Origin of the sequence: Psychrobacter faecalis (genome assembly GCF_016107575.1) — a bacterium.
GTDB classification, from domain to species: Bacteria; Pseudomonadota; Gammaproteobacteria; order Pseudomonadales; family Moraxellaceae; genus Psychrobacter; species Psychrobacter faecalis.
Map to the genome: position 1 here is coordinate 115,343 of NZ_JABAST010000001.1, position 57,671 is coordinate 173,013.

Genomic DNA, 57,671 nt, shown 5'->3' on the forward strand with positions numbered 1-57,671 from the left:
CACCGCACCCAACGTCGCTTCTGAACCGGTGCCAGCTGTGGTTGGAATACAATAAAGCGGAACCGAAGGTTTTCTGGCTTTCAAGATACCGATAAGCTGTTTTGGCTTGCAGTTATTGCCTTGTGACATGGCAATCATTTTAGCCGCATCAATAACCGAGCCGCCACCGATGGCAATAATTGAGTCGCACTTAGCGTCGACAGACTTGCGCAATCCCTCTTCGACGACTTTAAAAGTAGGATCTGGGGTAATGCCGTCGTAGATTTTATAGCTGATATTTTTGCTATCTAGATAATCTGTGACTTTAGCAGGGATACCAAGTTTGTTTAATACCGCGTCCGTAACGATAAAAACATTGGTATTGCCTTCATTGATGAGCATGTCACACAAATCTTCACACGAGGTCTCACCGACAAACAACATCGGTCTTCTGACTGGCACTACGTAAGAAAAGGCTTTTAGTACTTTGGCACGCGTCTTAGCAACCGCCAAATAACCAGCGTGTTGTAAGCCTGTACTACTGACCAATTTAGAAATAGTATTTTGTTTTTTCATAGGTATAAAAATCCTTTTTAATAATGCTAATACTAGCAACAACGACAACTTAAAGCAGTGATTCATCACCGCAGTCAAAATAAAAAATGCTGTCAAAACAAAAGCACGGTGAATAAAAATACTGCATCAGCGTCTACATAAAGCAGACTACTGTTTAAACTTATTGTACCACCGCCATTTTTAGGATGTCATGATTATTATGAACTGCGATGTTCTGGTTATTTAGCGTCGCATCTTTACTTATACAAAGAAAATCAGCCATCAACTTGCTTCTTTACGAAAACTTAAAATAGTCTCAGTAGCGACTTGTTGTAGGTTCGTTCAGGCTTTTTACCCACGCGCTTTTCTCCCCAACTAGGATCCCCATCCTATTCAATCAATTCGACAAATTCTCTAGGTAGATTTACAGAAACGCCACCAAGATCGCCAATGGCATATTTTTCTTCTGTATTAGCTACGGTTGAACTATCCGAACAACCACTAAGCGATAGAGCGCTAGATAAAAGCATCAAGCATAATTTTCTCATGATTTTTACTTATAATAATTGATAGCGTTTATTGTTATAAGGAACTCGCCTGCAACAGCTGCTGCGCGTACGGGTGCTGTGGATTATTAAACACATCTTCGCTAGGGCCCGACTCAATACACACGCCGTCTTTTATCACCATCATATGCTGGCATAAGGCGCGGACTACTTTTAAATCGTGGCTGATAAACACATAGCTGACTTGCAATTTTGCTTGAATTTCCCGTAGCAAGTTGACCACCGTAACCTGCGTGGTGCTATCAAGCGCCGACGTTGGCTCATCTAATATCAATAAACTTGGCTGCATAATAAGGGCACGCGCAAGGGCGACGCGCTGACGCTGACCGCCCGATAACTCATGCGGATAACGCTGCGCAAACTCCGCTGGTAGATGCACAGTCGCCAAACTATCCATCACTGCTTGCTGGCGTTCTGCTTTATTGACACCTTGTACTAACAGCCCTTCTTCGACGATTTGCATGACCGTCATACGTGGATCGATACTGGCAAAGGGGTCTTGAAACACCATTTGAATTTGCGCGCGCAAGGTGCGCAAATGACGTTTGGACAATGCCGTCATGTCCTGTCCATTGACCATTATCTGACCACTGACACGCGCTTGATTGCTGAGTAATTGGCTTAGCGCAAGGGCAATGGTGGTTTTACCAGAGCCTGACTCACCAACGATACCCAACGCCTGCCCTTTCTGCAGGGTCATATCGACATCTTTTACCGCATCAAACCAACGTTTGGTGCCGCCAAACAAGCTTTTTTCAATAGGAAATTTTACTTGTAGGTTACTGACTTGCAATACGGTTGGTAACTGACTTTCATCATCCAATAAACTGAGTGCTTGCCCGAAATCTTGCTTGATAAGCGAGCGGGTATAGTCCGCTTTAGGCTGGCTAAATACTGCTGCCGTTTGCCCTTGCTCAATCGTGTGTCCTTGGCGCATGACGATGACGTCATCGCTATAGCGCCTGACCAGATTGAGATCATGGCTGATTAATATCATTGCCATATTATGCTGACACTTAAGGTTATCTAACAGGGTTAGAATCTCATGTTGCAAGGTCACATCAAGCGCGGTCGTCGGTTCATCAGCGATTAAAACATCAGGCTGCTGCGCCAATGCCATGGCAATCATGACCCGTTGGCGTTGACCGCCTGATAACTCATGTGGATAGCGATTTAGCTTATCAGCAGGGTCGTTGATATTGACATCGTTTAATAAAGCGATACTTTTTTCGCGCCACTGTTTTTTGGGGGCGCCCCTGATACGCAAGGATTCTGCAATTTGTTTGCCGACCGTATGTAGTGGGTTTAGCGCCGTCATCGGCTCTTGAAACACCATACCGATACGCTGCCCACGAATAGAGCGCAGCGCCACATTTCGCCCTTTGTCATTGGTAATTGGCAGCGCACTCATGTCTTTGGCGTTTGCTAGCTGCACTTCACCGCTAACCGTCAAACTGTCCGGTAGCAAGCCTAATAGCGCAAGACTGGCAATCGACTTACCAGAGCCCGACTCGCCTACTATCGCTAATGTCTGCCCTTGCCGTAGCTCGTACGATAGCTTATCGACCAGAACCATGCCTGCGTCCGTGACGATGCTAAGTTTATCTACGCTCAGCATGAGCTTATTTTGGCTATTGCTATGACTATCATTTGAATGGGCATTTTGCTCATTAGCACTTTGCTCAGTAGTGGTCGTCATATTAGCGGTTATTATTTTATCAGTTGTCATATCACGAGCGCCTCGGATCAAAGGCATCACGTAGCGCTTCGCCAACGAAGATGAGCAAGGATAAAATAAAAGTTAAGCTAAAGAACCCTGATAGCGCGAGCCAAGGGGCATCGAGGTTGTTTTTCCCTTGTACCATCAGCTCACCAAGCGACGGTGAACCAGGTGGCAGACCATATCCTAAAAAGTCTAACGCTGTTAACGCGATAATATTAGCCGTTAAAATAAACGGCAATTGCGACAAACTTGATGCCAATGCATTGGGTAAGATATGCCTGAGCATGATTTGACTGTCTGACACCCCAAGGTTACGAGCGGCACGAACATAATCAAAATTACGCGCACGCAAAAACTCTGCCCGTACCAAACCGACTAGCCCCATCCAACCGAATAACAACATCATGGCAAATAACATAAATATGCTAGGGCTAAACAAGCTGACCAAAATAATAATCATAAACAGCTGCGGCATCCCGCCCCATACTTCCATAAAGCGCTGCCCGGCTAAATCTACCCAGCCACCGTAATAGCCTTGTATCGCACCAACGATAATGCCAATTAATGCACCCGCAAGCGTCAAGGCGATACCGAACAACAAAGATACCCGCAATCCATAAAGTATCCGCGCCAGCACATCGCGTCCTAAGTCATCGGTACCCAGCCAATTTTGACTATTGGGCGCGGCTGGATATGGAATCCCAAGCTCAACGTTTGGTGTCTGATCGGCAAAGGGAATGAGCGGCATAATATAAAAACCCTGCTCATCAATCAACGCTTGCACTGCAGGGTCTTTGTAATTGGCTTCAGTCTCGAACACCCCACCAAAAGTCGTTTCGGGATAGGCTTTTAGGACGGGGAAATAATAATCACCTTGATACTGCACCAGTAGCGGCTTGTCATTGGCAATGACATTGGCTGCCATACAAATGACAAATATCAGGGCAAAAATAAATAGCGATATTACTCCAAGGCGATTGTGGCGAAAACGGTTTAGGCGTGCCTGCCAAATAGGATTTAGGCGGCGTTTTTTTTCTGGGACAATGGAAGATGTGTTTGAGGGTACAGAAGATAATGGATGACTTGACATTAGCGCCCCTCAAAATCAATACGCGGATCAATTAAGTGATAACTTAAATCACTGATTAACTGTAATAACAGCCCGAGCAAAGTAAAGATAAACAGCGTACCAAATATCACCGGATAATCACGCTGCTGAATGGCTTCGAAACCCAACAACCCCAAACCATCAAGTTTAAAGATAATCTCAATCAAAAAATTACCGGCAAAGAAAATCCCAACGATAGCCGCTGGAATACCGGCGATAATAATCAACATCGCATTACGAAACACATGGCCGTATAACACTTGCCGTTCGCCCAAGCCTTTGGCTCGCGCGGTAAGCACATATTGCTTACCGAGCTCTTCTAAAAAGCTAAACTTGGTCAAGTAAGTCAAGCCAGCAAAGCCGCCAACGGTACTTGCTAGGAGCGGCAATGCCAGATGCCAAAAGTAATCTTTCACTTTACCAAGCGTGCTTAATTGGTCAAAATTTTCGGAAGTTAATCCTTGTAGCGGAAAAATATTCCAATAGCTGCCACCGGCAAAAAACACTAACAGTATGACGGCAAATACGAAAACAGGTATCGCATGGCCGATAGCAAGCAGCATGGCTGTTGCTTTATCAATCCCTGAGCCATGATGCATCGCTTTATAGACACCAAGCGGAATCGCTATCATATAAATCAGCAGCGTACTCCATAGCCCAAGCGAGATTGATACTGGTAATTTTTCAACAATCAAGTCAGTCACCGATTGACCTTTAAAAAACGATGTCCCAAAATCAAGCTTGGCATAATTCCTTAGCATCAGCCAAAAGCGCTCAGGTGCTGACTTATCAAAGCCGTATTGCGCATTAATTGCCGCTACCATTTCCTCAGATAGGCCGCGCGTGCCTTGGTAAGTACTCTTATTGCCACCGGCACTGCCCGCACCGATATTACCGCTGAGCGCACCGTCTTTTGCACTTTGTTCGATAAGCGCCAGTTGCTGCTCGACAGGGCCGCCCGGCGCCGCTTGGACAATGACAAAGTTCGCCAGCAATATCAAAAATAGCGTCGGTAATATCAGTAACAACCTTTTTAAGATATAACGACCCATAATGACGGCTTCCTAAAACATAGAGATATGACAACTTAGGGTGTGTCCTCATTTTAAAAATGGTCATAAAAATGAGATAAATTGCAGTCAAATGAGGAAAATAGCGCAAATAATACCGGGGTATTAATCAGCTATTTGACGATATTTGGCAAAATTTAGCCATTTTTAGCCCATTTAGATACAATCGCTTGAAGTGAGGACACGCCCTAGCATTTAGAAGTTATTTTTAAGCTCACGTAATGCGGCAAATACTGTCAAAGACTTGTCATCATCGATAGTGACTTTAGACCTCACCCCTGCTATCACACTGGGCTCTTGCGTGCGTAAAAACACGTTGATTGCGCGCTCGTGTTCTAAAATGACTGGCAATGTCGGGATACCTTGGGCGGTTTTTTCTTCTGCTTGCGCAAGCGCTTGCTGCATCGCTTCATTGGCAGGTTCAATAGATAAGCCAAAGCGTAAGTTGCTGGCAGTATATTCATGGGCTGGATACAGCAGCGTCTCAGCTGGCAAGCCATTTAAGCGCTTAAAGCTCTCATGCAATTGCTCAATCGTGCCGGTAAAGACACGTCCGCAACCGGCACTAAATAAGGTATCACCGCAAAAACAATGCTTTTGTCCATCGATATCTAAGATATACGCCATGTGGCTTGCAGTATGACCAGACACATCCCACACTTGCGCGGCACAGCCCCACGCACTGACCGTACTACCATCTTTGATAGCCTGATCTTCATCGACGTTATGCTCTGTATGCGCAACCAAATGCGTCATCGGATAAGATTCTTGTAGCTCGGCAACACCGCCGATATGATCATGGTGATGATGCGTGGTCCAGATAGACGTCAGCTCCAAGCCATTTTCTTCTAAATAAGCGATAACTGGCTCGGCTTGACCCGGATCAATGACAATCGCCTGCTTATTATTTTCATTAATGAGTGTCCAAATATAGTTGTCATTGAACGCTTTAATGGGGTGAATACGAATACTCATATAAAATCCTTAGCAGTGATTGTCTTTATTACTGATGTTTTTTATTAAATTTTAAAAACCAAATGAAACGAGATTTTATTTACTGGTTTAAATGATAATTTTTAAATAACTGTTTTGAGCCATTATCTTAAACTATTGCTTTAAGTATCGATTAACACGGGCTTCCGCTTCTTTATCTGACCACCAATAATCGATACCGATCGCATTGGTCGGCAGTTTTGCCGTATGCCGATATTGATTCCAGTAGGCAACATTGGTGCTAGATTTGCCATATAAAGGGACTAAATAATGTCCTGCCCGTAGCAGGCGATCAAGTACGTGCGTATATAAGACAATCTCATCGCGACTTTTAGCATCGCCCAGTTTTTTAATAACACTGTCAATCGCAGGGTTTTTAATACCGATGGTATTGGCGTTACCCGCTTCATCGGCGGCAGCACTGCCCCAAAAGCCCACTTGCTCCGCGCCAGGCGATAAGCTCTGGGCAAAGATGTCGACCATCATATCGTAGTCAAATCGGCGCACACGTTCATAATATTGTGGCCCATCGACTTGGCGTAAGGTCGCATCAAAGCCCAAACGCTTTAGGTTACGAATATAAGGCAACAATACCCGCCCCATGGTTTCACCCGTCATCAAGATCTCAATCTGAGCAAGCTTACCGTTTGGCTGATACAACTTCATATCTTGATAATAAAAACCAGCCTCTAGCAATAGCTGCCGCGCCTCTAACAATCCTTGACGATTAAAACCGCTACCATCGCTGGTTGGCAATCGCCATTCCGTCAATACCGCTTGCCGCTGAATTGGTTCAAGCTTGGTTAGCAATGGTTTTAATACCTGCATCTCAGCCGCAGATGGCGTGCCAGTTGCTGCTAGCTCTGAGCCATGAAAAAAGCTTTGTAAGCGCTCATATTGGCCATGGAATAAAGTTTTGTTCATCCACTCAAAATCGTAAGCTGCCGTCAATGCTTGGCGAACGCGAATATCTTGAAAGATGGGACGTCGCATATTCATGACTAGACCTTGCATTGGTACTGGGTTTTCGCTGCTTATAGTTTCTTTATAAATCAAACCTGCCTTGACTGCAGGAAAGTTATAACCCGTTGCCCAGTTCGACGCTTTATTCTCAGGGCGAAAACGATATTGCCCAGATTTAAAACCCTCAAAAGCAATCTCATCACTTTGATAATAGACAAACTTAATCATATCAAAATTATAACGACCGCGATTGACCATCAAATCACGGCCCCAATAATTGGGATCACGCACATATCTGACCGCACGCCCCGCATCGACGCGGCCAAGCTTATAAGGACCACTACCCATGAGCGGCGTCAATGTTATTTTTTCAAAATCTGTATCAATCGAGGATTTAGCAAAAATAGGGAATTGCCCAACCGTTAATAATATCTCTTTATTATCATCAGACTTAAAAACAAACTTTACCCGCTGCTTATCGATAATCTCAATGTCTTTAATATCGCCCAAATAGCTGCGGATATACATCGGACCTTTAGTCAATATCGCATCATAAGTGGCTTTAACATCATGACTGGTCACGGGCGAGCCGTCCCAAAAGCGCGCAGCAGGATTAACATGGTAAATAATCCAACTGGTATCGTCAGGATCATAGGTGACTTTATCAGCCAGCTGCGGATACATGGTAAAGGCTTCATTGAGGGAGCCCGTCATCAAGGTATCGTACAGATAGTCGGTGCCAACCATCGCCACGCCTGTGGTCATCCATTTATTGGCCGCATTAAAGGTGCCGCGTGCATCTAGCGACAGCGTACCACCTTTGGGCGCCTTTGGATTGGCATAAGGCATATACGGTACATCAATATACTCAGTGGTACTATTATGCCCAAGCGCAGTCGTGGTGATTGGCGCTGCGATACTAACAGGTATCCAGCTGACCGTAATGACAAGCAAGACGGCTTTTAGCATAGAGTCTTTTAGCATCATGACTATGTAATACCCCTCATAACGACCCTCTACTCTAAACCAACTGGGATAAAAAATGCGCGACTGACGACAAAATACATAATTGACGAAATTTTATCATAACAAATTTAGGTTTTTTAACCTAATGCTTTGCAGCGTTAAGGTTGCTACATGACGGATTATGCCGCTTAAAAAACACTAATACGCATAAAAAAGACGCAGCTCATAAAAGTTGCGTCTTTTATTTTAAAACCTGTGCTAACTTAAGCGTGCTTTTTTTCAAAGTCTATCATAAAGTCAACCAACTGCTGTACCCACTCTAATGACACTGCATTGTAAATACTGGCGCGCATACCACCAACATCGCGGTGACCTTTTAGGTTCATAAGGCCCGCCGCTTCCGACTCTTCTAAAAACACTTTATCAAGGCTGCTGTCCGCTAAGGTAAACGGCACATTCATGATAGAGCGATATTTGGGGTCAACTGGATTGCTATAAAAGCTGCTGTCATCGATGGTTTTATACAGCAAATCCGCTTTTTGCTGGTTGATTTTGCCGATAGCAGCGACGCCGCCCTGCTCTTCTAACCAATCAAACACCAGCCCTGCTAAATACCAAGAATACGTCGCTGGCGTGTTTGACATCGACTCTTTTTCCGCCTGATGTTCATAGTTCATCAGTAGTGGGCACCATTCACTCGCTTTGCCCAATAAATCTTCACGGATAATCACGATAATCAGACCTGCTGGCCCGATATTTTTTTGCGCACCGGCGTAAATCATGCCAAATTTAGAGACGTCAATGGGCTGTGACAAAATGCAAGAAGACATATCGGCGATAATTGGCGCATCGACTTGTGGTGGCTCAAAAATCTGCAAACCATGAATGGTCTCATTAGCGCAGTAGTGAAAGTACGCCGCATCTTTACTCAGGTTCCAGTCGCTTTGGGCTGGCACGTCGGTAAAATTACTGTCTTTACCCGTTGCCACCACATTAACCTCGCCTAAACCTAATTTAGCATAGCGCTGTGCTTCTTTGACCGCTTTACCAGACCAAGTACCCGTCGTTAGATAGTCGGCGCGGCCACCATTTAACAGATTTAATGGAATCGCTGAAAACTGTAAGCTGGCACCGCCTTGTAAAAACAGCACTTTATAGTTATCTGGAATGTCCATGAGCGAGCGCAACTTGGCTTCCGCTTTTTCGGTAATTGCGATGTATTCTTTACTACGGTGACTCACTTCCATGACCGACATACCGCGTCCCTGCCAATCAAGCAACTCTTCTTGAGCGCGTGATAAGACGGCGGTCGGTATGGTGGCAGGTCCCGCTGAAAAATTAGGTACACGGTTAGGAGCGGCTTTAGTGGTCATAATTATTATCCTAAATATGATGAAATCATCGTGGTTATTAAAGGTTAACTGTTAAAGGTGAATGTTATCGTTATCTTTTACTCTCTGTCGTAGTAGTCGTAATAAGTCGTAGTAGTCGTAATAATAGTAAGTGGCAAGCCTTTAATTCTACTTTGATAACTGCTCCCAAAGCTGACGTTTAAGTTTGCTATCTTTAAGCATCTCATCGAGTGTGGGCACAGTAGTCAAGTTCGGATGCTCAAGGCCGTCAGGTAATACGGTCAATGCCGCCACTTTTATCTCTTCGCGACGACCAATCTTAAACACATATCCTGCAAGGCTGGCATTGGCAAGCTCAGCGGTATCCATACCTTCACAAATAGGAAATGAGGTCGTCTCACAGCTGATAGATAGCGCTTGGGTGATATTCTGCCACAGTTTTTGGCTGTCATTATTGAGCGCTTGGATATCAACCAAAATTACCCAATCGCCATAGCGACCACCTTGTAAATCAAAGGGTGCTACCTTTTTAAAGCTTTCCTCTTGAAAGCCCTCTTTGTTCAAACCACTGTCTTTAAAACTGCCATCTTCAAAGCTTGCAGTATCATTTATGTCATCAAGAGCAGTTTGCTGAACGGCCTTATTTGCAAGTGAGGTAACGGCGGGCTTGGAGATATCAGAGGTAGTCGAGTCAAAATGATAGATGACGGGGCTTTGTTGGTCAGAATGACTTAAACCTGTCTCATTAGCGTCATCATAATAATGATTAAGAGGCTCATCATCTACCACATCGGCTATGGCATTAATATTTGGAGATGTAATATGAGAAGATTCATTATTCGAAAATTCTATGCTTGGCTGTTCAGTGCTTGTTGTAGAAGCAGTAGCATTAGAATGAGATGCAACAATGCTAGCGTTAGCTATAACCGCATCAGGCAAGGCAGGCGCAGAAATATCAGCGATACTCAATGTTTCAGAGCTCGGCTGCACCCACTGATTGATACCCATCATCGCTAAAATCTGGCGCTGCTGCATACGATGCTGCAATACAATTAGCGGGTCTTGGACATCACTCATGCTTATTTACTATCCTACTTGTCTAAAATGGATTTACAGCTTTTATTGTCAATTAATCTGCTCAAAAAAGCTGCCGAACGCCTAGCCAATGATTGGCAAGCTCGGTCAAGCAATCATACTCATCTTGACTAACTATCGTATCGTGTAACATCACTGTATGCAACGTGCTCAGCCATTGCCGGTAATCATTATAACCATAAGGCTTATTAGTAGTCGCATTATAATCTATTTGAGCGTCGCCCTGTTGTCTCTGTCGATAATTATCATCACCTTTGGCTTGAGAATCAGACGATTGACTGGCAGGCGCTATAAAAATAGGTACGGCTGCTATTAATGCTAATAATTGAATACTATTTAGATTTTGCGCAGTCAATAATAGCCATTGCAAATTTGCCTCACTAGCGGCAGCTAAATCAATATCAAGCAAACGTGCATGACGGCGTAAATCTACAAGATAATGAGCAACGCTAACACTATTATAGCTGAGCACTGAGCTATGTAATTCGCTATCTAGTGCGGATATTATCTGCCCTTTGGCATCCTTTGATAAACGATACGCCAATAAAGTAAGCATGGTTTTTGCGACAGCATCAAAACCATCAAATACCTGTCCTGACGGGTCAAGCTGAGCATAAATATCATCCGTGCCAGCGTACAATACTTGCTGCCATTGATAGTATGGATATTGAGGGTGAAGATGCGACTGAACCTGTGTATCGTTTAATATGGCAGATAATATAGGCAACAATTGCTGCAGCTGTAGCGCCTGCCTTAACGCTAAAATCGAAGGCGACCGAGACAACCGAGAGCGCGTATTCTCTAAAGGATTTAATAATGATTGAGGCTTATCAATAGAATCATCATTATCTATAGTATCAGCAAATTTTTGGCTTAGATCAGCCGTAAGTAAGTTTTCAAACAGCTCAATGATACCTCGCTGATAGCGCACTAGCATCGTCCGACACTTTTTTTGCTGCACGTAATGTTGATGATCTTGATTACGATAACTGGCTTCATATTTTAAGCGCAACTCATCGATAGCAATTTCTGATAAATTATGCTGGCGTAGTTGCTTTAGCGCCAATGCAATCAAAGCACTGTCTAAGCGCCGATCAAGATTTGCCACTGCCGTTAATAATTTGTGATCTATCGTATGCGGTAAAACTCGCGTGTCATTTATATCGACTTTAGTTTCAGCAGAAAACCTCTTATCCTCATCAAGCCCAAGCCAGATATCAGTTAAATCATAAGTTGCTGTTGTTGACAGCACAGAGCCCTGATGACAAAGTAGCACGGCTTCAATCAAAGCCTGCGCCCCTAGCGGGTGATAACTGTGATTGAGCACATACTGCGGTAGCGATACCTTTTGTATATCTTCGATACCAATCAAGGTATCTGATGGCAAATCACTATCAGGTTTAGCTCGCCACGGCTTAAGCAGCTGATGAGTACCAATATCTTCTGCTTGCACCTGCAAACGCCCATCAATAACAATATCTTGCTCTACAACAAACTCAAGCCCGTTATCGCCTTGCGATTCGTTCTGCATTTCACTAGTAGAAAAGGTAGCGATTTCTTTTTTAATAGCATCTTTTTTAATCGCATCTTCGTCAATAACATCATTGAATTTATTATTAATATCTTTATCAGCGAATTTATTTTTACTTAGGCTATTTGCTACTATCACACCCCAATCACCCAAGCAGCGCTGCTCATAAATTTCTTTTATCTTTTGCTGATTGAGGCGTTTTTCTTTAGCCACTTGCACAGCGAAATCATGATAAGCGTTGGCATTGATGGCACTCATGCGCTCGCTTAAACTTGGATGCGTGGCAAACCATGATACGTCACCCAAATCGGCACCACTACTGGCAAAGAAAAAATGACTTAATCCATTGATATCGGCGATGGAAGTTAAGCGCGAACCAAGCGTATCTTGGTGAATGGCCTTTAAAGTTTCCATAATAGCCGGCGAACGTGTCAGCTGCACACTGGTCGCATCGGCAAGTAACTCGCGCTCACGATTAAAGCTGTGTTCAATCAGTTGCGCACTGGCCATACTAGAAAAACTCAATCCATGTATTAATAATGTCCAGATATTACGCGACGCTTGACTATTGAACTTATCATTATGTTGTAGCCATCTTGACTGACTCTTAGCTGAAGATTGCTGGCTTTGCGACTGGTTTTGCCAGTAGGCGACCCATTCGCTATGCGTGGTAAAGTTTGCTGTCTGCGCTTCAGTGCGACGCGCATGGCTATCGATTACTTTTTGCGGTAAAGGGTTGCTTTGATTGACCGCACTATTAATAAAAGAGCCATCAAAATAGTTTTGCTGCTTGTTTTGCTGAGTGTTTTTATGACTGACTTTATAACCAGAACCAAAATTATTAATAGAATCACTCCAGTCATAGAGTAATTGCAATCCTGCTAACACCACCATTAGCTGTAAATTAAACGTCGCATCACCATGTAAGATATGGCCATACTCGTGCCCTATTAGCCCGTATAGCGCCTCATCAGATAGCTTATCGAGGGCGCCTTGGGTGACGACGAGTACCATATCTTGGCTATGGCGACCCGCCACAAAACCATTAATGCCTTGCTCATCAGGCAACACATATAAAATTGGCATTCGCAAACCTGAAGCAATGGCTAGCTGCTGGGCAATCTCATAATAACGCCGATAAACAGGCGGGAAATCCCGCTCATCACGCACGGCAATCTGGCGGGCACTAAAGCGAACTTTTGATACAGGCTGATGCTGATGGGCAACTCCTTGGCTATGCTCCCAAGTGTCTTGGCTGTGGTCGATAAACAAGCGCACTGCACCCACACGTTGGGCAATCGCCCGACCACCTGCTTTTAAGCGTCTATACTCTAAAAAACTACCAACGACAAAGCTACCGATTGTCCAGACAGCAACCAGTATTAATACCCAATGATAAATGCCACCGGTAAATAGCGTGAGCAGCAGCGCCATAACCCCAAGTGCTACAGCAATATGGGCAAAGACAATCAGAAAAAATAACCCATAAAGCAACAAGCTGCGCTGAGTACGGCTACGCTGTGCACCAAAAAAATCCATCTATGTATTTTACCTAACCATAACTAACTGCATTTAATATGATACAAATATCAGCCCATATCGACGACAGGTGCTTGAGCAATGAGTTTTCTATCTTCAAAGACCAATGGGCTAAGTGGACGAAAGCCAAAGGTTGTGCTGACAAGATTATTGGGAAATACTTCGCGATCATTGTTATAAAACATCACGCTGTCATTATAATGCTGACGGGCAAAGCCTATGCGGTTTTCGGTGTTGGTGAGCTCATCCATCAGCTCTTTAATCATACTGTCCGCTTTTAACTCAGGATAGGCTTCTACGACCGCTGAGAATTTCCCCAAGGCTTTTGACAACATACCCTCTGCTTTGGCAAACAACGCCATATGTTCAAGCGAATCTGGCTGATGCTTAGTAGAATCTTGCAGACTCTGAGCATGATTACGCGCATTAATCACACGGGTCAGCGTTTCTTCTTCATGGCTCAGATAACGCTTGGCGGTTTCGACCAAATTTGGAATCAGATCGTGACGGCGCTTGAGCTGCACATCGATTTGCGCAAAGCCATTTTTTGCTTGGTTGCGGGCACGTACCAGCTTATTAAATACCGACACCCCAAACACCACGATCAATACCACCACTGCAATGAATAGCCAAACGAACATTTTCATTATCAGACTCCAAAAGGTTTTTTGTTCACAATATTGTTATTAAAGGTTACTACATTGTATTTTAACCCATATATTTTGTTTGAAGTTTAAAATCAGACGAAATGCAGGCGAAAAAAAAGCCCTTTACAATGAAGGGCTTATTATGAGGTTTGACTCGTTTAAAGCGATATAGCAGGACTATCAGCAAATTTTAGGCAAAAAAAAGCGACTCCATCAGCACATCCTCGGCACACATTATAACTATTACCGTTGCTACCTTCCGGTCCTGGCGGGATTCATAGAACAATGTTGCGAGGCTACCAATGGAGCCACCAGTTGCAGATTATACAAGATTTTTTTATTATTACAACCCCCATTGTCAAACTGTTTGCTTTAGGCGATAAACAACCTTATCAGTACTACGTGCAAGCGACGATGCGGCCAAATCTAAACAGCAACTTAAATCACAAAATTCTCATAGCAAATTGTTGATTTTTTGCTATTTTAGTCAGGGTATGTTGCATAAAAAACAATACAAAAAATACTCATATGAGAATGAGTTTTCTGATCATATCCCTCATACGACTATGATGACCATTACGAGCAATAATTAGGAGATAACCATGAAAAACACTTGGATGAACAAAGCCGCACTTGCTACGGGTACCGCCGCCCTACTAACAGCGATGATGGGTAGCGCCCATGCAGAACCCACAGGTTATGATCAGCTGACCTTTCAGACAGAAGTCAAAGAGGAAGTCCAGAACGACGAAGTTCGCGCCACTATGTATAAAAAAGCGCAAGCATCAGATGCTAAAAAGCTAGCGACCACGCTTAATACTTCGATCAATAACGCGATGAAAATCGCCAAACGCTACCCGAGCGTGACAGTCAGTACTGGCCAGCAGCGCACCTATCCGCGCTACGACAAAAATGACAAAATCATTGGTTGGACAGGACAAGCAAGTATCGACTTAAAGAGTACGGACTTTGTCGCCACCAGCCAGCTGATTGCAGACTTACAGCAAACCTTAGTCATGGAGAATCTAAACTTTGGGGTTTCAGATGCTAAAAAAGATGCGCTCGAACAAAAGCTTATGACCGATGCTTCACGCGCCTTTCAGCAGCAGGCTAAAAACCTGACCCGTGCATGGGATGCGCGCGGCTATCGTGTGGTAAACGTTAACTTAAATACCAACAATAATAATTACCCTCGCCCTATGTATAGCATGAGAGCCGAATCAGCTGCTATGGATAGCGCTGTCCCAAGCCAAAATTTTGAATCGGGCAATAGTACCATTTCAGTCACTGCCAATGGCACGATTGAGTTGTCTAAATAAGATAACGACGGTTATAAAAAATGGTTTTTAACAATAAGGGCAGCCACTGATTCAGCGACTGCCCTTATTTTACAGCTATATTTTTATTATTAACACTTAATCAAGAGATTCAAGGTTATTTCTTTATCGGTTCTTCAAGGGTCATGGGTTTATCAGCTATTGGCTTAGTAAATGACAACATATTGGGCTGCTTGCCATCTTGACGCAGTTTTAATAACACTTTTTGGTGCCAAGGTAGGCGCTGATACGCCAACAGCTGCTCTGCTAATTTCTTCTTTTTTTGCAAGGTTTGGGTATTTTGAATGACATAAACGGTACGCTCGACCTGTTTTGCTACCTGCCCTTTTTTATTTTTTATCACCGCTTTGATATTATGCGCACCCGGTAGAATATCAACGGTGGCAATCGAAGCGCTCAAACCCTGCGCCACTTCGTTACCATCTAAGTAAATGCTCACGCTATCGCCTGCTTGTAGTGCTGGTTTTACTTGCACCTTGACATCGATGCTTTGTACCGGACGATGATACGCCCGCTCTTCGCTAGGCTCTGTTATCGTCAGCTGATAATTAATGGGCGCTTTATTAGCGGTTGTGTCACTATTAGCAGTGGTGCCAGTTGTGTTAGCAGCAGGTGCTTGAGTAGTATTGACAGGCTGATTGTTGGCATTGTTGGTTTGACTAGAACTATTTGCACCCACACTGTCGCTGCCAGTCATGACGCTGGTTTGGCTAATTTGTTTGCCAGCCTGCTGTTCGTAGTTTTGCGGACGGTCGGTAAAGGTCACTTGACCGGTCTTTTCATCGACAACTTTATAAATAGCAGCGGCATTTGTCATCGGCGCGTAAAGACTGGCGGTGCTGATAATCAAACCTGTTAATAGGCTTAGCGACAACCCTTTATTTAAAAAAACAGTACTTTTTAATGATGAGCTCATAGTCAATCAGCCTAAAGCAATTTGTTATTAATATATAGATGCAACCATTATGCGATATTTTTGCCATTAAATCAGCAATGACTACACACTAAATTTAACAATTAAACGTCCACTTTAATTACCCGCAAAAAACCAGCTAAATATAATTTAGCTGGTTTTTCTTATTTAAAACAATTGAGCCTATTAATTATTAATTAGCAGCTATAGTACAAATCAAACTCAACAGGATGTACGGTGATATTGACGCGCTGCACTTCTTCTTGTTTCAGCGCGATGTAAGCTTCTAGCATCTCTTTAGTAAACACATCGCCTTTTAATAAGAACTCATGGTCATCTTTTAACGCTTGTAGTGCCACCTCTAAGTTTTCAGCAACCGTTGGAATGAGTGCTTCTTCTTCTGGCGGTAAGTCATATAAGTTTTTATCAGCGGCTTCGCCTGGATGCATTTTGTTTTGAATACCGTCAAGACCTGCCATCAATAACGCCGCAAACGCTAGGTATGGATTGGCTGCTGGGTCAGGGAAACGCGCTTCAACACGTACCGCTTTTGGGCTACTAACGTGCGGGATACGGATAGACGCCGAGCGGTTAGACGCTGAGTACGCAAGCTTGATAGGCGCTTCATAATGCGGCACAAGACGCTTATAGCTGTTGGTCGATGGGTTGGTAATGGCATTTAAAGCACGGGCATGTTTGATAATACCACCGATAAAGTATAGTGCGGTTTCTGACAAGCCCGCATATTCATCACCTGAGAAAGTATTGACGCCGTCTTTTGAGATAGAAATATGCACGTGCATACCAGAACCGTTATCACCAACGATAGGTTTTGGCATAAAGGTGGCGGTTTTGCCAAATTGATGGGCGACGTTATGGACGGCATACTTTAGCTTTTGTACTTCGTCTGCTTTACGAACCAAGGTATTAAAAGCCACGCCAATCTCTAACTGGCAAGGAGTCACTTCATGATGATGGACTTCGATACAACCTTCGCCAATCATATCTTCGATACGCTCGCACATCACTGCACGCATGTCTTGTGAGCTATCAACCGGTGGTACTGGTACATAGCCGCCTTTGACGCGTGGACGGTGCCCCATGTTGCCCCATTCATAGGCTTTATTGGTTGACCAAGCGGCTTCTTCAGCGACGATTTCATGGCTAACACCAGACATATTAACCGACCATTTTACTTCGTCAAAAACAAAGAACTCAGGCTCAGGACCAAAAAAAGCGGTATCACCAATACCCGTTGATTTTAAGTATTCTTCGGCACGGCGAGCAATAGAGCGCGGATCACGGTCGTAGCCTTGTAGCGTTGATGGCTCGATGATGTCACAAGTCACCACCACAGTAACTGCGTCAAAGAATGGGTCGATAAAGGCAGTTTCTGGGTCAGGACGCAAAATCATATCTGAGGCTTCAATACCCTTCCAGCCAGCAATCGATGAGCCGTCGAACATTTTGCCATCTTCCATCACTTCTTCATCAACGCTGTGCGCTGGGAAAGTCATGTGTTGCTCTTTACCGCGGGTATCAGTAAAACGAAAATCAACCCATTTAGCGTTGGATGATTCGATAAGATCAAGTAATTTGTTCGACATGGAAAGTTTCCTTTATGGTTATCGTGGTAATAAAATTGAAACGTGGAATGAAAATTTTAGACGGAAAGTTTTTTTAAAAGTTATTTTTTGCTTAAAGCGCAGCTGATTTTCTGGCGTTAAGCTTTAAGTATTTTTATGAGCCAAATAAATGCAGGTGCTATTTTAGCAACATCTGGCCGATAATGCTGAACTCTTCAAATGCATCTTGGTAAATAATATTACATCGCTTTAATAGCGAGCTATTCACACCTATAAGAATTGCAGCTACCATGCCAACTCATCTTCGAGCCATCAAGTTTTTAAAACTTCCAAAAGCTGAAAGTAATAATTATTTATAATAAATACAAACATTTACATAATATAAATCTTTTATATTAAAGCGTTATTTGCATAGCAATTATTATGTCTAGCTAGCAAACTCAAAGATTAATATATTAAATAACGTCCCATAACAGTGCAAACTTTAGAAGTTTTAACTTAGTAATGCACCTCTATAGGGCATTTATTGCTATCAGCGTGCAACGGCGCTACGTTTGATAGATAACGAAATAGTGTTAAGATAACAGCGTTTAAAATCACATCGCTGTTGAACCTATTAAGTCAAAGATACTAAGCTAAAAACACCAAGCTCAAGACACTAAGTTAAAGTTAAAAAGACTAAGTTGAACAAATAATGATTTTGATGATCGATAATTACGACAGCTTTACCTACAATATTGTACAGTACTTCGGTGAATTGCAGCAGGACATCAGAGTTTGGCACAACGATGAAATCAGTATTGATGAGATTAAAGCACTTGCGCCAGATGCCATTGTTATTGGTCCCGGCCCCTGTGACCCTGACAGTGCTGGTATCTCGCTAGAGGTGATTGCGACCTTTAAAGGCATTATCCCGATATTAGGCATTTGCTTGGGTCATCAGGCAATCGGCCAAGCCTTTGGCGGTAAAATCGTCAAAGCAAGTGCAGTCATGCATGGGCGGTTATCGGCTATTTATCATAATGGTCAAGGCGCTTTTACCAACTTGCCAAATCCAGCCCAGTTTACCCGTTATCACTCATTGGTGATTGAGCAGGCAAGCTTACCCGACTGCTTTGAAGTTAGCGCTTGGACTCAAAATGCTGATGGCAATATCGAAGAAATTATGGGCATTCGTCACCGCGAGTTTGCAATTGAGGGCGTACAGTTTCATCCTGAGTCGATTTTAAGCGAAGCGGGTTATCAGCTACTGAATAACTTTTTACAAACGCATCAATTAGCAGTTTTGTCCTCAGATAATTTACCAAAAGTAGGATAAGCGCTTTAAAAGACGAACCCACTTTTTAATCCAATGAATGTATTTAAACGACAACTATAAAAGATAATAATAAGTGAGAATATTATGACCGCTGCCGCTATGCAGGACAAAAAATCAATCATGAATCAAGATAAGCAAAGCCTGCAAAATGCTGAGAGCATCAATCAGCTGCCAGATGAGAGTATTCATAAGCTTCTGACCACCGCATTAGGCAGGATTTTTCAGCATATTGATTTGACCTTTGATGAGATGTATCAAGTCATGCTCATCATCATGCAAGGCAGATGCAGCGATGCCATGATGGGCGCGATTTTGACGGGCCTGCGGATGAAAGGCGAATCCATCGATGAGATTACGGCTTCAGCCAGTGCGATGCGTGACTTAGCTGCCAATATCAGCCCAAAAGACTGTCATTATATGGTCGATATCGTCGGTACTGGCGGCGATGGCGCTAACTTATTTAACGTATCGACAGCCGCTGCCTTGGTCGCAGCCGCAGCAGGGGCACAAGTTGCGAAGCATGGTAACCGCGGCGTTTCGACCAAATCTGGTAGCTCAGACTTACTTGAGCAAGCCGGTATTAGCCTAACCTTGACACCAGAGCAAGCGCAGCAGTGTATTGAGAATCAAGGGATTGGCTTCTTATTTGCACCCAACCACCATAGCGCAATGCGTTACGCCAATCCGGTACGCCGTGAGTTAAAAGCGCGGACGATTTTTAATATCTTAGGTCCACTGACCAACCCTGCTGGCACGCCAAATCTGGTCATCGGCGTCTTTACCGCCCAGTTATGTGAGCCTTTGGCAAAAGTGATGAAAAATCTGGGCGCGCGTCATGTAATGGTGGTCGGTGCCAAAGATGGTTTGGATGAAATCAGTCTTGCAACTTCAACCACGGTAGCCGAGTTAAAAGACGGTGAAATCTCTGTTTATGAGATGATGCCAGAAGATGCGGGTGTCGAGTCACAAACCTTAATTGGCCTTGATGTCGATTCCCCATCACAGAGTCTTGAGCTGATTCGTGCCGCTTTATCAGGTGAAGATACTAATGACCGCGCTGTTCTAAAAGCCCGTGATATGATTGCCTTAAATGCCGGAGCTGCGATATATACCGCAGGACTTGCCAGCAACTATCCGAATGGCGTGAGCCGCGCCCAAAAAGTCATTCAAAATGGTGACGCTTTGATTAAGCTTGATGACTTAGCCAAATATACGCAGCAATTAGCTGACCAAGCTTAATAAGCTAAATGCCTAAAATTAATAAGAAATACGTGGCTCATAACCTTATTAATCGCAACTATGTATGCAGCCTTAATTTATTACCCTAATTTTTTTACCAAATAACGGAATATAGCCATGACCGCCAAGCCAAAATCAGACACCGCGATTCCTTCAGTGTTGCAGCGTATCGTCGCCACCAAACATGAGGAAGTTGCTGCTGCTCGGGCGGCAGTATCGCTTGAGGCATTAAAGTCTCAAGTTGCTGCTGATACAAAGCCCCGTCGCGGTTTTGCCAATGCTTTACGCAGCGCCGATATTGGTGTCATTGCGGAGATTAAGAAAGCCTCGCCGTCTAAAGGAATTATTAATCATAACTTTGCGCCTGCAGAATTTGCTAAGCAATACGAACAAGCGGGAGCCAGTTGTCTGTCGGTGCTCACCGACCGTGATTATTTCCAAGGAGATGACAGCTACTTAATCCAAGCGCGCGAATCTTGCAGCTTGCCGATATTGCGCAAAGATTTTATGGTAGATATTTATCAGATTTACCAATCTTACTTAATGGGCGCTGATTGTATTTTATTGATTATGGCCTGTCTTGATGACGCGCAAGTACAAGAGCTGCATGCGCTAAGCATTGAGCTGGGTATGGATGTGTTGATTGAAGTTCATACAGCAGATGAGCTTGAGCGTGCGCTACAGTTGCCACGTTCAGCGCATAATATTTACGGTATTAATAATCGCGATTTAAATACCTTTTATGTCGACTTACAAACGACGCTTGATTTAAAAAACACCCTGCTGCGCGAATTAGCTATCGATGATGCCCTCGCTGCCAATCCTAATGACCGTCTAGAACGGCCGCTTATTGTCACCGAAAGTGGCATTCATAGCAGCCATGATATTCGTCTGATGCTCAATCATGATATTCAGCACTTTTTAATCGGCGAGCAGTTTATGAAGACCGAGCATCCAGGGCAAGCGTTACAATCCTTACTTGCGAGCGTCGCAGCACAGGCGTAAAGTAAACCACATCTATTTTATGTACGATATAAATCATTAAATCACTCATTCACTCACCAACGATACGTTAATTATTATGTCAAACTCTCTATTTTCAAAAGAAATGCAAGACCAATTAAAAGAACTTAAAGGGCAACTGAGTAAAGGTCGCGATACCAATTCACCAGAAGGTGAAAATGAAAAGCCAACCGAACCTGTCTCACTCTTGACCCAAAAACAAGTCAAAAAAACGGTCAAGCAATTAGATAGCGAACATATCGACGACGATAAAGTGCTATTTATGCAAGCGATGCATGGCGTCAACCAGCTAAAAGACAAAAACGTGCGCACACCTGCCAACGCCTCTAAAGCAGGTAAGCCTGACGCTGCAACGCTTTCAAAACGTGCGGCTGCTCAAGGGAGCGAAGCTGGTGATTTGGGCGCAGGCTTGTCAGATATGCAAGCGCTATTAAATCCTGTCGCCGGCGAAGCTTATTTGTCTTATAAGCAGCCGACCTTACAAAACAAAATCTTTGATCAGCTTAAAAAAGGTAAGCTACGCTGGTATGATGCGGTAGACATCCATGGTTGCACCATTGAAGAAGCGCGCGATGCAATGACCCAACTGCTCAGCCAAGCCAAGCAAAACAATGAAACTGTGGTAAAAATCGTCCATGGTAAAGGTTCTGAGGCTATTTTAAAAACCTGCGTCAATGGTTGGTTACGTCAACTGCCAGAAGTACTGGCATTTTGCTCGGCTCCGCCGAAAGATGGTGGCAATGGTGCGGTACTGGTACTACTTAAAAAGACCAAGACCGATAAAGAATAAAATTATAGATCGAAAAAAAGGACTGCCACCATGCAGTCCTTTTTTATATCAAAGGTTCACCCTCTCGTTTTGTAGTCGCGCTTTGATAAATCTTCCTATCATTTTGCTGCATATTTTTTAGTAAGTGATTTCTCTATGAATATACAAATCATCGAAAACAAACAAGAATTAAAAGCACATATCAACGCTTTGATTGCTCTCGAACCAAGATTTGCGCCTGTTTATGAGCAAGTGGGTGTGCCTGATTTACGCCATAACGCGGGCGGCTTTACGCAAATAATGAGAGCGATGGTTGGACAGCAGTTATCAGTCGCAGCGGCAGCCAGTATATGGCAACGCTTGGTAGAGGCAGGTTTGACGACGCCATCAGCGATTCGGGCAGCGACAGACGAGGATTTACGGGCGCAGGGGCTCTCTAAGCAAAAAATTCGTTATACGCGCTCTTTGGTCGAGCACGATATAGATTTTGCTGCCTTAACAACCCTACCCGACGACGACGTTATCGATACCCTGACTGCTGTGGTTGGCATTGGACGCTGGACCGCTGAGATGTATCTGCTATTTTCGTTACAGCGCGCTGATGTGCTGGCAGTTGATGATCTAGCCATTAAAGTCGCAGCGATGGAATTGTTAGATTTAGAAGAGCGCCCAACGCCAAAACAATTAAAAAACCTGACCCAAGATTGGTCACCGCACCGTAGCGCTGCCAGCTTATTGTTATGGCAATATTATGGTTTTTTACGTCAAAAAACTGCTATCCCTTTATAAGCCATAGCTTTATAAATAAAACGTTCAATAAACCTTAAGCAAAATAACCACACAAAATATTAAGGCTGATTCCATATAGAAAAACCAAATTTCTTTTTGGCGTGTTTAAACTTACCTTTTTTTAACAGACGATGTTTATGCCTTTGTAGTTTTTGCTTTTTAGTGGTGTCTTTACGAGCCTCTTTTTCACTCGTCGCACTGTCAGCGTTTTTATTTAAATCAAGCGCCTTTTGCTCATCAGCAGGATGGGTATTGGCATCAGTGTCTGCTTCACTCGCATCACTTGCGTCCACTACTTCGTTTATCGAATCATCAGTCACGGTTTCTAGCTGAGGTTGTGGCTCAAGCTCGGCTTGATTGACAATCAGCTGCTGCGTTGGCAGCGCATGCTCGACATCGTATTTTTTAACCAGGGTCAACACGTCGACCAACAAGTCATCTTGCTTACGATAAAACTCTATCGAGTCGACAGCATTAATATAAGCGCGCAGTTGAATGACGTAGCAGTCTTGGCGCAGCTCTGAAATATTGGCCTGATTCCACTCCTGATTGGTCAGCTCGTGCTCGTCCAAAAATTGATCTAATTTTTTGACCATCTTAAAGACCACATCGATATCCGCATTGCGTTTGATATATAAGTTATGCAAAAAGTGAAACATATCCCGCGAGGTATAGTTTTCAATTTGCATCGATGAAAAATCACTGTTAGGCACCGTCACAATCGTCCGGTTCAGTGTGCGCACCCGTGATGAACGAATACCAATATCAATCACCGTACCTGCTTGGTTGCCGAAGCTACAATAGTCGCCGATGCGTACTGGCGAATCTGCCACCACCACCACACTGCCGACCAAGTTCTCAATCGTCTTTTGCGCACCTAGTGCCAAGGCTAAACCACCGACCCCTAATGCGGCAATCCCTGTGGTCAAATCAAATCCTAAATTTCCAAAAATGACAATAACCGCAAAGATTAATAATAGCGCTTTGACCACCTTGCGCATCAAACCCAAGATAGAAACTCGCTCGGTATAGTTTTTCTTATAACTTAAATTGACCGCACGGGTAAATATAGAATCAATAACCCGCAGTAATAGCCATGTCGTCGCTACCCAAGAGGCAATGTCGGTAAAGCGCTTAATTGGTTCACGCAGTGTCACTGATATACCGGCATATACCATCACCTCGGCCAATATCAGCGCCGTGATAACGACGGTCAGTGGCAATATCACATTATTAGGTAAAGGTAACGTCTCACCTCGTAGGCGAGGATAAATCAGTTTTAATAAATAATAGAGCAGCCAAACCACGATGTAAGTAAAAATAAAACTACTGACTATAATGGCTAATGCCGCCAATATATCAGAAATCTGATAACCAAATAGCTTTTTACCATCTAATGAGTCAATGGTGTAGCGCGAAACCAGCGTCGGCTGATAATTCTCTATCACTTCTGGTATCGAGCTTAGGGTATCGTTTGAAAACTGCCAATATTGCTCGCCTTGCTTAGAGGCTACTCTTTCGAGCACCAGCGGCACGCTCTTATCACCCACATTAATCACGCCGACGTTTTCTTGGCTTGGCGGTAGCTGATCGCTTAAATTTCCCTCAGGCGTATTGTTAATTTGCAAATCAGGCTGAAAACGCCCGCCCGCATCGAGTGCTTGCTTAAATTGGCGCACCACAGTGGTTGGATTATCAGACTTGGATAAATTTAGATAATTACTGGCCAGCAGATAGTCGTTATCGCCCAATGCTTTAATAAAGCCTTGTACAGTATGGCGCGGCGTGTCACGTCCGAAAGAATCAGGGGTCGAAGTGTTGGCCACCTCTTCAGTTTGACCACCCACGCCCAATATACTGGCTTCGGCAGCAAGCGCACCATGTGAAAAAATGGCGCTTAATGCACTCACTATCATCGCAAACAAAAACACCGTTATCATGAGCGGCGTTTTTGTTTTTGAAGATGTAAATGATGAAGATGTCGCAGTACGAGCACTCAGATGACGCTGAATAGACAAAACAAACCTCTTAACTTTATGAATGGCAGCACAAAAAAATAAATGAAATTTGCCACTATAATAGCAATTATTAATCACAGCAATGCGTTTGATTGCATGTTTTTATTACCGTTTAGAATAGGACCTGCTTTTAATGCAGTTGATGCTCATTGAAAGAGCTAAAAAAATACTAGAGATAGCGAAGCAACCTAGACAAACTCCTCGTTCATCATGAGCACCACTCAGCGTATGCTGAATAAATATTAGGACAAAGTAGTTTATAAATGTGCTGGTTTTATAGATAATAACCTTATGTAATATTCGTATTACTTTTTGTAATTTTTTACTTTTAGGCTCTCGCTTCTGTAACTTTTTACTTTGTTCAACTTGTCATTCAATTTTGGAATTCAATATGGCTTTATCACGTTCATCTTCGACCACCTATCTGCGGTTATGTATCTTAAGTGCTTTAGGCGTATATGCTATGAGTGCCACAGCAGCGACTGTTGATAGTAGCGTTATCAATCACAGCGAGCTGCCACAAGTTGAGCTTGATAAAATTGTCGTGACGGCGACGCGGACGCCAACTAAGACCAGTAATGTCATTGCCCAAACTCGCGTGATTGATAAAGAAGAGCTACAACGTTATCAAGGTCAGACAGTATTAGAAGTTTTAAAGCGCCAGCCTGGTTTTAGTATTAAGCAAGATGGTGGCATGGGTAGCAGTAGTAACTTTTATGTGCGTGGTTATGATAGCAAACGTGTACTGATATTACTTGATGGCGTACGCTATGGCTCAATGTCCACAGGTCAGCCTGCTTTAGCATTATTACCAACAAGCCAGATTGATCGCATTGAAATACTATACGGAGCATCAGGCTCTAGTATTTATGGCTCTGATGCCATGGGCGGAGTTGTTCAAATTTTCACTAAAGGTAGCGATGTTCAACAAAGCAACTTTTCTGTCATTGCTGGCGTTGGTTCACACGATCATTACGTTTACGGTGCTAGTGCACAGTTTGCAAGTGCTCAAGGCAGCAAACTTAGCCTATCGGCTAGTCGTAACCAAACTAAGGGAATTAGTGCCCTTGAATACCAATCTGGTAATAATAAAGATGATGATGGCTTTAAAAGCAATAACTTTGCACTAAATGCAAGCATTCCTCTAACACAAAATATTAGCATTGGTGCAACAGGTCTTTTTGCCAAATCAACGACTGAATTTGATGATTTTAATAATAGCGCCGATGCAGAAATCGAGCAGGAAAACGGTGCTGTATCCGCATTTTCACAATACGAAAACGATAAGCTGACAGTACGCTTATCAGCAGGTCAGAGTTTGGATAAGTTGGATAATAAAGTTGGTGATGAATTTGAAACCAAACAGAAACAGGTTAACTTGTTAACCACCTATCAGTTACCTATAGGACAAGTACAGGCTGGTGGGGAATGGCTAAAGCAAGAAGTAGACATCAATGATAATACGCCTGCTAACGGAGTCGATAGCTATAAAATTAATGAACGTAAAATAAATAGTGGTTTTTTGGGCTATCAAGTTAATGAAAGTAGACACGACTTTCAAGCGAATGTACGTTTTGATGATAATTCTCAATTTGATGATGAAACCACGTTTGGTTTAGGCTATGCTTTTAAACTAATGCCTAACCTGCGTATTGGTACAAGCTTCGCTACGGGATATAAATCACCTTCTTTAAATGACTTATACGTTGAAAGCTCATATTATGTACCGAATGAAGATTTAAAAGTTGAGAAAAGCAAAAACATAGAGTTATTTGTTGAATCAAACACCAATTTTCAAAATACACGGTTAACTGGCTTTAATGGTGATGTTGATAATCTCATTAACAATGAATTTGACGAAGCTACTGGAAAATTCCAAGCACGTAACGTGGATGAAGCTAAACTGTCAGGCTATAGCTTCACCTCGGACTGGCAATTGAGTAATGTTCTATTTGGTGGACATTATACATATACAAATGCCGAAAATCGTTCGGAAGTCAATAAAGGTAAACAGTTAGTATTTCGTCCTGAGCATACTGGGCTTATTTACGTAGGCTATCAAGCAACTGATTTCGATATTCGTACCGAAGCCGAGTATATTGGCAAGATACATAACTCAGCAGACAATAGTACTTTTATGGATGACTATACACTACTTAATATTAGTGGTAATTATTACCTTAGCCCAAATCTAACATGGACAAGCCGCATCAACAACTTAACTAACGTAGATTACTCAACTAATGAAATTTTTGGGGAATATGGTTCACGTTACAACCAAGATGGTATCAACTTCTTCACCTCACTCACCTATAACTGGTTTTAAGCTTATTTGGTAAGAACCAGAACTTATATATAAATAATCAAGGCTATCGATCGATGGCCTTTTTTATGACGCAAGCACTTACGATTTTCCGCAGCCAATAGGTGACAAATTAATCACCATCAATTACAATAACGACCTCCGAGAGGTGTTGCACCATAATAAATCTTATTGCATATAAGCTTTATCGCTTTGCAAATCATTTGTTATGTTAGGCTCGGTTAACTGTTTATGACCATTTTGGGTTACGAACAGCGCAAATAACGGCACCTGCGTTTTTATTCTTTTTATCTATTAACTGATAGGAGCATATTATGGACGCAGTGTCTAACACCCCATCTGCCCATATGATCGACCCCTCTTTCACTGACTATAAAGTCGCCGACATTAGCCTTGCTGATTACGGTCGCCGTGAAATAACCCTAGCTGAAGCCGAAATGCCTGCCCTGATGGGTTTACGTCGTCGCTACGAAGCCGACCAGCCGCTTAAAGGCGCAAAAATCGCTGGCTGTATCCACATGACTATTCAGACGGCTGTTCTCATCGAGACGCTTGTCGCGCTAGGTGCAGAAGTACGCTGGACCTCATGTAACATCTTCTCAACCCAAGACCATGCTGCGGCAGCAATTGCTGCTGCTGGTATCTCTGTTTATGCTTGGAAAGGCGAAACCGAAGAAGAGTACGAGTGGTGCTTGCGTCAACAAATTCACGTTGGCGGTGAAGCGTCCGGTCAGCTTTGGGATGCAAACTTAATCTTGGACGACGGCGGTGATTTGACTGCTTTGATTCATAATGATTATGCCCAAATGCTTGATAATATCCATGGTATCTCCGAAGAAACTACTACAGGTGTCCATCGTTTGGTTGAAATGCTGGGTAAAGGTACGCTAAAAGTACCGGCTATCAACGTCAACGATGCGGTTACCAAGTCTAAAAATGACAACAAATACGGCTGCCGTCATAGCTTAAATGACGCCATCAAACGTGCTACCGATATGTTCCTTGCCGGTCGCCGCGCTTTAGTCATCGGTTATGGCGATGTGGGTAAAGGCTCTACCCAAAGCTTACGTCAAGAAGGCATGATTGTCCGTGTATCAGAAGTTGATCCTATCTGTGCTATGCAAGCCTGTATGGACGGCTATGAAGTATTGTCACCTTATATCAATGGCGATAACACTGGCGGCGCAGAAAACATCAACACTCGTCTATTAGAAGATACTGACTTAATTGTTACCACTACCGGTAACTATCACGTTTGTGACAAACATATGTTAGCCGCGCTAAAACCGGGTGCGGTCGTCTGTAATATCGGTCACTTCGATACCGAAATTGATACGCAATTTATGCGTGACAATTGGCGCTGGGTTGAGATTAAGCCACAAGTGCATCAAGTGTTCCGCTCGGATGACGAAAACGATTATTTGATTTTGCTTGCTGAAGGTCGCTTGGTGAACTTAGGTAATGCTACTGGTCACCCATCGCGCGTGATGGATGGCTCATTTGCTAACCAAGTATTGGCACAAATGTACTTGTTTGAAGAAAAATTCGCTGAGCTGCCAGTCGATGAGCGCTTTGATAATTTATACGTTAAAGTGTTACCGAAAAAACTCGATGAAGAAGTTGCGGCGGCAATGGTTGCAGGCTTTAACGGTACATTGACGAAACTGACTGAAAAACAAGCCGAGTATCTAGGCGTACCTGTCGAAGGTCCGTTTAAGCCTGACGCTTATAAATACTAATAGGAGTCAGACTGTGACTAAGCCTGCTTTCTCCTTCGAGTTTTTCCCAGCCAAAACCGAGCAAGGCCAAGAAAAGCTCCTCAGTACTTATGATGAGCTCAATAAGCTATCACCTGCGTATTTTTCGGTGACCTATGGGGCTGGCGGTTCAACCCGTGGCCGCACGCTTGATATCGTGCAAGCGTTGTGCGCGCGCGGTGACACAGATATTGCGCCGCATATGTCTTGTATTGGCGATGACAAAAGTCAAATCGCTGAACTACTCGATCTTTATAAAAGTTTGGGCATCACACGCTTGGTTGCCTTGCGTGGTGATTTACCGTCAGGTCAGGTCGGTATGGGAGAACTGCCGTTTGCCTTAGACTTAGTAAAGTTTATCCGCGAATATTCAGGCGATCACTTCCGTATCGAGGTCGCAGCCTACCCTGAGATGCATCCGCAAGCACGTAGCTTTGAATTTGATGTCGACAATTTGGTGAATAAATATCAGGCGGGCGCCAATGCGTCGATTACCCAGTTTTTCTATAATGCCGATAGCTATTTATATCTGCGTGACACCTTAGAAAAACGTGGTATTGACACGGTAGCGCAGCCTTTGGTCGCTGGCATCATGCCGATTACCAACTCAAGCAATCTCGTACGCTTTGCTGATAGCTGTGGCGCTGATATCCCACGTTACGTGCGTAAGCGCTTGGCAGATTTTGGCGATGACCGTACTGCTATCCGAGAGTTCGGCTTTGATGTCGTTTATCGTTTGTGCGAGCGTCTAATCTCTGAGGGCGTACCTGCCATGCATTTTTATAGCATGAATAAGGTTGAGCCAAATAAACGCTTAGTCGAAGCTTTAGGCTTGATTGCTTAAATATTTATCGAATGTATTGCTGAATGACTGGCGTTCTTAGGGGCGCCGGTCTTTTTTGGTATGGGAATTGCATTTATGCCAATTCTACTTATGACAATCCCTTTACCCACCCAAATGATATTCTGCTAAGATATTGAAAAATATCATGACTCCCATTATAGGAATAAGTAATTTTGCGACGTTTCTTTTATGCCACCAGTAGCGATAGCAGTGATAAAAATGCCCCAACCTGGCCACAACTGAGCACCTTAGCTATCGGTGCTAACGTCGAGTTGACCGAAAGTATTGTCCATCATTGGTGCCGTGTACTGCGCGCCAATAACGGCGACACAGGTATTTTATTTGACGGTTTTGGCGGTGAATATCAGGTACAGCTGAATAGCATCAGTAAAAAACACGCCACTGCGACGTTATTATCACACCTAGAAACTGACCGTAACGCCGCTATTTTAACTAAAATCGGACTGGTGATGAGTCGCGGCGAGCGCATGGATTACGCCATTCAAAAATCCACTGAGCTTGGTGTCACCGCTATTCAACTGCTCGCCAGCCACCACGGTGAGGTCAACCTAAAACCTGCGCAAGTGGAGAAAAAACTGGCACATTGGCAGCAAGTGGCGATTGCTGCCTGTGAGCAATGCGGCCTTAATCGCCCGCCCCTTATTCTCGCGCCATTATCGATTGATGATTGGCTGTCAAATATAGCGGCCAACAAAAACGACAAAGAGATGGCAGTTAGCCCAATCATCGCTGAGCTAAGTAAAGATGCCTACTATCAAGCATTACAGCAACCAGCAGATTTACGTCTGCAGCTAAGCGTGCCAGCAGCAGGACAGCCGCTGATGCCTGAGGCGCTGCCCGTCGTTTTGAAACAACAGACGCCTTATGTTGAATTACTAATCGGACCTGAGGGCGGGCTCAGCGCTGATGAATGCGCCAAAGCTGCTGACGTTGGTTTTGCAGCGTGGCAAATTGGACCAAGGGTGCTGCGTACCGAAACTGCGCCTGTCGTTGCCTTAGCGACATTGGGCTCATTGGCAACCCTGCACACCTTACATATTTAGGCATCAAATTGCCATCGCTACATCGCTACATCGCTACATCGCCATTTATTATTCAATTTGATGTTATGAGTCCTATTATGACCGATTTTACCCCTATGCCAATATCGGATAAACAGCAATTATTGGTCAAGCTGTGCGAGCAATTTGAAGACGCTATCTTCATACTGGACGACAAACTGCGCTATCTATCCGTTAATGCGAACTATGAGCTGATGCTTGGCTATACAGAAAAATTTTTGCTTGGCCGTCCGCTTGGTATCTATGCAGCCGAGTTTTTGTCTGAAGAAGAGCAAGGTGTGCTTAGAAATCTGATTAACAGTTTAGACAGTACAGGATTTTGTGAAATTGATTTTTCGATGGCAAATCGCTATGGCGAAATACTTGACTGTCATATCACCTATCGCAAAATTTACTTAGAAGACACCCCTTATTACGTTGGTACCATACGTAATATGGCGACGCTGGCTAAAAACAGAAAAAAGGTCGCCCATCTGTTAAATTATGACCAGCTAACTGGACTGCCAAACCGTAAAGTATTTTTAAGTCAAACCAGTGAGTTGTTAATAGAAAGCTACCAAGAAGTGGTGATCGTGCGTTTTAACATTGACCGTTATCGCAACCTTGCTATCTTATTGGGACCAGATGGCATCAACAAACTGGTAGAAAATTTTGTTTTACGTATCACCGAGTTAGAGCTGGACAATTTACGCTGCTTTTCGCATTTTGGTGGTGACGACTTTGCTTTATTATTCGAATGTAATGATGCCAACATGGTGCGCCATCAATTAGACAGTTTAATGCAAATGTGCGAGCGCCCTTTTTTCTTAAATGACAGTATGGCAAAAGAAGCACAAGTCTATTGTCACATTTCGGTTGGGGTCAGCTATTTTCCTGAAAACGGCAATGAGTTCATCGGCTTATTGACCAAGGCTGAAAAAGCGTTGAATTACGTCAAGCAGCAAGGCGGCGATGATGTCTGTTGGTATCATAAATCGATTAACGAGAGGAATGCACACGATATACAGTTAGAGTCTGAGCTTAGGACGGCCAGCAACGAATGTCAATTTGTGCCTTATTACCAACCAAAATTCGCCTTAGATACGGGTGTGATTAGCGGTTTTGAGGCGTTGGTGCGCTGGCAACATCCTACTCGCGGCTTACTAAGACCCATAGACTTTATGGATGCCGTCATTTCTCATAAATTATCGTTTGAGTTGTTTTCACAAATGGCGAACCAAATTGCCAAGCAATTGACCGTTTGGCAAGATTTGGGCTTTGAGCAGCACATCTGTATCAACGCCGATGCGGCCGAGTTTAGCCATCCTGATTTTTTTGACTTGGTCAGTAACTTGTTAGACAGCCATAAACTTGCCGCTCACCAACTGCACATAGAGGTGACCGAATCTTCATTGATACAGCGCCATGCCAATGTCAAAAAACAACTGGATTTACTTAAAGAACTTGGCATCTGTCTGGCGCTCGATGACTTTGGTACAGGTTTTGCCTCGTTAAGCTATTTACAAGAATATCCGTTTGATTTTATCAAAATTGACAAAAGCTTTATCTCTAAGATTACCAATGACCGTACGCAGCGCGCCATTGTTAAAGCGATTTTGGATTTAGCAGAAGCGCTTGATATGCACGTTATCGCCGAAGGTATTGAAAACGAGCAGCAACGCGATTTACTGCTTAGTATGGGTTGTCAGTACGGTCAAGGTTATTGGTTTGGTAAACCGATGACGGCGGACGAGGCAACTAAGATGCTTACGCAGCAACATTTGTCTAAAAATGACCGTCCTTAGGATTATCTATCAAAGCGAGATTTATTAAAGCGATATTGTTTGAATTTTTCTACCCTTATTGTTAAATAATGCTTAAGTTTTTGGCGTATAAGCTCGATGATATATAGGATGCAATACAGGTTGATGACTTATCAGTATTGTCACCAAACTTGTATATTTGTCAGTGAACGCCTATCTTTTACCAAGAATTTACGAATACAATCATAATTCTTTTTCACTCTTCTCAATTTATTTCATATGATCGGTGTTGTTGTCCGTTATTGATACAGACAAACCCTTTAACAGTAAACAGTTGGCAACTCAGACTATTCATAATAGTCGATGACAGTTGCTGTTTTACTGCCGGTCGCATCCTAAAAAAGGACAGGAAGTTATGCAATATAAAGCGCCCCTACGTGATATCCAATTCGTGATGCATGAGTTACTTGACAGCGAAAGTCACTACAAAACCTTACCTGCGTTCCAAGAAGCGGATCGTGAGTTGATGGACAGTCTGTTTGAGATGGCGGCAAGCTTTGCGGAAAATGAGCTGTCTCCATTAAACCAAAGCGGCGACGCGGAAGGCTGTCATTTTGACAACGGTACTGTCACTACGCCAAAAGGTTTTAAAGAAGCTTATAAAGCCTACTGCGAGCTTGGCTTCCCAGCCTTGTCTGCTGAAGAGGCATTCGGCGGTCAAAACATGCCGTTCTCATTATCAACAGTTATCAATGAGATGGTTGGCACGGCGAACTGGTCATTTTCTATGTATCCTGGCCTATCACATGGCGCGATTCAAACCATCGAGCACCATGGTACTGAAGAGCAAAAACAAACTTACCTTGAAAAAATGGTCACCGGCGAATGGTCAGGTACTATGTGTTTGACTGAAGCGCATGCGGGTTCTGACTTAGGTATTATTCGCACCAAAGCTGAGCCAAACGATGACGGCACTTATAGCATCACTGGTCAAAAAATCTTTATCTCAGCGGGCGAGCATGACCTAACCGACAATATCATTCATATCGTCCTAGCCCGTCTACCAGGCGCGCCTGCTGGCACCAAAGGCATCTCGCTGTTTATCGTGCCTAAAGTCATGGTCAACGCAGACAGCAGCCTTGGTGAAAACAACAACGTCGTTTGTGGTTCTATCGAGCACAAAATGGGTATCAAAGCGTCAGCGACTTGCGTGATGAACTTTGATGGCGCCACTGGTTATTTGATTGGCCCAGAAAACCGCGGTCTACAGTGTATGTTTACCTTTATGAACGTGGCCCGTATCGGTACCGCCGTTCAAGGTTTAACGGCAGCAGAGTATGCGTTCCAAGGCTCATTAACCTATGCCAAAGACCGCTTAGCGATGCGCTCACTATCAGGTGCTAAAGCACCAGAAAAAGTCGCTGATCCTATCATCGTTCACCCAGCCGTTCGTAACATGCTATTGACCGAAAAAGCCTTTGCTGAAGGCGGTCGTGCCCTCGTTTATTACCTCTCACACTTTGCGGATACTGTAGCAAAAGGCGAAGGCGATGATCTTAAATTTGCTGACCAAATGCTGTCACTATTGACACCGATTGCTAAAGCATTCTTGACTGAAACTGGTCTAGAGGCGGCTAACCATGGCGTACAGGTTTATGGCGGTCACGGCTTTATCAGTGAGTGGGGCATGGAGCAAAACGTCCGTGATACCCGTATTGCTTGCCTCTACGAAGGTACCACTGAAATCCAAGCGCTTGACCTACTCGGCCGTAAAGTATTGGGCTCACAAGGTAAAATGCTTGCCAACTTTGTCAAAGTCATCCAAACTTTCTGCGAAGAGAACAAAGACAACGATCAAATGGGTCAATTTATCCGCCCACTTGCCAAACACGTCAAAGAATGGGGCGATTTGACCGCGCGTATCGGTATGCAAGCGACTGAAAACCCAGATGCGGTTGGCGGTGCAGCAGTTGACTACTTATACTTCAGCGGTTATGTCACATTAGCTTATTTATGGGCGCGTATGGCCTTGGTTGCGCAAACTGCATTGGCGGACGGTACTGGCGAAAAAGCCTTTTACGATGCCAAAATCAAAACCGCGCAATTCTACTTTGCAAAATTATTGCCACGTACCACCACGCACGTACAGCGCATCAGCACTGGTGTTGAGCCGTACATGACCATGGACGTTGATCAATTTGCGTTTTAACGTATAGAACGTTGCAAGTGTAGTATCTATTTTAATAAGCAGTTCCTATCGGCAACATACTTAGGTGTGTTGCCGATTTTCTTAGCGGCTTTATTGCTAATAGTTTTTGGTGGACGCACAATTCACGAAGAAAACCACCCGTCGTTACGCTAATTTGCTAAAATTTAACTATCTATGTTTAAGCTGCACTCACAAGAAAATTGAACGCTTTGCCCTACTCACTTTTATTTATTTAAACCAAAGGAATGTTTATGGCTGTTTATAATGCCCCTCTTAACGACATGCGCTTTATCCTAAACGACGTATTTAAGGCGCCTGAATTTTGGCAAAACAACGAAAACCTTGCTCATGTCGATATGGAAACTGTCGATATGATTTTGGAAGAAATGGCAAAATTGTCAAAAAACGTCTTATTACCTATCAATCGTAGCGGTGATGAAGAAGGCGCAACCTTTGAAGGTAATGGCGTTGTCACCACCCCTACTGGCTTTAAAGACGCCTATAAGCAGTATGCCGAATCAGGTTGGGTTGGCTTAAGTGGTAACTCTGAGTACGGCGGTCAAGGTTTCCCAAAAATGGTCACTATGTTGACCGAAGAGATGGTATTTACCGCCAACCAGTCATTTGCTCTATATCCAAACCTAACCGTAGGCGCAACGCTTTGCTTAAATGCGGCGGCGTCTGAAGAGCAAAAGCAAACTTACTTAGAGAAAATGTACAATGGTGAATGGTCGGGTACTATGTGCTTGACTGAGCCGCATGCTGGTACTGACTTAGGTATTATCAAAACCAAAGCCGTGCCAAACGACGATGGTAGCTATAACATCTCTGGTACCAAAATCTTTATCACCGGCGGTGAGCACGACCTCACAGAAAATATCATTCATTTGGTATTGGCAAAAACCCCAAATGCGCCAGAAGGCTCAAAAGGCATTTCGCTGTTTGTGGTACCAAAATTCTTGGTTAATGAAGATGGTAGCTTAGGCGAGCGCAACACTTTAGCAGTTGGCTCTATTGAGCACAAAATGGGCATCAAAGCCTCTGCCACTTGTGTGATGAACTTTGACAACGCCAAAGGCTGGATGGTTGGTGCAGAAAATACCGGTCTGTCTTCAATGTTCATTATGATGAACTATGAGCGCGTAACCATGGGTCTACAGGGCCTAGGTGGTTCTGAGCTTGCTTATCAAAACGCTGCTTTATATGCTAATGACCGAGGTCAAGGCCGTAGCGACACGCAAATTCAAAGCCCAGAAAAACCAGCCGATGCCATCATTCATCATGCCGATGTACGTCGCATGCTGTTAAATGCTAAAGCCAATACTGAAGCGTCACGTTGTTTTGCGATGTATGTTGCCAAAAACCTTGATCAAGAGAAATTTAGTACCGATCCTGAGGCCGCTCAAGCAGCAGCAGCGCGCGTTGCCCTCCTGACGCCAGTTGCTAAAGCGTTCTTGACCGATAAAGCATTAGAAGCGACCATTGATTGCCAGCAAGTATTTGGCGGTCACGGCTATATCCGCGAATGGGGTATGGAGCAAATCGTTCGTGATACTCGTATTGCCCAGATTTATGAAGGCACCAACGGTATTCAAGCGCTTGACCTATTAGGTCGTAAAGTGGCGAAAAATAATGGCAAATACGTCACTCATTTCTTAGGTGAGATTCGTGACTTTGTCAATAATATGCAAGCAGATCATGGTATTAAGCAAGCAACGCTAAACGCTGCTGATACGATTGAAGAGTTAACCACCACGGTACTTAGCAATATTGGCGCACGTAAGAGTGAAATTAATGGCTGTGCCGTTGATTACATGCATGCGTTTGGCTACCTTGCCTACTCGTATATGTTTGCACTCATGGTCGAAGCTGCGAATGGTAAAGAAGGTGAGTTCTACACCAATAAAGCCAAGCTTGCCGATTATTTCGTCGGTCGTATCTTGCCACGTATCGACGCTCACGCGCAGATGGTAAAAGCTGGCAGTGATCCAATGATGAACTTTGATCTTAGTTACTTTGATGTACCTGCTAGCTAATTGTTTACTTTTATAATAAAGTAAACCATACCGTACAACGATAAAAGGGACAGTCACGCTACTGTCCCTTTTTTTGCCAAAAATATTGTGGCAGCCATTAAAGAAATTAGACGAATTAAAGAAAGAAGAGAAATCAGCATAGTAAAGGTCAGAATAACTGCTAACAAAATAATTAAGCGCCGAGAGATGGTTACGATTAAAATAACGCAGAGCTAAGCGTATTAACTTTAATAAGGGTTTTTTAGTTTTAAACAGTGAAATGATGCATTGGCACGCTAAAAATTAACACTCAAAAACTCCCCTCACTTATTGCAATATTGATAAACACAGCATTTGCTAAAAAAAATATCTCCTTGCCCATACTCAATAATAACAATGATTGAAATAACTACCATAAGGGATGCAATGTGTCAGAAATAAAACACATTTTACAACAGATTACTGCCTTAAGTGATGTACCAGATCCTGCGGTACTCAAGCGCTTAATCGATGAGCTACGTGTCAGCGACAAAGAGCCGGCATTGGCCAATCAAAAGATGCAAGATTTGATTGATATTTTACGTCAGCATCCAGAATATGCCGATGGACTGTCAAGCTTCGTTTTAAAACTCATCATTGAATATCGCCAAATTGCGTTATATACCGATACGGGCATCATGTCGGATCAAGGCTTTTTTAATAGTCTGCGTCGCCTTGTCGGTCATCGTTTTTTGCCCTTGTTGCCACAAGAAGATTCCGTTATAGAATTGGTCGGTTATTTATTTGACAGACGCTCGGATGAGCGCTGGCTTGCCAATATTGACAAAGACAAATGGGATGAGATGGTCGGCCTACTCAAGGTCAATGAGCAGCATTTAAACTTGGTCGCAACGGCAAAAAACAGTATTTTGAACGCGATTATCATTTTATCGTATCGGATTAGCGGCATCGGCTTGCATCCAGATTTGATGGAATTTTATCCGCAAATGCTCAATTACTCGGCGTCATTTGTGGCACAAAACCAAGAAGCAGTCCTCTACGTCAATCAATACCGAGAAGCGCATGAGCTCGACACTCTGACCGATATTATCCCTGACAAAGCGGTCGATCCTGCGCCATTACTAGTGATGATTGAGCAATGTGAAGATATCGTTGCCACTATCCGTAAACGTATCTATAAAACGGGTATTTCAATCCGCCTAACCAACATGATGCTGCGTTTGGATCAAAGCCTACAACGGATGCGTATTTTAACTGAGCTGGTAGCAGACAACTACGATAAGCGTGATCAGGCTATTATTGAGCTTATTCAAGCGCTGATTACGAGTGCCAGTCGCCGCTATAGTATTGGTTATTTGATTGATAATAATACCAAGCTGCTATCGCGCAAAGTTACCGAAAACGCCAGCCGCGTCGGTGAGCATTATATTAGTACCGACAAGGCTGGCTACCAGAAAATGTTTAAAAAAGCTTCCATCGGTGGCTTTATCATTGCTTTTATGGCAACTACTAAGATACTGGCCTACCATCTGGCGCTGGCGCCGATGGGACGCGCCTTTATCAATAGTATGATTTATGGTTTAGGCTTTGTATTTATTCACATCGTCCACGGTACGGTCGCTACCAAACAGCCGGCTATGACAGCGGCGGCAATCGCCTCTACCATCTCTGACGGTTCTGGTAAGAAATCGCACCAATTAAACAAGTTATCAGAGCTGGTGGTCGATATTTTACGTACCCAGTTTGTTGCGATTATGGGTAACGTCATGTTGGCGATACCTGTTGCCCTGATTATCTCGTTTGCGTGGTTACAGTATACTGGTACTCCGATGATCAATACTGACAAGGCCGCACACTTATTGCATGACCTTGACCCCTTTCACTCACTAGCACTTCCTCATGCGGCTATCGCTGGCGTGTATTTATTTTTAGCCGGTCTTATCGCAGGTTACTATGATAATTTGGCGGTTTATAATCAGATCGGCGCCCGTATTCAGCGTCATAAGCTTTTGCAATACTTATTACCCAAAGCTTGGCTTCAGCGTTTAGGCGGCTTTATCGAAGCCAATCTCGGCGCCATTATGGGCAACTTTTTATTCGGAGTGTTCTTAGGCAGTACGGCTACCATAGGTTTTATATTTGGCTTACCGATTGACATACGTCATATCGCTTTTGCCTCGGCGAATCTGGCGCATGGGTTATTTCACATACCTGCCAATCAATGGGATTGGACGGTTTTTTTCATCTCTATTTTGGGCGTTGCCCTTATCGGTATGGTCAACCTCATGGTCAGTTTTTCGCTGGCATTGTTTGTCGCCCTGCGCTCTAAAGAAGTCAAGTTTATGGAATGGAGCCGTTTAACTAAGCAGCTTTTTAGTCATATGCTAACCCACCCGTCCGACTTTTTTTGGCCACGTGACAAACCTATGAAGTACGCACGTATCGACAGCCAAGGTCATATGATTTTTGATGATACCAATGCTCATAAAGGCGGACAGACCATACCGCATAACTATGTGGTACGCCGTTTATCGGATGTCAAAATTCTGCCCAAATCTAAGCAAAAAAGCATGCAAAATGAGCAGGCGATTACTGATATAGATTATGATAATAATATATCGGATAGTCATGCCGACGCGGCGCTAAAAAGTCGAGAAACGCACAGTACTACTAAGCCAGTAAGCGCCAAAAAAACGATCGACCTCGATGATGGACTAATAGATGAGGAGCTAAATAGCGTCCCTTATAGTAATGACATCCAATACGATAAGTCGTATAAAGACGACGACAGCAATCCTGATAGTAAAGCTGCTGGCGATGCCAAAACGCCCTTGCCTAAACCAAAAAAACCACCAAACCTACCCAGTTAAGGGGACGGTGTTGGTGGCTTAAATACCGCTTAACTAACGGTTTTTTTGATTTACGAATTAAATGATAAATTAGTTTTTTACAGATTTTATATCAGACAATATAGTCAAAATAACCTAAAAACGCTACGGTATTGCTGATGTATCGATATTACTTTTCACTCACTATAGCATATAAAGTGGCATGACTATTTTTCTGTTGGTGGTAGGCAGTGAGCACTTGAGGTGATGGCTTTGCCGTCGCCCAAGCGATAAGCAAATAAATAATTACCCCAAACACAGCCACCATCAAGTGCACGCGCATGCGGCAAATCAACCTCAGCTTTAAGCGCCGCCCAATGACCAAATAAAATCTTGCGTGCTCGTGGTACCTGCCATTCAAACCAAGGCAAAAAATCCTTTGGCATTGGCTCATCTAATCCTGCTGAAAAATCAAATTCAAGCGTGCCATCTTGTTTGCATAAGCGCATACGGGTGAAATAATTAGCAATTGCTCGCATTTTGGTATAGCCATGAATGTCTGCATGCCACTCATCGGCAGTTTTGCTATATAGATTCGGCAATAAGCGATCAAGCTGTTCTAAGCTGCCTTTTAGTTGGGCCTCTAACTGCTGTGCATATTTCGCCGCCGCCTTAATCGTCCAATGCGGTGGGATACCCGCATGTACCAATACCGTCTGCTCATCAGGATAAGCCAGTAGTGGCTGATGGCGTAGCCATTCTAACAATTCATCGCAATCATCAGCAGCAAAGATAGGTGCGGTCTTATCTTTTTTCTTGAGCGCTGTTGCCCCGCGCCAAACCGCAATTAAATTGATATCGTGATTGCCCAATACCGTTGCTGCAGCCCCTTGTTCACATAGTGCTTTGACATGACGTAGGGTACTTAACGAATCTTCGCCGCGTGCCACCAAGTCGCCGGCAAACCATAACTTATCTTGCGCTGGGTCAAAATCTAAAGTTTCAAGTAATTGCAGGTAGGCCGCATAGCAACCTTGCAAATCACCGATGACATATTGATGGCGAAAACTCATAAACCCTCTATCATTTTTGTTTGATAAATTAAGCGTCTAATAAATTAAGACGCTAAGTGACGCGCTTGATTGCTTAAATTGACAAAATCTTTCACACTTAACACTTCCGGACGCGCTTGTGGATCGATGTCGCAAGCGGCGAAATCGGCTTCGCTCAGCGTCGGCAATAACGTAGAATTTTTAAAAATAGCGCGTAGTGTCTTACGGCGATGGTTAAAGGTCTCACGTACCACAAGTGCGAAATATTCCTCATCTTCTGCTACGATTGGTTTATTGATATGCGGCGTCAAGCGAAAAACCGCACTGGTGACTTTTGGCGGCGGATTAAAGGCGCCGCGCGGTACGGTCAATAAATAATCGGTATCGCAATGATATTGCATGATGACCGATAGACGACCATAGGTTTTGCTGCCAACTTCAGCGGTGATACGCTCAACCACTTCTTTTTGCAGCATAAAATGCATGTCTTGAATGACATCAGCATAACTGAGCAAATGAAAGAGTATCGGCGTAGAAATATTATACGGTAGATTGCCCACCACGCGCAGCTTGCCGCGCTCAGGACTATATAGCTGACGATAATCAACATGCATGGCATTGTCTTTGATAATCGTAAAGTTTGGATGGCTATTAGCCCCAATACGAATGCGCAAACTATCTGCCAAATCACGATCCAGCTCGACCACGGTCATCGCATCGACTTCTGCTAATAGCGGCTCTGTTAGCGCGCCCATACCGGGTCCAATCTCGACCAAATTATCGTCACGCTCTAAACGAATGCTCTCAACAATCTCACGTATAACACTACGGTCATGTAAGAAGTTTTGACCAAAGCGTTTACGCGGTTGGTGTTTGGCAGCGCGTAGGCTGTTAGAAATAGATTGAGCATCAAACGTAGTTTTGGACATAAAAAGGTCTTAATCGATAAAAGATAAATGGACTATAGCGCTATGGCAGCAATGTGCTGGATTTATATGCGCTTTTATTTGCTGGCTTTGTAATACAAAATTATAGCACAGCTCATAATTACACTGTATTTTTGAGACATTATTATTAATAAACTACCCATACCTTATCACAACCGACACAGTGCCTTATTTTTGTTCTAAAATCCTTTATTATAATGACGATTATGAGAATGAGCATGGTACCCTAGTGAGGACTTGAACACTAAGCTGTGGGCTAATGGTATCAACGTTTTAACTCGCTGAGATAGTCTCAGTGTACTTCATGGTGTACAAAACGTTAGATTATCAAGCTTAAAAAGCCTTGGATAGAACTATTGCTGAAGTTTTAAGTGCCACTATGGAGGTTATTTTACCAACTGATAAAAATCCTTCTTTAAAGTTTCCTCAAAATCCCAACATGGGGATGATTTACTAAATTCTATAGTTACAAAAGTAGAGTCTCTATTCTCCCCAAGTGCTAACCCATACTTATCTTTACAGAATAAATATCGCCCTTTCTCCTGATAATCTTTTTTATACTGTATCCAACCATCGGCTTTGATTTTACTTATATTATCGTCAGTTATACCATCACTATCTTCAAACATTATTCCGTAACGTAACGAACTACTACCCCTGCTCGTTCGACCTTCAGATATTGAGTTACTCTTAAAAATCTCCTTTAAAGAGGGTGCAAGCTTTTCTCGAGCAATAATTTCACTTTTTTTGACGTTTTCAAGATAATTTTCAGGTGTTTCTAATTTTTCTTTGAACATCATAGCCATAATGAAAACAAATACTCCAGAGAAAAATATGTTAAATGTGCGTTGACTAAAAAAACCTTTATTATTTTCTTTCATGCCTTTCTCTCGTTAGCGGTAAGGCTTTTTAATATATAGCCGACGGTTCGATGCTCTATACAGGCACCGAACAGGTTTTATCATAAATAGGCTTTAGCTGATTTTAAATGGTTTATCTAGATAATTGAGATACGCTACCGTATTTACTTTTTGTCAGCCAAATATCTTTTGACAATTTCGGGTAAAAGAAAGTAATAATACTGTTTAAAAAACATTGGCATGTTCACGTAACTTCCATATCTCCTAAATATTGTTTGCCAACCTTCAACGCCAATATTTTCACGAATATACCCATGACTATCTATAATATCGTGTTTATATCCAATAATTTGAAGCGGTAAATCAAAATCAATTAATAGAAATAAATCTTGAGTATTATCAAAAATAATAAAAGGCGTGTTTATATGAATCTGCCCTAATTGATAGATCACACTTTCGTTTACAGTAGAGCATTGTATAAAGCAACATTTATCTCTATCCGTTGATGCTATCAAAATATCACCCTTCAAGTTCTCTTCAATAATTTTCATGCAAATGTCGCCAGCATCTAAGCCATTATCTAGTTCATCTCCTAATTCATAAGGCAATGTGAAATAATTAAAATTTTGATTAGGTGTAGGTTTAATATCGTTATTACCTTTAACAAAAAAATGCTCCAAATTAAATTGATTCGCTTGCTCTACTTTAAGTAAATCACAATTCTCTTTTACTAGCATTTGCCTATCTGTAGCCCACTCATCAGATTCAAGATAGTATTCGTCACTATTAGGTTCATAAAAGTTCATTAGATTTATTTCCTACAATGTATAACTATTGATTAACAATTTTACCTATTCTCTTAATACTGTAAACATCAACTTAGCACACTTTGTTCAACCAGCTCGAAGGAAAATAATAATCAAACGATATTTGTTTCAGCGTATTCATACCGAAACTCATTTGAACTTTCGTTTAACTATCTAACAGCAGGGTATACCCTAGCGGAACCAGCAATTTCACCCTTAAAACCTATTAACAGACCACTTAAAACAGACTGCTATAATGGAACCGCTTATATTAGACCGTGTTTGATGATTCATAAATAGCCGTTATTCACAACAAAGTTACCCAGTACTGCGTGACAAATGCCACTAGGGCACTAACTTATGCAAGAAGTCCATTAACAAGCGATTTATCTGCCATCTCATTGGCCATCAGGAGTGCTTGGTATAAGCTGGTCGCACTTGCGCCGCCGCGCCCTGCTAAATCAAGCGCCGTACCGTGATCAACTGAGGTACGAATATACGGCAACCCCAAGGTAAGATTGACTGTATCGCCAAAGCCGTGCGATTTGAGCACTGGTAAACCTTGGTCATGATACATAGCAATGACCGCGTCACAGTTGGCTAAATGTCTTGGGGTAAATAAGGTATCCGCTGGCATTGCTTCTGATATATCGACGCCTACGTCGATAAACTCACGCAATACGGGATTGATAATCTCAATCTCTTCAACGCCCAAATGACCGCCCTCACCTGCATGCGGATTAAGACCGCAAACCAAAATACGTGGCTGCGTTAAGCCGAACTTCTCGCGCATATCGTCAATGACAATTTGTACCGTTTGGCGTACATTATCAGCAGTGATAGCCGCAGGTATGTCTTTTAATGCTAAATGCGTGGTAACAAGCGCCACTTTCATGGCTTGATTGGCGAGCATCATCACGACTTTCTCACAGCCACTTTGCTGCATAAAAAACTCGGTATGACCGCTAAACATGGTGCCATCGAGCAGTTTAATATCAGCATCTATTAAGGCAGATTTTTGCAATGGCCCTGTGACGATGGCAGCGACTGTTTTGTTGGTCGCTAACTGATGGGCGATATCCAACTGCTTGGCAACCATGGCCGAATTGCGAGTATTAATTTTTCCGCAGACAACGGGTTCAGCACAAGGCGTATTTAACAAAATAAACGCATTATCATCATTGTCATCAATAATTTGCTGTGACATTTGATTTAAAAATTCATCGGCCTCTATTTCCAAATCGACAATTTGCCAAAATGGACAGCTCTCGAGCACGCCTGCTGTTACCAGCATATCAGCGCGCTTTTGCATTGCGGTGCTATCGGCAGTAACCCAGATTGGACGCTTAAAATCGTGCAATTTACCCTCAGCTGCTAATAGCAGCACGATATCCATACCAATACCAGCAGGCTCACCGGTTGTGATTAATAATGGTAGTCTTTTTTGCATAGTAAAATATCCTAGTTTGATATTAAGAATGTGTTTTTATTGGATTTATTATTATGAAAACGAGCGTTTAAGAGGGTCTAAGCCGGCGTAAATTTTATATCATAGCAGATGGCATTTTTATAGATAATTACTGATAGCAGCCGAAAAAACGCTAGAATGTGTTAAACTTTCGCCTTTCATTGTAGCATTTACCAGCAAGCGCTGAGACCACCTTTTGGTACTTCTCTCGTAGAGCTATGCCGCGCTTGCGTGACGGTATCACTCCTAAAATAAATACTGATAGCACATAGCTATTTATACTCTTATATAATTAATTTTATACCGACTTTTGAAACTGACTTTTAAGACACTGGGCACCCATGGCAGACAACGAAAAAACCGACGACTTACTCAATCAGACACCGCCGCACAATATTGATATTGAAAAGGCCTTACTGGCGTCTTTGATGAGTATCGAAGAGGCATACGATAAGATTGCAGATATCGTCACCAAAGACGATTTTTATGCGGGGCGTCACCAGTATATTTTTGATGCGATTGCGCATTTGGCAGCGGTCAACGAGCCTTACGATACGGTCATGGTGCATGATTGGTTGGAAGCACAGAAACTGCTTAAAGGTGCCGGCGGTGACAGCTACTTGGCCGATATTTTAAGCCAAAGTCCTGCTACCTTGTTTAATCTCACCGCTTATGCGCAGCGCGTGCGAGAGCTATCGACCTTACGTCAGCTCATTACCACGGGCAATGACATGCTGACCCTTGCCTATAATCCCAAAGACCAAACGGTAAGCGATATCTTGGACAATGTTGAGGCAAAAATATTTAGTATCAATGAGCAGCATAATAAACGCGCAGAGCAACGCGGCCCCGTTGGTATTACCTCAGTATTGACCAATGTCATTGATAAGATTCAAGAGTTAAAGTCTAATCCTGACGGCATGATAGGTTTACAAACGCCATTCGTCGAGCTAAATAACAAAACCCAAGGCTTACAAGCCGGCGATTTAATCATTGTAGCGGCGCGTCCGTCTATGGGTAAAACCACCTTTGCTATGAACTTAGCAGAAGGCGTTTTGTTTAATGAAGATTTGCCCGTGGTGGTATTTTCGATGGAAATGCCAGCGGAGTCCATCGTCATGCGTTTGCTGTCGTCTTGGGGTGCGATTAATCAGACGCACTTGCGCTCTGGGCAAATGAATGAAGATGAATGGGCAAAAATGATGAATGCCATTCAGCATTTGCAATCTAAGCATTTATATATCGATGACAGTACCGCCCTGCCGCCCTCTGAGCTGCGTTCGCGCTGTCGCCGTATTGCTAAAAATCATGATGGTAAACTTGGCGCTATCGTCGTCGATTACCTACAGCTAATGAAAGTACCTAGTCTTGACGGCAACCGTGTGGGCGAAATCTCGGAAATTTCTCGTAGTTTAAAAGCCTTGGCTCGTGAGCTTGAATGTCCGGTTATTGCGCTGTCCCAGCTTAACCGCAGTCTAGAAAACCGTCCAAATAAGCGCCCTATCATGTCGGATTTGCGTGAGTCGGGTGCGATTGAGCAGGATGCCGATTTGATTATGTTTATTTATCGCGATGAGGTTTATAATGAAAACTCAGACCACAAAGGTGTGGCTGAAATCATCATCGGTAAACAGCGTAACGGCCCTATCGGCACCGTCCGCTTAGGCTTTGAAGGGCAATTTACCCGCTTTATTAACCTGACACCAGAATACTATCAAAACGTCAGCTTTGAGAATGATGAATAATCGGCTGACTAAACAATACATATAATAAGCTTTAACTTTAAAACGACTATGAATAAAACTAGCCAGTGCGTCATCAGCCAAATTGATGACGCACTGGCTTTATTGCTTTACCCCATTATTAATAACATCATTTGTTTAATGAAATCGTTTTACTAATAAAAATAACTTTGTCAATAAAGAAGGCAATTATGCGCACTATCACAATTAATCCAGCCGCCATTACTCATAATTTGGCGCAAGTTAAAAAACTGGCACCGACGGCAAAAATCCTTGCTATGGTCAAGGCCAATGCTTATGGCCACGGCGTCGCTGCTGTCCTACCAGCATTGCAACAAGGCGAGCAACAGGCTGATGGTATAGGCGTTGCAACCTTGATAGAAGCTTTAGAAGCCCGTCAATTAGGTTGGGATAAAACCATTGGTCTCATCGAAGGCGCATTTACCGCCAAGGAATGGCAGCTAACGATAGAGCATGATATCAGCTGCGTGATTCATCATGAGCCGCAATTAATGTGGGCATTAGAAAAAACCCCACCGACTACCAGCGCCACTCGAGTGGTTTGGCTAAAATATAATACTGGCATGAACCGCTTAGGTTTTAATGACCAAACGCTGATTCCAGCAGCCAAACGTTTGCATAAAGCCGGTTATCAGCTGATTTTAACCACTCACTTTGCCAATGCCGACGACCGCGCTCATCCTCTAAATGCCATTCAAATCCAGCGCTTTAACGACATGCTACAGACGTTACGAGAAACGGTGAGCAGCGATGTAAAAGGCTCATTGTGCAACTCAGCAGGTATCGTCAATTTCCCCGAGCATCATCACGATTGGGTACGTCCGGGCATCATGCTTTACGGTAGTACGCCTGTCACTGATAAAAGTGCGCGTGATTTGGACTTACAGCCAGCAATGGAATTTAGCGCCCAAATCATCGCGCTACAAACAGTCAACGCAGGTGACGGCATTGGTTATGGCAGCCGCTGGACTGCGATGCAAGATACCAAAACAGCGTTAGTCAGCATCGGTTATGGTGACGGCTATCCACGCGTGGTGAGTGCTGATGCCTATGTTTCTGTTATTGACGATACCAACAACCAAAGCTACCCATGTGCGGTCATCGGACGCGTAGCCATGGATATGATTGTCATTGACGTCAGCGCTGTGCCAAACAGCGTGGCGTTAAATAGTAAAGTATTACTGTGGGGTGACGCGCCGCACGTCGATGAAGTCGCCGCCCATGCTGAAACCATTAGCTATGAGCTGCTATGCCGCCTAAGCGCGCGCCCAACTCGAAACATAACAGAATCCTAATCGTTAGATATGAACATCATGACAGTTTGCCAGATAAAAGAGACAGCGCCAAATCATGGCAAATTGAACATTTACATTAAGCCCAATTGCGCTATACTAAAAGTTTGTTGTCACCACAGTATACGCACTGACGCGATATGATTACTGACTGACAACGTAACATTTTTATCGATTTTTTATCGATTGTGATCGACTGCTAGGATTACTATGAGTTTGCGCCATTTTTTGACCCTATCTGATTTAACCAAACAAGAACTAGAAAACCTCATCAAACGCGCTTGTGAATTGCGCAAAATGCAACATGCCGGCGAGATCTATCAGCCGTTTGTTGGGCGCACGCTTGGCATGATATTTGAGAAATCATCCACCCGTACGCGTATCTCATTTGAGACGGGCATGGGACAGTTTGGCGGCAGCGCTATCTTTTTATCGCCAAACGACACGCAGCTTGGGCGCGGTGAGCCGCTAGAAGATTCGGCGCGTGTTATCTCAAGCATGGTCGATATCATTATGATTCGTACCTTTGGGCACGAAAAAGTTGAAACCTTTGCCGAATACTCTAGTGTGCCTATCATTAACGCCCTGACCGACGAATTTCATCCATGCCAGCTGCTTGCTGATATGCAAACGTATTATGAGCATCGTGGCAGTATCGAAAATAAAATCGTCACTTGGGTTGGCGATGGCAACAATATGTGTGCCTCCTACATGCAAGCAGCCAATCAGTTTGGCTTTGAGCTGCGTGTTGCTGCCCCTTATGGTTTTGAGCCTGACCCTGAGCTGATGGAGCGCTTCTCACATTGCGTGAGCTTGGTCGAAGATGTGCAAGATGCAGCAAAAGATTCAAACTTAATCGTCACCGATGTCTGGGCGAGTATGGGACAAGAGTCTGAGCAAAACACTCGCGCACGCCGTTTTGCGCCCTATCAAGTTACGCCATCACTACTCGATAAAGCCGACCCCGAAGTGGTATTTATGCATTGCTTGCCTGCGCATCGCGGCGAAGAAATCTCTCACGATATGCTCGATGATCCGCGCTCAGTGGTCTGGGACGAAGCGGAAAACCGCTTACATGCGCAAAAAGCCTTGATGGAGTTTTTATTAAAAGACAAAATTAAGCTACCTGCCTAAAAATAGGTTGTTAAAAACATATCGTGATATTTTGCTAAACCAGCAAGCGGCAGATGAACAGATACGAAAAAGGCAGCGCATATTTTAATGCGCTGCCTTTTTATTGTTTATGACTTTATTTAGCGATAAGTTGTAGCATTAAATTCTGTCAATAATGCATTAACGCGTCAAAGTCGTCACCCCATCACTGCCCGCTCTAAGCAGCACATCGGCTTGATTGGCAGCAAAGATACCATTACAGACAACACCAACGATATTGTTTAACTCTTGTTCAAACGCCAACGGATTACTGACATCCAAATCATAGGTGTCTAAAATCACATTACCATAATCGGTGACAAAATCTTCACGATATACTGGCTCACCGCCCAAACGCGCTAATTGCCTTGCTACATACGAGCGCGCTTGTGGCAGCACTTCTATCGGTACGGGAAATTCGCGCCCCAAGCATTGCACACTTTTGCTTTCATCAACCATACAGACAAACTTGTTGGAAGCCGCAGCGACGATTTTTTCACGTGTGAGCGCGCCGCCGCCACCTTTAATCAATTGCAAATGTTCATTTACCTCATCAGCGCCATCGATATAAACATCAAGCTGACCGGCAAAGTTTAAATCGACGATTTCGATACCCAAGGCGCGTAGTTTATCTTCGGTGACCTGTGAGCTTGCGACCGCCCCAGCAAGCCTTAACGTCGGCAATAACTCAATCAAACAATTTACCGTACTGCCTGTCCCTACGCCAAGTATCATGTCATCTTCGATATAGCGGAGGGCAGCTTTGGCTGCGGCTTGCTTTTGTGCTTGCTGATCACTCATCATAAATCCTTGGAAAAATAAACGTCTTACTCTAAAAGAGCTAAAATGATAAAAGAGGTAAAATGATAAAAGAAATAAAAGGCGCGCTTATTATAACCGATGGCTTTAAGCGATGTTAGCGTAAAACCTATTCTAAATACTCATTGAACCCTCTCATAGCGCATACTTACTTTAATATATTTATAAATGAGCATTTAACCTTTAATAAACTCTCGACGAAATTTGCAATTGTGTCTTGCAAGATAGTGAAAATCAGCATAGGCTAATCTATTTCGTTTTTGTGCTTATCTTTACTGGTTTATTGCTGTTTATTATCGAATACCAATTTATAACCATTTGCACTTCTTTTATTCATTTTCACTTTGTTTAGGAATCATTATGCTGTCACATTGGGTACGAGCCATCTTGCAAGCCACCGTCTATGACGTCGCCATTCAAACACCACTTGAAGCTGCACCGAAGCTGACCCAACGTTTTGCTAATGATATTCGATTTAAGCGTGAAGATTTGCAACCGGTTAAATCCTTTAAATTGCGCGGTGCTTATAACCGTATTAGCCAATTGAGCGATGCGCAAAAAGCACGCGGCGTCATTTGTGCCTCGGCAGGTAATCATGCGCAAGGCGTTGCCTACTCTGCTCGTAAGCTTGACTTGAATAACATTATCGTGATGCCAACCACCACACCGGATATCAAAGTCGATGCGGTACGCGCGCTTGGCGGTAATGTCGATTTGCATGGCGACAGCTTTGATGAAGCCAACCGTTATGCAATTAATCGTGCTGAGACCGAGGGTTTAACCTTTATCCCGCCATATGATGATGAATTGGTGATTGCAGGGCAAGGGACTATTGGTCTGGAATTGACCCAGCAATGGCGCAACATGGATTATGTCTTCGTTGCCGTAGGCGGTGGTGGTTTGATTTCTGGCGTGGCAGCATTTTTGGGTGAAGTGGCGCCGCATGTCAAAGTCATCGCCGTCGAAGCAGAACAATCAGCTTCACTAAAAGCGGCGCTTGAAGCGAATGAACGGGTTAAACTCAAACAAGTCGGACTGTTTGTCGATGGTGTCGCCGTTGCTCAAATTGGCGAGCTGCCTTTTGATATCGTGCGTATGCAAAAGGGCGATGCGTCAGGTCCTTTAGTCGAGACTGACGTGGTCACTTGTACCAATGATGAAGTCTGCGCAGCGGTGAAAGATATCTTTGAAGAAAACCGTAGTATCGTTGAGCCTGCTGGTGCTTTATCCGTTGCAGGCATGAAAAAATATATCGAAGCCAACAATTTACAAGGCAAAAACTGCGTTGGTATCATCTGCGGTGCCAACATGAACTTTGACCGCTTGCGCTATATCGCCGAGCGTACGGAGATTGGTGAGAAAAAAGAAGCCATCTTTGGCGTGACGATTCCTGAGCAAACCGGCGCGTTTTTAAACTTCTGCCGTAGCCTACATGGCCGTAATATCACCGAATTTAACTATCGTGCCGATAGCAAAAAATCACCCGACTCTATGGAACCTGCGTCTATTTTTGTCGGTATCGCCTTAAAAGAAGGTGAGAAAGAGCGTCAAACGATTAGCAACCAATTGGCAGCCGATGGCTATGAAGCGCATGATTTAACCGATGATGACATCGCCAAATCTCATATTCGTCATTTGATTGGCGGTCATGCCCATGTCGAAAATGAGCAATTATTAAGCGTAGTATTCCCAGAACGTCCGGGCGCTTTATTGACCTTTTTAGAAAAATTGGGCGATGACTTTAATATTACCTTATTCCATTATCGCAACCACGGTGCCGCTGAAGGTCGCGTATTGGTTGGCTTACAAGCTTCTGAGGGCAACTCTCGCCAGCTACAAGACGCGCTTCTTGATATTGGTTATGACTGCACCATGCTCAATGACAATATCGGCTATCAGTTATTTTTAAAGTAATTTTAGATATAGTTTTAGCAAAAACAATAACAGCATATTTTAAGCGGCCTACCCCAATAGGATTGGCCGCTTACTAATATTGAGAACGCGATGCATATCCCTACTATTTTTGCCGAAGACAATTTTGACAATATTATTAAATTTATCGCCGTTAATCCGTTAGCAACTTTGATTGCCCAAACCAATGATGGTATGGAAGCCTGCCATCTACCGTTATTTTGGTATAAAGATGATACGAACATCAATTTTCAATACGGCTACCTTTATGGTCATTTTGGTCGCAAAAACCCTATTTACCAACAGGCTTTAGCAGACAGCTCATGGTTAATTATCTTTCAAGATTCTGGACACTACATCAGCCCTAACTGGTATCCTAGCAAAGCCAAAACTCATAAAGAAGTGCCGACATGGAACTATCAAAGCATCCATATTCAATCTAAAATTGAGCTGCTTGAAGACACTGATACCCTTAAATGGATATTAGCTAGCATGACCGCGCAACAAGAAGTAATAAACGATAATCCTTGGTCGTTAGATGACGCACCAGCTGCTTATATCGATGCCATGTGTCGCGGTATTATTGGCTTTAGATTGTCTATTAATTCGATACAAGCCCAATTTAAATTAAGCCAAAATAAAACTGTAGAAAACATCACAGGGGTGATAAACGGCTTAGAGAATTTACGTACAAATGACGCTAAAGAAATGGCTATTAAAGTTACACATCAGAATAAAGGCTAATTTTTTACTTATTCACCATAAAAACCCATTTTGAAAAACTTTAATCACTTATCACTCTTTTAATTCCCAAAAAAACCACCATTATTATCTTAGTTTATTGATATTTATGAGGTTTTGATGAGTAAACATAACAAAAACCACAATCAGCCAAGCCATAGCCAGCCAGATACGGTACGTATGCGTCTTGATAAATGGTTATGGGCTGCGCGTTTTTATCGCACCCGCACTCTTGCCAAAGAAGCCATCGAAAGCGGTCGCGTCCATTATGCAGGGAGCCGTGTCAAAACCAGTAAAGAGATTACGGTCGGAGATGAACTCAGTATTCGCCAAGGCTCAGCCACCGCCATGACTGAAAAAACCGTGATTGTCGAAGCGCTAAGTGCCCAACGTGGTAATGCAACTGCCGCCCAAGCGCTGTATTCTGAAACTGAGGAAAGCGAAGAGCGCCGCGCCTACTATGCCGAACAGCGCAAACTGGCCAATCTTGCCCGCCCTGATAATAAACCCAATAAAAAAGAGCGTCGTGATTTACAACGCTTTAAAAACAAGCAAGAATAAAGGCTGCCAGTAACAGCAGTATTCTATTATTTATTGCCTAGCGTGACCCTATTGTTTACCTCTACTCTTGCCATTCAAGGTATTAACCGTTACGCTAACCACCAATTCATTTATTCGATAACATGCTAAGCAACCGCATTATCATGCTGGTCTTGATGGCATGTTTTTTTGTTGTGATAAAAGGTCTTTATATGCCAATCAAAGCGTCTACTCCTTCCTCTGTTCTAGTGGTTTGTTTGGGGAATATTTGCCGTTCACCGACTGCCGAAGAGATTTTCCGCCAGCAAGCAGCGATTGCAGGGCTGGCGATGAAAGTGGATTCAGCAGGTACGGGAGACTGGCATATTGGTCATGCGCCAGATGAGCGGGCACAGCGCCACGCCAAAGCCCATGGTTACAACATCAATAAGCTGGTCGCGCGTCAAGTGAGCGCTGATGATTTTCGTAAGTTTGATTTGATTTTGGCGATGGATGCGCAAAACTTAGCTGACCTACAAGCCATAAAAGACAGTATCAGCGATACAGATGGCAAGCTTGCCAAACTGGCATTATTTAGTGAAGAAGACCCAACTTACGGCGGCGACGATGTACCAGACCCTTATCAAGGGGACGCCGATGCTTTCGAAGAAGTAATTGAACGTATTGAATCCAGTTCACAAGCTTGGATTGAAAGTTGGAAAACTGCTTAGTTTAATAGTTCTTAGCGCTAAATGTTTAACCACACTTAATAATAGTTAGCGATAAAGTGCTATATTTCTGCTACTTTTATGCCGCTCATCCTTTATAATAAACACCGCATGATTTTTTGTTTATTTGCCCTATAGGCTATGTTATGACCTCAGCTTTACGCCATGATTTCTGTGCTCAACCTGCGACATCAACCCATCTTGCAGTGAATATATCGCAGGATAATTTAGTCGATTTGTCGCATAGCAATACCATGGCATTAGCATCTGTAGCGGATGTGGTCGTCCCACTAACGGATGAGGCACAGCTTGATGCCTTTATGGCAAATTATGAAAAAGAGGCAGCACCTACTAAGCCGTTATTCGTTCTTTCAGGCGGCAGTAACGTTTTATTGCCCGCACAGCTAAATGCGATTGTCTTGCGACCACAGATGCGCGGTATTAGCGTGACAGCGCAGACAGACAGTTATGTCGATATCGAAGTGATGGCTGGTGAAAATTGGCACGACTTGGTCATGCATACGGTTGCTCAAGGTTGGTATGGCCTAGAAAATTTGGCACTGATACCGGGTTTGACTGGCGCAGCGCCGGTACAAAATATCGGCGCTTACGGTGTGCAGTTAGAAGACTGTCTAGAGTACGTGCGTGCCTATCATCTCCCAACCCAAACTTGGCATCAGCTAACAGCAGCAGACTGCGAGTTTGGCTACCGCGACAGCCTCTTTAAGCGTACGCCCAATACTTGGCTGATTACGCGCGTTGGTTTTCGTCTGCATACCGATCCCAGCAAAATCCTTGCCAGCTACGGCGATGTGCAGACGGTCGCGCAGCGCTATGCCGAGCAGCGAGGACGCAGCCAGCCCAATCCTGCTGATGTCATGCAAGCGATTATAGATATTCGCCAGCAGAAGCTGCCCGACCCTAAGCAGCTACCCAATTGCGGCAGCTTTTTTCAAAATCCTATTATTTCTCAAGCGCAATTTATAGCGCTAAAAGCCATCCATCCTACCATCGTTGGCTATCCAACGCCCGATGCCATGGTTAAGGTGGCAGCTGGCTGGTTAATTGAACAGGCTGGTCTAAAGGGGCATGGTTTAGCGCCAATACTCACCCATCAGCAGCAAGCGTTAGTGTTGACTAATCACAGCCCATATCAAGCGGCGCAAGCGGATGTGGCAAAAGCGCAGCAGCATATCGCTGACATTGTCCATGAGAAGTTTGCGATTGAATTGGCGCGCGAGCCGGTTTGGGTAAATGCTGACGGCTCTATTGGATTTGATGAGCATGTGGTCTAAGCGATCATGGTCCAAGCGCTTATGGCGCTCTTATTTACGTTCAGCTGAGCGTATGATAAAGCTGTTTCGTATTATTAATGCCACTTTTTTGCTTGGCTCAACGGCCGTTATTCTCGTTCTTATCAGTTTGTTTACCCCGCTATTTTCGCAAGCGGTGGTTTATCTCTTAGCACATTTACCCTTACCAAAGATGCAACCTGCCGCCATGAGTTCTCCACCGACCGCTTATGTGGTGTTGGGCGGCGGCTTGACCAATGACAATAACAATCAAACTATTCTCAATAGTTATAGCCTTAATCGCGCCCGTACAGCAGCAACCGCTTATCATGACTTGCCGCTACCTATCGTCCTGAGCGGCGCCGAAGCGCCTTGGCTTGGTCAATGGCTTATTGAACACGGTATTGACGGGCTTATCAGCGAAAATGCCAGTATGAATACCTGTGAAAATGCGCGTTTTACTGCCAAGCGCATTCCTCTGTATCATGTGTACCTTATCACCGACAGCTATCACATGGCGCGCGCGCGCAGACAGTTTGCTTTAAATGGCATTAATAGTACGCCAATTAACGCGCCCTTACCGGTACGGCGTGATTGGATGGAACCAGCGCAAAACTTAAGCCATTCGCGGCGGGCCGTTTATGAAGTTGCCGCTTACTTACGTGATGTCATTCGTCCGCAAGCAAACTGTCGCCAAGCAAATGATGTGACCTCGCAGCAACTATTAACACCAAGGGGTAATGTCGCTAAAAAACCTACTGAGCAATAGCCAGCTGGCATTTACTGTCTTAATTTTACTTTTAGTCTTAATATCATTAGGTACCTATTATTGCCCCATTATCCACTGTCTTATTTTTGAACTTTATAGAACATTTATAACACTTGCAATAAGTGTATAATATAAGAAACTGCTATGAAAGAGGTTTGCCATGCTCAGTATATTTTTATTAATTCCTTTAAGTTTAATGCTGTTCGTGGTGGCCATCTGGGCAATACGCTATGCGGTTCGATCAAACCAATTTGAAGATTTAGATAATGCATCGCAGCGTATCATCTTGGATGATCGCCAAGAGCGTCGCCAAACCATTCAAGCCCATGAGCCTAACGAGCATACCCCTCAAGCGCCGCAAACCAATGATCCAGCAGATTCTAACAAAACCGATGATTGAATGCTAACGATGCGCTGCGTGCCGATATCGTCTTTATCATGCAAATAGCTATCAATAAAACTCAATCCTTTAGCCTTTTATATCTCATTTATACCTAACTGATTTTATCATTTCTTTAGGGCAAGGATAAAAGCAGGCTCACCCTTTACCATTTTTAGGAGAGACCCCCATGACCACAGCTTTACTCGTTGCGGCATTACTAATGGGATTTTTAGGTTCACCGCATTGCTTAGGCATGTGTGGTGGTTTGGTCGCGGCATTTAGTTTATCGATGAAAGATGTCAGCCCTGCTAAGCGCCGTGCTTTGATAGCGACTTATCATTTCGGGCGTTTAAGCAGTTACGCATTTTTGGGCTTGGTTGCTGGACTTGTTGGCACCACTGTTTTAGCGCCGTTGATGACGGGCAACAGTATGCCTCGTATCCTATTAGGTTTGGTCTTGGTCTTTGTGGGCGTCACCATGCTTGGCGCGCCATTTTTAGCCAAACTTGAGCGCGTCGGCATGCGTTTTTGGCAATTCCTTAGTCCGCTTCGCCAAAAAGTATTTCCACTTAATACCTTCCCGCGTGCTTTAGCGGCAGGGTTATTATGGGGATTTTTACCTTGCGGCTTGGTTTATGGTGCGCTACTTATCGCTGTCGTTGCTCATAACCCACTGGGCGGTGCGGTATTGATGTTTGTCTTTGGTTTGGGAACTGTGCCGATGTTGGTGGCTACCCACGAGACAGTTGGTTGGTTGCGTGAAAAAATTGGCCGTATGCGTTTAAGACAAATTAATGGCGCTATCATGGTGTTATCTGGCTTAGCGGTTGCTTTTGTTCCTATGATAATGGCTAGCATGCATGGTGGCCACGGCGGCGGTAATGGACATGGCGAGCATGCTCAAATGAATCATGGCAGCCACGCCGCTATGATGGCCGATAGCAATACTTCCTCTGAAGCGATAACGGCAACCACCGCCCATCATAATATGAACAATATGCAGCACGAGATGACGCCCGCTATGAATGGCTCGATGGATCATAGTATGCATGATATGCCGCATGATGCAGGTAATGCAGATAACGCTATGAATCACAATAAGCATAATATGATAGATGAGCAGCAAATGAATAGCCATCATCACGAAGCTATGCCAGAATCTTCTCGATAGCAGCATAAAAAATATTATGACCCTATAAAAAAGCCCTTAACATCATGATGACGTTAAGGGCTTTTTTATGCAGCAATATTTATCAAAATAAAAGTTGTTTTAATAAAATCATTCCTGCCA

45 protein-coding genes and 1 other RNA gene (2 of these 46 running past the window's edge) are annotated in these 57,671 nt (G+C 43.6%); 25 read left to right on the plus strand and 21 right to left on the minus strand.

Translation table 11 applies throughout. The features are described 5' to 3' along the window. The 11 genes from JFC07_RS00445 to ffs all read right to left on the minus strand — a co-directional run. Positions 1-555, minus strand: partial view of an iron-containing alcohol dehydrogenase gene (locus JFC07_RS00445; protein ID WP_068405258.1) — the beginning only. 756 nt of this gene lie to the left of the window's left edge; 555 of the gene's 1,311 nt are visible here — the first part of the coding sequence; the start codon lies at positions 553-555; its stop codon lies beyond the left edge, outside the window. Between the two features lie 561 nt (positions 556-1,116). Then, entirely contained in the window at positions 1,117-2,799 is a 1,683-nt protein-coding gene (locus JFC07_RS00450; RefSeq protein ID WP_082894301.1) for an ABC transporter ATP-binding protein, read from the minus strand. Positions 2,800-2,830: 31 nt separating this feature from the next. Next, the gene (locus tag JFC07_RS00455) at positions 2,831-3,913 is read right to left on the minus strand and encodes an ABC transporter permease (protein WP_102077051.1); all 1,083 of its coding nucleotides are present in this window, start codon (positions 3,911-3,913) and stop codon (positions 2,831-2,833) included. After that, positions 3,913-4,983 carry a microcin C ABC transporter permease YejB gene (yejB, locus tag JFC07_RS00460; protein WP_068405254.1) on the minus strand — a complete coding sequence of 357 codons (1,071 nt, stop codon included), beginning with the start codon at positions 4,981-4,983 and terminating at the stop codon, positions 3,913-3,915. Before yejB ends, JFC07_RS00455 begins: the two co-directional genes overlap by 1 nt. 213 nt (positions 4,984-5,196) lie before the next feature. After that, positions 5,197-5,976: a hydroxyacylglutathione hydrolase gene (gene gloB / locus JFC07_RS00465; RefSeq protein WP_068405252.1), complete on the minus strand. Its 780-nt coding sequence runs from the start codon at positions 5,974-5,976 to the stop codon at positions 5,197-5,199. Positions 5,977-6,108: 132 nt separating this feature from the next. Next, a complete protein-coding gene (locus JFC07_RS00470; protein ID WP_198327864.1) occupies positions 6,109-7,941 on the minus strand; it encodes an extracellular solute-binding protein in 1,833 nt (610 codons plus the stop codon). Between the two features lie 245 nt (positions 7,942-8,186). After that, the gene (gene serC, locus JFC07_RS00475) at positions 8,187-9,296 is read right to left on the minus strand and encodes a 3-phosphoserine/phosphohydroxythreonine transaminase (protein ID WP_068405250.1); all 1,110 of its coding nucleotides are present in this window, start codon (positions 9,294-9,296) and stop codon (positions 8,187-8,189) included. A 147-nt stretch (positions 9,297-9,443) separates the two neighbouring features. Next, positions 9,444-10,352: a hypothetical protein gene (locus JFC07_RS00480; protein WP_068405247.1), complete on the minus strand. Its 909-nt coding sequence runs from the start codon at positions 10,350-10,352 to the stop codon at positions 9,444-9,446. A gap of 61 nt (positions 10,353-10,413) precedes the next feature. Next, on the minus strand, positions 10,414-13,440 hold the full coding sequence (locus JFC07_RS00485; RefSeq protein ID WP_198327813.1) for a M48 family metalloprotease: 3,027 nt from the start codon (positions 13,438-13,440) through the stop codon (positions 10,414-10,416). A 50-nt stretch (positions 13,441-13,490) separates the two neighbouring features. Continuing rightward, entirely contained in the window at positions 13,491-14,087 is a 597-nt protein-coding gene (locus JFC07_RS00490; protein ID WP_102076295.1) for a LemA family protein, read from the minus strand. A 208-nt stretch (positions 14,088-14,295) separates the two neighbouring features. Continuing rightward, an RNA gene (gene ffs, locus JFC07_RS00495) (signal recognition particle sRNA small type) lies at positions 14,296-14,392 on the minus strand. Positions 14,393-14,689: 297 nt separating this feature from the next. On the opposite strand from ffs, the gene JFC07_RS00500 reads away from it, so the two are divergent. Then, entirely contained in the window at positions 14,690-15,406 is a 717-nt protein-coding gene (locus JFC07_RS00500) for an SIMPL domain-containing protein (protein ID WP_198327814.1), read from the plus strand. A gap of 115 nt (positions 15,407-15,521) precedes the next feature. Here the strand turns inward: JFC07_RS00500 and JFC07_RS00505 are convergent, their stop codons facing one another. After that, on the minus strand, positions 15,522-16,340 hold the full coding sequence (locus tag JFC07_RS00505; protein WP_198327815.1) for a DUF4124 domain-containing protein: 819 nt from the start codon (positions 16,338-16,340) through the stop codon (positions 15,522-15,524). Positions 16,341-16,534: 194 nt separating this feature from the next. Then, on the minus strand, positions 16,535-17,944 hold the full coding sequence (gene glnA / locus JFC07_RS00510; protein ID WP_068405236.1) for a type I glutamate--ammonia ligase: 1,410 nt from the start codon (positions 17,942-17,944) through the stop codon (positions 16,535-16,537). Positions 17,945-18,617: 673 nt separating this feature from the next. Between glnA and JFC07_RS00515 the strand changes: the two genes are divergently transcribed. The 5 genes from JFC07_RS00515 (at position 18,618) to JFC07_RS00535 (ending at position 23,061) form a co-directional block, all read left to right on the plus strand. Beyond that, positions 18,618-19,241 carry an anthranilate synthase component II gene (locus tag JFC07_RS00515; protein WP_102076345.1) on the plus strand — a complete coding sequence of 208 codons (624 nt, stop codon included), beginning with the start codon at positions 18,618-18,620 and terminating at the stop codon, positions 19,239-19,241. 120 nt (positions 19,242-19,361) lie between these two features. Further along, positions 19,362-20,480, plus strand: a complete 1,119-nt coding sequence (trpD, locus tag JFC07_RS00520; RefSeq protein ID WP_102076347.1) for an anthranilate phosphoribosyltransferase — start codon at positions 19,362-19,364, stop codon at positions 20,478-20,480. Between the two features lie 117 nt (positions 20,481-20,597). Then, positions 20,598-21,485 (plus strand): indole-3-glycerol phosphate synthase TrpC, encoded by an 888-nt coding sequence (trpC, locus tag JFC07_RS00525; RefSeq protein WP_198327816.1) that lies wholly within the window; start codon positions 20,598-20,600, stop codon positions 21,483-21,485. A gap of 76 nt (positions 21,486-21,561) precedes the next feature. Beyond that, positions 21,562-22,293 (plus strand): Smr/MutS family protein, encoded by a 732-nt coding sequence (locus JFC07_RS00530; protein WP_144296233.1) that lies wholly within the window; start codon positions 21,562-21,564, stop codon positions 22,291-22,293. Positions 22,294-22,428: 135 nt separating this feature from the next. Then, positions 22,429-23,061: a DNA-3-methyladenine glycosylase family protein gene (locus JFC07_RS00535; RefSeq protein ID WP_198327817.1), complete on the plus strand. Its 633-nt coding sequence runs from the start codon at positions 22,429-22,431 to the stop codon at positions 23,059-23,061. Positions 23,062-23,120: 59 nt separating this feature from the next. Here JFC07_RS00535 and JFC07_RS00540 read toward each other — a convergent pair whose 3' ends face one another. After that, the gene (locus JFC07_RS00540) at positions 23,121-25,079 is read right to left on the minus strand and encodes a mechanosensitive ion channel family protein (RefSeq protein WP_227678161.1); all 1,959 of its coding nucleotides are present in this window, start codon (positions 25,077-25,079) and stop codon (positions 23,121-23,123) included. 391 nt (positions 25,080-25,470) lie between these two features. Here JFC07_RS00540 and JFC07_RS00545 point away from each other — a divergent pair, with 391 nt between their 5' ends. From JFC07_RS00545 to JFC07_RS00580, 8 genes are all read left to right on the plus strand, one after another. Continuing rightward, positions 25,471-27,405: a TonB-dependent receptor plug domain-containing protein gene (locus JFC07_RS00545; RefSeq protein ID WP_198327818.1), complete on the plus strand. Its 1,935-nt coding sequence runs from the start codon at positions 25,471-25,473 to the stop codon at positions 27,403-27,405. A 344-nt stretch (positions 27,406-27,749) separates the two neighbouring features. Beyond that, a complete protein-coding gene (gene ahcY / locus JFC07_RS00550; RefSeq protein ID WP_198327866.1) occupies positions 27,750-29,141 on the plus strand; it encodes an adenosylhomocysteinase in 1,392 nt (463 codons plus the stop codon). A 13-nt stretch (positions 29,142-29,154) separates the two neighbouring features. Continuing rightward, positions 29,155-30,003, plus strand: coding sequence for a methylenetetrahydrofolate reductase (locus JFC07_RS00555; protein WP_198327819.1), 849 nt, complete (start codon positions 29,155-29,157; stop codon positions 30,001-30,003). A gap of 173 nt (positions 30,004-30,176) precedes the next feature. Then, positions 30,177-31,067 carry a 16S rRNA (uracil(1498)-N(3))-methyltransferase gene (locus tag JFC07_RS00560; protein ID WP_198327820.1) on the plus strand — a complete coding sequence of 297 codons (891 nt, stop codon included), beginning with the start codon at positions 30,177-30,179 and terminating at the stop codon, positions 31,065-31,067. Positions 31,068-31,144: 77 nt separating this feature from the next. Next, positions 31,145-32,869 (plus strand): putative bifunctional diguanylate cyclase/phosphodiesterase, encoded by a 1,725-nt coding sequence (locus JFC07_RS00565; protein WP_198327821.1) that lies wholly within the window; start codon positions 31,145-31,147, stop codon positions 32,867-32,869. A gap of 373 nt (positions 32,870-33,242) precedes the next feature. Beyond that, positions 33,243-35,036: an acyl-CoA dehydrogenase C-terminal domain-containing protein gene (locus JFC07_RS00570; RefSeq protein ID WP_198327822.1), complete on the plus strand. Its 1,794-nt coding sequence runs from the start codon at positions 33,243-33,245 to the stop codon at positions 35,034-35,036. 251 nt (positions 35,037-35,287) lie between these two features. Continuing rightward, positions 35,288-37,072 (plus strand): acyl-CoA dehydrogenase C-terminal domain-containing protein, encoded by a 1,785-nt coding sequence (locus JFC07_RS00575; protein WP_144296241.1) that lies wholly within the window; start codon positions 35,288-35,290, stop codon positions 37,070-37,072. Positions 37,073-37,479: 407 nt separating this feature from the next. Further along, positions 37,480-39,921: a site-specific recombinase gene (locus JFC07_RS00580; RefSeq protein ID WP_198327823.1), complete on the plus strand. Its 2,442-nt coding sequence runs from the start codon at positions 37,480-37,482 to the stop codon at positions 39,919-39,921. A gap of 185 nt (positions 39,922-40,106) precedes the next feature. Here JFC07_RS00580 and JFC07_RS00585 read toward each other — a convergent pair whose 3' ends face one another. The 5 genes from JFC07_RS00585 to pdxA form a co-directional block, all read right to left on the minus strand. After that, positions 40,107-40,952 (minus strand): symmetrical bis(5'-nucleosyl)-tetraphosphatase, encoded by an 846-nt coding sequence (locus tag JFC07_RS00585; protein ID WP_068405213.1) that lies wholly within the window; start codon positions 40,950-40,952, stop codon positions 40,107-40,109. Between the two features lie 44 nt (positions 40,953-40,996). Next, on the minus strand, positions 40,997-41,860 hold the full coding sequence (gene rsmA / locus JFC07_RS00590; protein ID WP_068405212.1) for a 16S rRNA (adenine(1518)-N(6)/adenine(1519)-N(6))-dimethyltransferase RsmA: 864 nt from the start codon (positions 41,858-41,860) through the stop codon (positions 40,997-40,999). Positions 41,861-42,264: 404 nt separating this feature from the next. Next, positions 42,265-42,759, minus strand: coding sequence for a hypothetical protein (locus tag JFC07_RS00595; RefSeq protein ID WP_068405210.1), 495 nt, complete (start codon positions 42,757-42,759; stop codon positions 42,265-42,267). A gap of 143 nt (positions 42,760-42,902) precedes the next feature. Next, positions 42,903-43,544, minus strand: coding sequence for a hypothetical protein (locus tag JFC07_RS00600; protein WP_068405208.1), 642 nt, complete (start codon positions 43,542-43,544; stop codon positions 42,903-42,905). 358 nt (positions 43,545-43,902) lie between these two features. After that, the gene (gene pdxA / locus JFC07_RS00605; RefSeq protein ID WP_068405207.1) at positions 43,903-44,994 is read right to left on the minus strand and encodes a 4-hydroxythreonine-4-phosphate dehydrogenase PdxA; all 1,092 of its coding nucleotides are present in this window, start codon (positions 44,992-44,994) and stop codon (positions 43,903-43,905) included. A gap of 359 nt (positions 44,995-45,353) precedes the next feature. On the opposite strand from pdxA, the gene dnaB reads away from it, so the two are divergent. The 3 genes from dnaB (at position 45,354) to argF (ending at position 49,201) form a co-directional block, all read left to right on the plus strand. Next, entirely contained in the window at positions 45,354-46,757 is a 1,404-nt protein-coding gene (gene dnaB, locus JFC07_RS00610) for a replicative DNA helicase (RefSeq protein WP_068405205.1), read from the plus strand. 188 nt (positions 46,758-46,945) lie between these two features. Then, positions 46,946-48,070, plus strand: coding sequence for an alanine racemase (gene alr, locus JFC07_RS00615; RefSeq protein WP_068405203.1), 1,125 nt, complete (start codon positions 46,946-46,948; stop codon positions 48,068-48,070). 207 nt (positions 48,071-48,277) lie between these two features. Further along, positions 48,278-49,201 carry an ornithine carbamoyltransferase gene (argF, locus tag JFC07_RS00620; RefSeq protein ID WP_144296248.1) on the plus strand — a complete coding sequence of 308 codons (924 nt, stop codon included), beginning with the start codon at positions 48,278-48,280 and terminating at the stop codon, positions 49,199-49,201. Positions 49,202-49,360: 159 nt separating this feature from the next. On the opposite strand, the gene rpiA is transcribed toward argF, so the two are convergent. After that, positions 49,361-50,020 (minus strand): ribose-5-phosphate isomerase RpiA, encoded by a 660-nt coding sequence (rpiA, locus tag JFC07_RS00625; RefSeq protein ID WP_198327824.1) that lies wholly within the window; start codon positions 50,018-50,020, stop codon positions 49,361-49,363. A 378-nt stretch (positions 50,021-50,398) separates the two neighbouring features. On the opposite strand from rpiA, the gene ilvA reads away from it, so the two are divergent. The 8 genes from ilvA (at position 50,399) to JFC07_RS00665 (ending at position 57,551) form a co-directional block, all read left to right on the plus strand. Beyond that, positions 50,399-51,952 (plus strand): threonine ammonia-lyase, biosynthetic, encoded by a 1,554-nt coding sequence (ilvA, locus tag JFC07_RS00630; RefSeq protein ID WP_068405198.1) that lies wholly within the window; start codon positions 50,399-50,401, stop codon positions 51,950-51,952. A 90-nt stretch (positions 51,953-52,042) separates the two neighbouring features. Further along, a complete protein-coding gene (locus JFC07_RS00635; protein WP_198327825.1) occupies positions 52,043-52,693 on the plus strand; it encodes an FMN-binding negative transcriptional regulator in 651 nt (216 codons plus the stop codon). Positions 52,694-52,810: 117 nt separating this feature from the next. Then, positions 52,811-53,251, plus strand: a complete 441-nt coding sequence (locus JFC07_RS00640; RefSeq protein WP_144296251.1) for an Hsp15 family ribosome-associated heat shock protein — start codon at positions 52,811-52,813, stop codon at positions 53,249-53,251. 191 nt (positions 53,252-53,442) lie between these two features. After that, positions 53,443-53,940, plus strand: coding sequence for a low molecular weight protein-tyrosine-phosphatase (locus tag JFC07_RS00645; protein ID WP_102077558.1), 498 nt, complete (start codon positions 53,443-53,445; stop codon positions 53,938-53,940). Between the two features lie 143 nt (positions 53,941-54,083). Further along, positions 54,084-55,232, plus strand: a complete 1,149-nt coding sequence (gene murB / locus JFC07_RS00650) for a UDP-N-acetylmuramate dehydrogenase (RefSeq protein WP_102077559.1) — start codon at positions 54,084-54,086, stop codon at positions 55,230-55,232. Further along, positions 55,222-55,998 (plus strand): YdcF family protein, encoded by a 777-nt coding sequence (locus tag JFC07_RS00655; protein WP_198327826.1) that lies wholly within the window; start codon positions 55,222-55,224, stop codon positions 55,996-55,998. The genes murB and JFC07_RS00655 overlap by 11 nt, the downstream gene beginning before the upstream one ends. Positions 55,999-56,158: 160 nt before the next feature. Next, the gene (ccoS, locus tag JFC07_RS00660; protein ID WP_198327827.1) at positions 56,159-56,398 is read left to right on the plus strand and encodes a cbb3-type cytochrome oxidase assembly protein CcoS; all 240 of its coding nucleotides are present in this window, start codon (positions 56,159-56,161) and stop codon (positions 56,396-56,398) included. Between the two features lie 169 nt (positions 56,399-56,567). Further along, complete coding sequence (locus JFC07_RS00665) at positions 56,568-57,551, plus strand: sulfite exporter TauE/SafE family protein (protein ID WP_198327828.1); 984 nt, start codon at positions 56,568-56,570, stop codon at positions 57,549-57,551. Positions 57,552-57,659: 108 nt separating this feature from the next. On the opposite strand, the gene JFC07_RS00670 is transcribed toward JFC07_RS00665, so the two are convergent. After that, on the minus strand, positions 57,660-57,671 hold the final stretch of the coding sequence (locus tag JFC07_RS00670) for a DEAD/DEAH box helicase (protein WP_406947857.1). 1,143 nt of this gene lie beyond the right edge of the window; only the last 12 of its 1,155 coding nucleotides appear in the window; its start codon lies off the right edge, out of view — the gene reads right to left on this strand; its stop codon occupies positions 57,660-57,662.

What these genes read in the sequence shown, in the direction of transcription:
- JFC07_RS00450 (WP_082894301.1), bottom strand. Translation starts at nt 2,799, where the DNA reads ATGACGACCACTACTGAGCAAAGTGCTAATGAGCAAAATGCCCATTCA.
- JFC07_RS00455 (WP_102077051.1), bottom strand. Translation starts at nt 3,913, where the DNA reads ATGTCAAGTCATCCATTATCTTCTGTACCCTCAAACACATCTTCCATT.
- yejB (WP_068405254.1), bottom strand. Translation starts at nt 4,983, where the DNA reads ATGGGTCGTTATATCTTAAAAAGGTTGTTACTGATATTACCGACGCTA.
- gloB (WP_068405252.1), bottom strand. Translation starts at nt 5,976, where the DNA reads ATGAGTATTCGTATTCACCCCATTAAAGCGTTCAATGACAACTATATT.
- JFC07_RS00470 (WP_198327864.1), bottom strand. Translation starts at nt 7,941, where the DNA reads ATGCTAAAAGACTCTATGCTAAAAGCCGTCTTGCTTGTCATTACGGTC.
- serC (WP_068405250.1), bottom strand. Translation starts at nt 9,296, where the DNA reads ATGACCACTAAAGCCGCTCCTAACCGTGTACCTAATTTTTCAGCGGGA.
- JFC07_RS00480 (WP_068405247.1), bottom strand. Translation starts at nt 10,352, where the DNA reads ATGAGTGATGTCCAAGACCCGCTAATTGTATTGCAGCATCGTATGCAG.
- JFC07_RS00485 (WP_198327813.1), bottom strand. Translation starts at nt 13,440, where the DNA reads ATGGATTTTTTTGGTGCACAGCGTAGCCGTACTCAGCGCAGCTTGTTG.
- JFC07_RS00490 (WP_102076295.1), bottom strand. Translation starts at nt 14,087, where the DNA reads ATGAAAATGTTCGTTTGGCTATTCATTGCAGTGGTGGTATTGATCGTG.
- JFC07_RS00500 (WP_198327814.1), top strand. Translation starts at nt 14,690, where the DNA reads ATGAAAAACACTTGGATGAACAAAGCCGCACTTGCTACGGGTACCGCC.
- JFC07_RS00505 (WP_198327815.1), bottom strand. Translation starts at nt 16,340, where the DNA reads ATGAGCTCATCATTAAAAAGTACTGTTTTTTTAAATAAAGGGTTGTCG.
- glnA (WP_068405236.1), bottom strand. Translation starts at nt 17,944, where the DNA reads ATGTCGAACAAATTACTTGATCTTATCGAATCATCCAACGCTAAATGG.
- JFC07_RS00515 (WP_102076345.1), top strand. Translation starts at nt 18,618, where the DNA reads ATGATTTTGATGATCGATAATTACGACAGCTTTACCTACAATATTGTA.
- trpD (WP_102076347.1), top strand. Translation starts at nt 19,362, where the DNA reads ATGAATCAAGATAAGCAAAGCCTGCAAAATGCTGAGAGCATCAATCAG.
- trpC (WP_198327816.1), top strand. Translation starts at nt 20,598, where the DNA reads ATGACCGCCAAGCCAAAATCAGACACCGCGATTCCTTCAGTGTTGCAG.
- JFC07_RS00530 (WP_144296233.1), top strand. Translation starts at nt 21,562, where the DNA reads ATGTCAAACTCTCTATTTTCAAAAGAAATGCAAGACCAATTAAAAGAA.
- JFC07_RS00535 (WP_198327817.1), top strand. Translation starts at nt 22,429, where the DNA reads ATGAATATACAAATCATCGAAAACAAACAAGAATTAAAAGCACATATC.
- JFC07_RS00545 (WP_198327818.1), top strand. Translation starts at nt 25,471, where the DNA reads ATGGCTTTATCACGTTCATCTTCGACCACCTATCTGCGGTTATGTATC.
- ahcY (WP_198327866.1), top strand. Translation starts at nt 27,750, where the DNA reads ATGATCGACCCCTCTTTCACTGACTATAAAGTCGCCGACATTAGCCTT.
- JFC07_RS00565 (WP_198327821.1), top strand. Translation starts at nt 31,145, where the DNA reads ATGACCGATTTTACCCCTATGCCAATATCGGATAAACAGCAATTATTG.
- JFC07_RS00570 (WP_198327822.1), top strand. Translation starts at nt 33,243, where the DNA reads ATGCAATATAAAGCGCCCCTACGTGATATCCAATTCGTGATGCATGAG.
- JFC07_RS00575 (WP_144296241.1), top strand. Translation starts at nt 35,288, where the DNA reads ATGGCTGTTTATAATGCCCCTCTTAACGACATGCGCTTTATCCTAAAC.
- JFC07_RS00585 (WP_068405213.1), bottom strand. Translation starts at nt 40,952, where the DNA reads ATGAGTTTTCGCCATCAATATGTCATCGGTGATTTGCAAGGTTGCTAT.
- rsmA (WP_068405212.1), bottom strand. Translation starts at nt 41,860, where the DNA reads ATGTCCAAAACTACGTTTGATGCTCAATCTATTTCTAACAGCCTACGC.
- JFC07_RS00595 (WP_068405210.1), bottom strand. Translation starts at nt 42,759, where the DNA reads ATGAAAGAAAATAATAAAGGTTTTTTTAGTCAACGCACATTTAACATA.
- JFC07_RS00600 (WP_068405208.1), bottom strand. Translation starts at nt 43,544, where the DNA reads ATGAACTTTTATGAACCTAATAGTGACGAATACTATCTTGAATCTGAT.
- pdxA (WP_068405207.1), bottom strand. Translation starts at nt 44,994, where the DNA reads ATGCAAAAAAGACTACCATTATTAATCACAACCGGTGAGCCTGCTGGT.
- dnaB (WP_068405205.1), top strand. Translation starts at nt 45,354, where the DNA reads ATGGCAGACAACGAAAAAACCGACGACTTACTCAATCAGACACCGCCG.
- alr (WP_068405203.1), top strand. Translation starts at nt 46,946, where the DNA reads ATGCGCACTATCACAATTAATCCAGCCGCCATTACTCATAATTTGGCG.
- argF (WP_144296248.1), top strand. Translation starts at nt 48,278, where the DNA reads ATGAGTTTGCGCCATTTTTTGACCCTATCTGATTTAACCAAACAAGAA.
- rpiA (WP_198327824.1), bottom strand. Translation starts at nt 50,020, where the DNA reads ATGAGTGATCAGCAAGCACAAAAGCAAGCCGCAGCCAAAGCTGCCCTC.
- ilvA (WP_068405198.1), top strand. Translation starts at nt 50,399, where the DNA reads ATGCTGTCACATTGGGTACGAGCCATCTTGCAAGCCACCGTCTATGAC.
- JFC07_RS00635 (WP_198327825.1), top strand. Translation starts at nt 52,043, where the DNA reads ATGCATATCCCTACTATTTTTGCCGAAGACAATTTTGACAATATTATT.
- JFC07_RS00640 (WP_144296251.1), top strand. Translation starts at nt 52,811, where the DNA reads ATGAGTAAACATAACAAAAACCACAATCAGCCAAGCCATAGCCAGCCA.
- JFC07_RS00645 (WP_102077558.1), top strand. Translation starts at nt 53,443, where the DNA reads ATGCCAATCAAAGCGTCTACTCCTTCCTCTGTTCTAGTGGTTTGTTTG.
- murB (WP_102077559.1), top strand. Translation starts at nt 54,084, where the DNA reads ATGACCTCAGCTTTACGCCATGATTTCTGTGCTCAACCTGCGACATCA.
- JFC07_RS00655 (WP_198327826.1), top strand. Translation starts at nt 55,222, where the DNA reads ATGTGGTCTAAGCGATCATGGTCCAAGCGCTTATGGCGCTCTTATTTA.
- ccoS (WP_198327827.1), top strand. Translation starts at nt 56,159, where the DNA reads ATGCTCAGTATATTTTTATTAATTCCTTTAAGTTTAATGCTGTTCGTG.
- JFC07_RS00665 (WP_198327828.1), top strand. Translation starts at nt 56,568, where the DNA reads ATGACCACAGCTTTACTCGTTGCGGCATTACTAATGGGATTTTTAGGT.